The 47,349-nt window shown below is 34.9% G+C and carries 49 protein-coding genes, 1 pseudogene and 1 riboswitch; of the genes and pseudogenes, 11 read left to right on the top strand and 39 right to left on the bottom strand.

Annotated elements, in window-relative coordinates:
• Positions 1-154: 154 nt before the first annotated feature.
• From MJG50_RS17645 to bcbE, 3 genes are all read left to right on the top strand, one after another.
• Positions 155-1,558 (top strand): hypothetical protein, encoded by a 1,404-nt coding sequence (locus tag MJG50_RS17645; RefSeq protein ID WP_240257078.1) that lies wholly within the window; start codon positions 155-157, stop codon positions 1,556-1,558.
• Positions 1,559-1,764: 206 nt separating this feature from the next.
• Positions 1,765-3,366 carry a ribonuclease J gene (locus tag MJG50_RS17640; protein ID WP_240257081.1) on the top strand — a complete coding sequence of 534 codons (1,602 nt, stop codon included), beginning with the start codon at positions 1,765-1,767 and terminating at the stop codon, positions 3,364-3,366.
• An 84-nt stretch (positions 3,367-3,450) separates the two neighbouring features.
• Positions 3,451-4,689 carry a bacillibactin exporter BcbE gene (gene bcbE, locus MJG50_RS17635; protein WP_240257077.1) on the top strand — a complete coding sequence of 413 codons (1,239 nt, stop codon included), beginning with the start codon at positions 3,451-3,453 and terminating at the stop codon, positions 4,687-4,689.
• A 42-nt stretch (positions 4,690-4,731) separates the two neighbouring features.
• Here bcbE and MJG50_RS17630 read toward each other — a convergent pair whose 3' ends face one another.
• The 9 genes from MJG50_RS17630 to MJG50_RS17590 form a co-directional block, all read right to left on the bottom strand.
• Positions 4,732-5,451 (bottom strand): nucleotidyltransferase domain-containing protein, encoded by a 720-nt coding sequence (locus MJG50_RS17630; protein ID WP_240257076.1) that lies wholly within the window; start codon positions 5,449-5,451, stop codon positions 4,732-4,734.
• A 47-nt stretch (positions 5,452-5,498) separates the two neighbouring features.
• Positions 5,499-5,870 carry a VOC family protein gene (locus MJG50_RS17625; protein WP_240257075.1) on the bottom strand — a complete coding sequence of 124 codons (372 nt, stop codon included), beginning with the start codon at positions 5,868-5,870 and terminating at the stop codon, positions 5,499-5,501.
• A 59-nt stretch (positions 5,871-5,929) separates the two neighbouring features.
• On the bottom strand, positions 5,930-6,490 hold the full coding sequence (locus MJG50_RS17620; RefSeq protein ID WP_240257074.1) for a histidine phosphatase family protein: 561 nt from the start codon (positions 6,488-6,490) through the stop codon (positions 5,930-5,932).
• Between the two features lie 214 nt (positions 6,491-6,704).
• The gene (locus MJG50_RS17615; RefSeq protein ID WP_240257073.1) at positions 6,705-6,974 is read right to left on the bottom strand and encodes a DUF1292 domain-containing protein; all 270 of its coding nucleotides are present in this window, start codon (positions 6,972-6,974) and stop codon (positions 6,705-6,707) included.
• A 60-nt stretch (positions 6,975-7,034) separates the two neighbouring features.
• Positions 7,035-8,123, bottom strand: a complete 1,089-nt coding sequence (locus tag MJG50_RS17610; protein ID WP_240257072.1) for a hypothetical protein — start codon at positions 8,121-8,123, stop codon at positions 7,035-7,037.
• Between the two features lie 144 nt (positions 8,124-8,267).
• On the bottom strand, positions 8,268-8,705 hold the full coding sequence (locus MJG50_RS17605; RefSeq protein WP_240257071.1) for a MarR family winged helix-turn-helix transcriptional regulator: 438 nt from the start codon (positions 8,703-8,705) through the stop codon (positions 8,268-8,270).
• Positions 8,706-8,814: 109 nt separating this feature from the next.
• Positions 8,815-9,816: an LLM class flavin-dependent oxidoreductase gene (locus MJG50_RS17600; RefSeq protein ID WP_240257070.1), complete on the bottom strand. Its 1,002-nt coding sequence runs from the start codon at positions 9,814-9,816 to the stop codon at positions 8,815-8,817.
• A gap of 127 nt (positions 9,817-9,943) precedes the next feature.
• The gene (locus MJG50_RS17595; protein ID WP_240257069.1) at positions 9,944-10,798 is read right to left on the bottom strand and encodes a GNAT family N-acetyltransferase; all 855 of its coding nucleotides are present in this window, start codon (positions 10,796-10,798) and stop codon (positions 9,944-9,946) included.
• 48 nt (positions 10,799-10,846) lie between these two features.
• Complete coding sequence (locus tag MJG50_RS17590; protein WP_240257068.1) at positions 10,847-11,482, bottom strand: N-acetylmuramoyl-L-alanine amidase; 636 nt, start codon at positions 11,480-11,482, stop codon at positions 10,847-10,849.
• A 126-nt stretch (positions 11,483-11,608) separates the two neighbouring features.
• On the opposite strand from MJG50_RS17590, the gene pepT reads away from it, so the two are divergent.
• Positions 11,609-12,835, top strand: coding sequence for a peptidase T (pepT, locus tag MJG50_RS17585; RefSeq protein ID WP_240257080.1), 1,227 nt, complete (start codon positions 11,609-11,611; stop codon positions 12,833-12,835).
• Between the two features lie 88 nt (positions 12,836-12,923).
• Here the strand turns inward: pepT and MJG50_RS17580 are convergent, their stop codons facing one another.
• The 5 genes from MJG50_RS17580 to MJG50_RS17560 all read right to left on the bottom strand — a co-directional run bounded on the left by MJG50_RS17580 (position 12,924) and on the right by MJG50_RS17560 (position 16,402).
• Positions 12,924-13,430 (bottom strand): CBO0543 family protein, encoded by a 507-nt coding sequence (locus tag MJG50_RS17580; RefSeq protein WP_240257067.1) that lies wholly within the window; start codon positions 13,428-13,430, stop codon positions 12,924-12,926.
• 278 nt (positions 13,431-13,708) lie between these two features.
• Positions 13,709-14,122, bottom strand: coding sequence for a hypothetical protein (locus MJG50_RS17575; protein ID WP_240257066.1), 414 nt, complete (start codon positions 14,120-14,122; stop codon positions 13,709-13,711).
• Between the two features lie 191 nt (positions 14,123-14,313).
• Complete coding sequence (locus MJG50_RS17570; protein WP_240257079.1) at positions 14,314-14,655, bottom strand: NIPSNAP family protein; 342 nt, start codon at positions 14,653-14,655, stop codon at positions 14,314-14,316.
• Positions 14,656-15,094: 439 nt separating this feature from the next.
• Complete coding sequence (locus MJG50_RS17565; protein WP_240257065.1) at positions 15,095-15,616, bottom strand: DinB family protein; 522 nt, start codon at positions 15,614-15,616, stop codon at positions 15,095-15,097.
• Between the two features lie 204 nt (positions 15,617-15,820).
• The gene (locus MJG50_RS17560; RefSeq protein ID WP_240257064.1) at positions 15,821-16,402 is read right to left on the bottom strand and encodes an ECF transporter S component; all 582 of its coding nucleotides are present in this window, start codon (positions 16,400-16,402) and stop codon (positions 15,821-15,823) included.
• 161 nt (positions 16,403-16,563) lie between these two features.
• A riboswitch (FMN riboswitch) is annotated at positions 16,564-16,694 on the bottom strand.
• Positions 16,695-17,035: 341 nt separating this feature from the next.
• Here MJG50_RS17560 and MJG50_RS17555 point away from each other — a divergent pair.
• Positions 17,036-18,112, top strand: a complete 1,077-nt coding sequence (locus tag MJG50_RS17555) for a Gfo/Idh/MocA family protein (RefSeq protein WP_240257063.1) — start codon at positions 17,036-17,038, stop codon at positions 18,110-18,112.
• A 44-nt stretch (positions 18,113-18,156) separates the two neighbouring features.
• Here the strand turns inward: MJG50_RS17555 and MJG50_RS17550 are convergent, their stop codons facing one another.
• From MJG50_RS17550 to MJG50_RS17525, 6 genes are all read right to left on the bottom strand, one after another.
• Complete coding sequence (locus MJG50_RS17550; RefSeq protein ID WP_240257062.1) at positions 18,157-19,209, bottom strand: LLM class flavin-dependent oxidoreductase; 1,053 nt, start codon at positions 19,207-19,209, stop codon at positions 18,157-18,159.
• Between the two features lie 135 nt (positions 19,210-19,344).
• Entirely contained in the window at positions 19,345-19,998 is a 654-nt protein-coding gene (locus MJG50_RS17545; protein ID WP_240257061.1) for a glycosyltransferase, read from the bottom strand.
• An 81-nt stretch (positions 19,999-20,079) separates the two neighbouring features.
• Positions 20,080-21,234, bottom strand: coding sequence for a PstS family phosphate ABC transporter substrate-binding protein (locus MJG50_RS17540; protein ID WP_240257060.1), 1,155 nt, complete (start codon positions 21,232-21,234; stop codon positions 20,080-20,082).
• Positions 21,235-21,511: 277 nt separating this feature from the next.
• Positions 21,512-23,884 carry a polyprenyl synthetase family protein gene (locus MJG50_RS17535; protein WP_240257059.1) on the bottom strand — a complete coding sequence of 791 codons (2,373 nt, stop codon included), beginning with the start codon at positions 23,882-23,884 and terminating at the stop codon, positions 21,512-21,514.
• Positions 23,885-24,104: 220 nt separating this feature from the next.
• Positions 24,105-24,587, bottom strand: a complete 483-nt coding sequence (locus MJG50_RS17530; RefSeq protein WP_240257058.1) for a DUF456 domain-containing protein — start codon at positions 24,585-24,587, stop codon at positions 24,105-24,107.
• Between the two features lie 110 nt (positions 24,588-24,697).
• Complete coding sequence (locus MJG50_RS17525) at positions 24,698-25,372, bottom strand: DUF5680 domain-containing protein (RefSeq protein ID WP_240257057.1); 675 nt, start codon at positions 25,370-25,372, stop codon at positions 24,698-24,700.
• A 173-nt stretch (positions 25,373-25,545) separates the two neighbouring features.
• Here MJG50_RS17525 and MJG50_RS17520 point away from each other — a divergent pair, with 173 nt between their 5' ends.
• The gene (locus MJG50_RS17520; protein WP_240257056.1) at positions 25,546-25,839 is read left to right on the top strand and encodes a hypothetical protein; all 294 of its coding nucleotides are present in this window, start codon (positions 25,546-25,548) and stop codon (positions 25,837-25,839) included.
• A gap of 58 nt (positions 25,840-25,897) precedes the next feature.
• Here MJG50_RS17520 and MJG50_RS17515 read toward each other — a convergent pair whose 3' ends face one another.
• From MJG50_RS17515 to MJG50_RS17500, 4 genes are all read right to left on the bottom strand, one after another.
• Positions 25,898-26,083 carry a hypothetical protein gene (locus tag MJG50_RS17515; protein ID WP_240257055.1) on the bottom strand — a complete coding sequence of 62 codons (186 nt, stop codon included), beginning with the start codon at positions 26,081-26,083 and terminating at the stop codon, positions 25,898-25,900.
• Entirely contained in the window at positions 26,076-27,287 is a 1,212-nt protein-coding gene (locus tag MJG50_RS17510) for a DUF4062 domain-containing protein (RefSeq protein WP_240257054.1), read from the bottom strand. The genes MJG50_RS17515 and MJG50_RS17510 overlap by 8 nt, the downstream gene beginning before the upstream one ends.
• A 281-nt stretch (positions 27,288-27,568) precedes the next feature.
• A complete protein-coding gene (locus MJG50_RS17505) occupies positions 27,569-28,261 on the bottom strand; it encodes a Bax inhibitor-1 family protein (protein WP_240257053.1) in 693 nt (230 codons plus the stop codon).
• 514 nt (positions 28,262-28,775) lie between these two features.
• Positions 28,776-29,264, bottom strand: coding sequence for an acyltransferase (locus tag MJG50_RS17500; RefSeq protein WP_240257052.1), 489 nt, complete (start codon positions 29,262-29,264; stop codon positions 28,776-28,778).
• A 245-nt stretch (positions 29,265-29,509) separates the two neighbouring features.
• Here MJG50_RS17500 and MJG50_RS17495 point away from each other — a divergent pair, with 245 nt between their 5' ends.
• Positions 29,510-30,145 (top strand): Vat family streptogramin A O-acetyltransferase, encoded by a 636-nt coding sequence (locus MJG50_RS17495; protein WP_240257051.1) that lies wholly within the window; start codon positions 29,510-29,512, stop codon positions 30,143-30,145.
• A 177-nt stretch (positions 30,146-30,322) separates the two neighbouring features.
• On the top strand, positions 30,323-30,739 hold the full coding sequence (locus MJG50_RS17490; protein ID WP_240257050.1) for a DUF1284 domain-containing protein: 417 nt from the start codon (positions 30,323-30,325) through the stop codon (positions 30,737-30,739).
• Positions 30,740-30,816: 77 nt separating this feature from the next.
• Here the strand turns inward: MJG50_RS17490 and MJG50_RS17485 are convergent, their stop codons facing one another.
• The 4 genes from MJG50_RS17485 to MJG50_RS17470 are packed head-to-tail and all read right to left on the bottom strand — an operon-like array spanning position 30,817 to position 33,898.
• The gene (locus MJG50_RS17485; RefSeq protein ID WP_240257049.1) at positions 30,817-31,383 is read right to left on the bottom strand and encodes an NADPH-dependent FMN reductase; all 567 of its coding nucleotides are present in this window, start codon (positions 31,381-31,383) and stop codon (positions 30,817-30,819) included.
• Position 31,384: 1 nt separating this feature from the next.
• A complete protein-coding gene (locus tag MJG50_RS17480; protein ID WP_240257048.1) occupies positions 31,385-32,455 on the bottom strand; it encodes an LLM class flavin-dependent oxidoreductase in 1,071 nt (356 codons plus the stop codon).
• A gap of 2 nt (positions 32,456-32,457) precedes the next feature.
• Complete coding sequence (locus tag MJG50_RS17475; RefSeq protein WP_240257047.1) at positions 32,458-33,402, bottom strand: ring-cleaving dioxygenase; 945 nt, start codon at positions 33,400-33,402, stop codon at positions 32,458-32,460.
• A 52-nt stretch (positions 33,403-33,454) separates the two neighbouring features.
• Positions 33,455-33,898, bottom strand: a complete 444-nt coding sequence (locus MJG50_RS17470) for a MarR family winged helix-turn-helix transcriptional regulator (RefSeq protein ID WP_240257046.1) — start codon at positions 33,896-33,898, stop codon at positions 33,455-33,457.
• 254 nt (positions 33,899-34,152) lie between these two features.
• Here MJG50_RS17470 and MJG50_RS17465 point away from each other — a divergent pair, with 254 nt between their 5' ends.
• Positions 34,153-34,428, top strand: a complete 276-nt coding sequence (locus MJG50_RS17465) for a hypothetical protein (protein ID WP_240257045.1) — start codon at positions 34,153-34,155, stop codon at positions 34,426-34,428.
• A 102-nt stretch (positions 34,429-34,530) separates the two neighbouring features.
• Here the strand turns inward: MJG50_RS17465 and MJG50_RS17460 are convergent, their stop codons facing one another.
• Positions 34,531-34,956, bottom strand: coding sequence for a hypothetical protein (locus MJG50_RS17460; RefSeq protein ID WP_240257044.1), 426 nt, complete (start codon positions 34,954-34,956; stop codon positions 34,531-34,533).
• Between the two features lie 12 nt (positions 34,957-34,968).
• Complete coding sequence (locus MJG50_RS17455) at positions 34,969-35,742, bottom strand: DnaB-like helicase C-terminal domain-containing protein (protein WP_345893250.1); 774 nt, start codon at positions 35,740-35,742, stop codon at positions 34,969-34,971.
• A gap of 489 nt (positions 35,743-36,231) precedes the next feature.
• Here MJG50_RS17455 and MJG50_RS17450 point away from each other — a divergent pair, with 489 nt between their 5' ends.
• Positions 36,232-36,717 (top strand): DinB family protein, encoded by a 486-nt coding sequence (locus MJG50_RS17450; protein WP_240257042.1) that lies wholly within the window; start codon positions 36,232-36,234, stop codon positions 36,715-36,717.
• Positions 36,718-36,818: 101 nt separating this feature from the next.
• Here the strand turns inward: MJG50_RS17450 and MJG50_RS17445 are convergent, their stop codons facing one another.
• The 3 genes from MJG50_RS17445 to MJG50_RS17435 form a co-directional block, all read right to left on the bottom strand.
• Positions 36,819-37,778: a DNA/RNA non-specific endonuclease gene (locus MJG50_RS17445; RefSeq protein ID WP_240257041.1), complete on the bottom strand. Its 960-nt coding sequence runs from the start codon at positions 37,776-37,778 to the stop codon at positions 36,819-36,821.
• Between the two features lie 247 nt (positions 37,779-38,025).
• Entirely contained in the window at positions 38,026-38,658 is a 633-nt protein-coding gene (locus tag MJG50_RS17440; RefSeq protein ID WP_240257040.1) for a type 1 glutamine amidotransferase family protein, read from the bottom strand.
• A 75-nt stretch (positions 38,659-38,733) separates the two neighbouring features.
• Positions 38,734-39,696 (bottom strand): helix-turn-helix transcriptional regulator, encoded by a 963-nt coding sequence (locus MJG50_RS17435; protein ID WP_240257039.1) that lies wholly within the window; start codon positions 39,694-39,696, stop codon positions 38,734-38,736.
• 162 nt (positions 39,697-39,858) lie between these two features.
• Here MJG50_RS17435 and MJG50_RS17430 point away from each other — a divergent pair, with 162 nt between their 5' ends.
• Positions 39,859-40,251, top strand: coding sequence for a hypothetical protein (locus MJG50_RS17430; RefSeq protein ID WP_240257038.1), 393 nt, complete (start codon positions 39,859-39,861; stop codon positions 40,249-40,251).
• Between the two features lie 452 nt (positions 40,252-40,703).
• Here MJG50_RS17430 and MJG50_RS17425 read toward each other — a convergent pair whose 3' ends face one another.
• The 6 genes and pseudogenes from MJG50_RS17425 to MJG50_RS17400 all read right to left on the bottom strand — a co-directional run bounded on the left by MJG50_RS17425 (position 40,704) and on the right by MJG50_RS17400 (position 46,899).
• Positions 40,704-41,543, bottom strand: coding sequence for a PHP domain-containing protein (locus MJG50_RS17425; RefSeq protein WP_240257037.1), 840 nt, complete (start codon positions 41,541-41,543; stop codon positions 40,704-40,706).
• A 370-nt stretch (positions 41,544-41,913) separates the two neighbouring features.
• Complete coding sequence (locus MJG50_RS17420) at positions 41,914-42,156, bottom strand: hypothetical protein (RefSeq protein ID WP_240257036.1); 243 nt, start codon at positions 42,154-42,156, stop codon at positions 41,914-41,916.
• A gap of 30 nt (positions 42,157-42,186) precedes the next feature.
• Positions 42,187-42,636, bottom strand: coding sequence for a hypothetical protein (locus MJG50_RS17415; RefSeq protein WP_240257035.1), 450 nt, complete (start codon positions 42,634-42,636; stop codon positions 42,187-42,189).
• Positions 42,637-43,004: 368 nt separating this feature from the next.
• Positions 43,005-43,859 carry an amidohydrolase family protein gene (locus tag MJG50_RS17410; protein WP_240257034.1) on the bottom strand — a complete coding sequence of 285 codons (855 nt, stop codon included), beginning with the start codon at positions 43,857-43,859 and terminating at the stop codon, positions 43,005-43,007.
• Positions 43,846-46,737: pseudogene (locus MJG50_RS17405) on the bottom strand (GNAT family N-acetyltransferase); the annotation flags it as partial. The pseudogene MJG50_RS17405 and the gene MJG50_RS17410, both read right to left, overlap by 14 nt.
• 21 nt (positions 46,738-46,758) lie before the next feature.
• Complete coding sequence (locus MJG50_RS17400) at positions 46,759-46,899, bottom strand: hypothetical protein (RefSeq protein ID WP_240257032.1); 141 nt, start codon at positions 46,897-46,899, stop codon at positions 46,759-46,761.
• Positions 46,900-47,349 lie beyond the last annotated feature (450 nt).

The raw sequence follows: 47,349 nt of genomic DNA, 5'->3' as shown, positions 1-47,349 counted from the left end.
ACGGGGGTAGCCTAATCAATTAGAAGCCAAAAGGCTTCCGTACTTAGGAATCTCCCACTTCAAACAACCTGTAAGGGTGTTAAGTGGTGAGTAGTTCAATAATTTCATAATAAGTGCTACAATTGAGGAAAGATGTTTTTTGGAGGGATAGCAAATGAGACAAGATATTATTTCGATCAGACATGAAAACAAAGAAGTAACTTTACATTGTAATGCACTTTTCAATTATCAAGGATTTCAAGTGATTGAATCATTCAATGAACACATGGACGAATGCTATTATCTCCTCTTTTATAAGGAACAATTTTTAACTGCTAAGAAAACTGTAAAAATAAAGCGTTTTTCAACATTACAAAAAGTGTTATCAAATGGGATTCAAATCCCTTCACCACATCCAATTATCACTTCCCTATTAGCTGCAAACCATATTGACTGTTTCCCAACCATTCCCTCTACATGGAAAAAAATAAAAAGGAAATTTAATAATCTTGAAGCTCATTACATACTTCCATTATTTGATTCATATTTAAAAAAAGAGAATATCACTTCAGCTTTGAAAGAAGCATATTTTGAATATCGCAGAGATGGTAAGCTTTCCTATGCTTTTAAATTGTTAATGACCATTCTAGATTCATACCCTACTCATAAATGGGCGAAATCGATTTATAGCCACTTGGATTATTTGAAATACAAACAACTATATAGTAACGACATTAATAAAGTTCTTCTTCATGATCCTTTATACGCAGAAAAACTTCTTTATCAGCAATTGGATGCTGAATCTTCATTTTCTCTTCTTATACAAAAGCTCGGCAAAGAATCACGTAACTTAGAGCTAACTGCATTATATCAAGATAGATTAATCACTTCTTCTAAAAATGCTAGTCATACTTTTTCTGAATTAGTCAAACTCCTTTCACATACGTTTTCAGAAAATGATCAAGCATCCATCCTGTTAACTATCTATAATCAGACAAATTCAACAAATTGTAAGGAAGAAATACTGAATCAACTACTAACCTCCTATATGAAAGCAAATCAATTTGAAGAAGCTTTCAGTCTCATAACTTCAAATACAACTCCTTTATCTAAGAGTCAAATTGATATGTTGTTGACTATTTTGAATCAAATGGAAACTATTTACAAAATAGATTTTACACAATTTGATGCCTCGATTCTAAAAGATACATCCGCTGACCAATTGGGGCAAATACTTGCCATATTACTGCCAAAATTATTTACTGACCATGATTTAGATTTTGTATATCAATGGACGACCCCTTTCCATCACCTCAAATCGTCAAACGCGATCATTGAAAAAATTAAACTGATGAATAAAATCAAAGAAGAGCCTGACCAGCAGCATTACATGGGTGAACTGTATTACCAATTACACTTACTTCCACAAGCGATTGAATGCTTCAGCTGGGATCTTGAACTAAACCCGACAATTACCCGTCCAATCATGTGGCTTACTAAGCTATATCATGAGCTTGGTATGGTTGAGGAATCAAAATCGTATCAATATCTATATAATCAGGTGCAAAAACTTTCATAATCACTCATTCAAATGAACGAACGAGCAAGTATGTTTTTTTGTTTCTTCATAAAGGAAATGGATCTGGATATCCTAATCAATGAATAAGTGAAATATGATATGGAATAGTAAAGATAATCATTCGTTGGGAGGAAAGAAATTTGAGTATAAAAGAGCAGCCAGTATCCATAGTTGCTCTCGGTGGCGTGAATGAAATCGGTAAAAACATGTATGTAGTCCAATACTCAAACGATATCATCATCATCGATTGCGGCTCCAAGTTTCCAGATGAAAGCTTATTAGGAATTGATTTGATTATCCCTGATATTTCCTATTTAGAAGAAAATAAGGATAAAATTCGTGCTTTAATTGTCACCCATGGTCATGAAGATCATATAGGGGGTATTCCCTACTTCTTAAAAAAATTGAATGTACCTATATATGCAACCCGATTTACCTTAGGTTTAATTGAATTAAAACTAGACGAGCATCGGCTTCAGAGGGATACGGAACTAGTTTTGATTGACTCAAATTCAAATTTACAGTTTGGTGAGATAGAAGTACGTTTTTTTAAAGTGAATCATAGTATTCCTGATTGTCTTGGTATTGTATTTCATACACCAGAAGGAAATATTGTTCATACAGGAGACTTCAAATTCGACTTAACACCTGTCGATAACCAGCATTCAGATATTCATAAAATGGCGCAAATTGGTAGTGCCGGTGTTGTTGCTCTAATATCTGAAAGTACGAATGCGGAACGACCAGGCTCTACCCCTTCTGAAAAACTCGTAGGTAACCATATTGAAGAAGCATTCAAAAAAGCGAATGGGAAGATCTTTATCTCTACGTTCGCATCAAATGTTAGTCGCGTTCAGCAAGTAGTAGATGCTAATATCAAAACGAATCGAAAGCTGGCTTTGCTTGGTCGTAGTATGGTTAATGTTGTGAATGTTGCAATGGAACGTGGTTATGTAAATATCCCGGATGGAATGCTAATAAAAGCAGAAGAAATCAACCAAATGTCTCCTGAAAATGTAACAATCCTTTGCACAGGTAGCCAAGGCGAGCCATTGGCTGCTCTTGCCCGTCTATCAACATCGAGTTATCGAGATGCAAGTGTTCTGGCTGGTGACACAGTTATTTTAGCTGCAGGTCCAATACCAGGGAATGAGCGTAATGTAACTCGTATTATAGATAACTTATTTAAACTTGGTGCAGAAGTAATATATGGATCAGGAACAGGTATGCATGTGTCAGGTCATGGTTATCAGGAAGATTTAAAGCTTATGCTTACTTTAATGAAACCAAAATATTTTATCCCGATTCATGGAGAATATAGAATGCTACACCAGCACCGCTTATTAGCTGAGTCAGTCGGAGTAGAGAAAGAAAATACATTTATCATTAATAATGGTGATGTAGTCGATATTCAAAACCTGGAAGCTCGTCAGACTCGGAAAATACCTTCTGGGGATACATATATTGATGGGATGGGGGTTGGTGATGTAGGAGATATTGTGTTAAGAGATCGAAAGCAGCTTTCCGAGGATGGGATGCTAGTAATTGTTGTAACGATTAATAAAACAGAGAGAAAAATAATTTCTAGTCCTGACATCATTTCTCGCGGATTCGTGTATGTGAGGGATTCTGAAAGCCTATTAAGGAATGTTGAGCGCTTAGTAAAGAACACCGTTAATGAGTTTCTCGAAGAAAATACGCGACAACGGAATGTAGTAAAACAAAATATTAAAAAATCGATTGGGCTATATTTATTTACGCATACGAAAAGAAAACCTATGATCCTTCCGATCATTATTGAAATGTAGCCTAAAATGCTACATTTCTTTTAAGCTTAGATTACTCTTTTTTGACCAAAAAATAGGACTAGAATTCCAAAGGAGCTATTATTGATGAAGAAAACAGAAAAATGGGGAATTCTTTCACTTTCATCCATCCCTTTAGTCATGACCTTAGGAAATTCTATGCTGATACCTGTTTTACCTGTTATGGAAAAGGAATTGGATATATCTCCATTTCAATCAAGCTTAATCATTACCTCTTATTCCATCGTAGCGATTGTATTAATTCCAATCGCAGGATTCTTATCTGACAAAATTGGAAGAAAAAAAGTAATTATTCCAAGTTTAATTCTTGCTGGGATTGGTGGACTGATTTCTGCATTTGCAGCTTGGAAATTGAGTCATCCATATATTCTCATTTTAATTGGCAGGCTATTTCAAGGAATAGGCGCTGCAGGTGCTGCACCAATCGTTCTACCCTTAGTAGGTGATATGTGTAAAAGTGAAAAAGATGTAAATACCGGACTAGGATTAATCGAAACATCTAATACGCTAGGGAAAGTATTAAGTCCCATTTTAGGTGCATTACTTGCTTCTTTTTTATGGTATTTGCCTTTTGTCTCCATCCCGATTTTTTGTTTAATTTCGGTTATTTTAATACAATTCATAGTGAAAACACCAAAGGATAATGAAGTGGATACGTCGAGTTTTTCATTGTTTCTTAAGAAGATAAAACGAATATTGGTTACTGAAGGACGATGGCTGATTTCAATCTTCATAATTGGCGGCATCTGTATGTATATCCTTTTTGGAATGCTCTTTTATCTATCATCCATCCTAGAAGATTCGTATGGAATTGACGGCGTAAAAAAGGGCCTTATTCTTGCAATCCCTCTAGGTGTCCTGTGTCTTGCTTCATATATCACCGGTAAAAAATTAGGTGAAAATAAAAATACAATGAAATGGATCATATTTCTTGGAATAATCAGTACAACTGTATCCGTTCTTGGGATAACATATACGAAAAATATTTATATATTGATAACGGCTTTGATTATTAGCGGAATTGGAATCGGAATATCCTTACCAAGTTTAGATGCGTTAATAACCAATGGAATTGAAAAGGATCAAAGAGGAACGATTACATCGATCTATAGTAGCGCACGGTTTATTGGTGTAGCACTGGGCCCTCCAACATTTGTAATCTTATTGGAGATATCGCATAAAGCATTATTTATCACAGTTACATGTATATCCGCATTTGCAACGATATTGGCTTTGTTCTTTATAAAGCCTCCGAAAAAAATTAAAACAGACTCCTTGTTTCAAAAACTAAAATGGGAAAAATAAAAACGAGTCAGAGGATAACCTTTGACTCGTATTGATTTGGAGCTATCCTTTCCCTAATGAGAATCCGTGAAACAACGTCCCTCCATAAGGTGCTAATACTTTATCCACTAAAAGGATGACTTTATCCTTATCACCAGATGTATAAAAAGAATCGAAAGCATCCACAAATTCATCAGCAAACTGTTTATCAAATTGTGAAAGAGATCGTATTACCCATTTAGATGAACCAATCCATTGCTGATTAGTCCTTAAGTAAAATTCACTACTAAGATCTGCTAATGAATTAGCGATAAAGAGTTCTTCAGCCCTGTTTTGACTTCCCTTGAAATCATCCAGTATGTCTGTGATAAAATATCGCTTTGTATTTATTAATTCTAGTGGCCATTCTTCTGGTCCTTTTTCTAATATCTGATTAGCCTCTTTTTTAATTTGTTCAATAATTCCGGTATCTTTGATTATAATCCCCTCCGATACCATTCTCGGTAAAGAAGGTCGAGCCCTTTTAACATCATTTTCAAAAAAGGTTTGGTATGAAGATAAATGATGTACAAACACTTCAATTGGCCAACCAAATTTGATTAGTGATTCCCGATATGCAGTTTTTACCGTTTGATCAAATATGATGATATCAAGATCAGAAGTGGCAGTTTCTTCTCCACGCACAACACTTCCAGCTAATAATGCACCTTGGCAATTAGGGAAAAACGTATGAATAAATTGACGAGCTGCTTCAATTGGTGTTAAACTTTCTGCATTTTCCAATAAACGACTTCACACCCTTCAAATCTTACATTTTCACGAAATATTACTCAACAATTGCAAATCATCAATACATTTCCATCAGGGTCTTTTATATTAAACCAAGCTGTATGTTCCACCCATTCAATTTCTCTTACAATTTCAATTCCTAGACTTTTAATATAGTGAAAGGCACTTTCGATATCTGGAGCATAAAAATTGAAAATGGGGCTTTTACTCGTATGATGAGTAAATCCTGGATCAAAGGTGTGATCATCTAATGTAAGAGAAGTTGTGCCTGTAATTGGAATATTATACACGGGTGACTTTATTTCATCTAAGTTAATATCTAGCCCCAATAACGTAGAATACCATTTGGCTGAAGACTTTAAATTTGATACATGAACAAATACACCATTCATTTGATTTTTAATTGGTGACATATTAGATCTCCCTTCATTATTATGTTGTTGGAATTATTAATTCTCTAGTAGAAAGTCTGCTATACATTCAATCTGCATCTCTTTACTCTACTTAATTTTTCACCTTCAAACGTTAATCTGTATACGTCTGGCATCTTAAGTTGCTTCCAAAATTGAAAGTCATATTTATGATCAAAATAATTCATTATGAGGACCATAATATTTCCATGGGTTCCTAAAACTATGTTTTTCCCTTGGTATTTCTTTAATAAATCGATGGTAGCGATAACACCTCTTTTTTGAGCCGTATTATTCGACTCTCCACCTTCCCATGAAAAATGAGGATCCTCCCAAACTTTTGAAATCGCATAATCAAAGTCTTCGGTAGGTTCTAAGGTCAATGTACGCTCTCTCAAATCTTCTATTATTTCAATCTCTTTATTTATGTAGTTTGCAATTCCTTCGATGGTTTGAATGGCTCTTTGATATGGACTAGACAGAACATGATAAATTTCTTCCCGTTGCAAGAGTTTCGTTATAGTCTTTGCATCATTAAATCCCTTTTCTGAAAGCGGCCTTTCTAACTCATCAGGTGTATAAGTAGAATGAGCATGTCTTACGAAGTATAAATTGGTTAGCAATAATAATAACCTCCTGACTGTGTGTTGTTTATTCTTCAAATCGATACTTCTAGTATAAAGAAATTAATCTAATTTTCAAATAGTTTTAGGTGTTCATTGCTTACGCCCGTATTTTCGGAATAACGGCCGTATTTTTCAAATAACGACCGTATTTACATAAATTGAGTAAAAGGCATATGAAAAAGGAGAGTGTTCGCCCCTCTCCCCTGAAAACTTATTCTTCTTCATCAAAAACAACATCAAATGCGGTTGAAACTTTTTCAAATTCCTCATCTGTTTCGATTGCAGAAAAGTCACCATCTTCATCAAGCTTTAAGAAGAAAATATCAATGTCATCTTCATTCTCTTCCTCAAGGTCTTCGACAAAGCTAACAGCAATATAGTCAGTACCTTCAATAGTTAGCATTGCAAGTACTTCAACCTCTTGCTCTTGATCTGTTTCATCGCTTATTGTAAAAATTTCGCCAACTTGGATTTTATCCATGTATAAGCCTCCTATCATGTTCGATTAGAGATAAATGGTACCATATACATGGTAGAAAAGCTATTTTTGAGTAAGAGTAAGCTCCTCGTCTGCGATCATCTCTTGAACAAGTTGATAAAATTTTTCTTTTTCATCAACTGTTACATAGAGTTTTGTAATTTCTCGCTTTTTTCCGAATGGTAATCTAGCAATTGCAGGCTCTTTTAATTCCATTTCAAATTGTGGCTCTTCTTCAATTAGATCTGGAAGGGTGATCGAAAAGCTATTTTTTTCTAGACCTCGTATTTTTTTATCAGTTCTCGTCGAATCGATTGATTTAATTGTAGAAAAATCAATTTCAATCCCTCGTCGTATCCCTATTTGTACAAACATTTTTTCCTTTGTCATCACAATTGGCGAAAGTCGAACAGCCTGGTAATCAGCAATGATCCAGATAAGCGCGTAAATATCCAAAACTGTGAAAATCCATGCTGCTACTGTACTCCATTGCAAGATTAAAAAGTGAACACCAATTACTTCAATGACCATTGCATGAGCGATAACGATGAATAGTCCAAAGTAGCCAGATTTCTTATGGATTGAAAATGAAGTTGCTGCATGGTCTAGTTGTTGCCACTTCTTTTTCCAAGCAAATAATCCAAAGTAGATAACGGAGAAATCCAAAATAAGAAACTCCGTGATTTTTCTCGTTCCAAAGGTTTTATTAAAAGCATTTCTTAACATTGTCGGATAATAAAAGTCAATTTCACTTTGAATCTTGTAGTTTTTAAGTAAGGCAGGGATTTTGCGCAAAAGGAAGATTGCAAGTGTTAGCTCAATTGCAATAAAAACACCTTCAAGTGCAAAAATACTATATTTTACATAATCAAATATCGGTAATTCATGATGTGGGACAATGAAGTAAGCAAGCCAAAAACCAGCAATTGGGACTGGGAGTATCGTAATCAATGAAAAACGATTACGGACTATAAAAATATAAAATAAAATTGGTAAAACAATCGTGAGATCCAAAATCGTTGCCAAAATCATCATGTCAGTCACTGGAGTAAATGCTTCAAATGACATTACAGAATAATTCCCTGCAAGAATCAGGATGGCAAGAAGTCCAAAGATATAAGCTGATTTATTTGTTTTCACAGTGTGGACCATACGGTTTCCTCCTTTTGAATTTCTTCTTCATTTGATATTTGTGAAAGAATTTTCTTTTTGGCGGAAAGCATGAGCGTGGTACCCGGTTTACATATATTTGTCATTTAAAAATGGATGCCAAAACATGTGATCAACCCCTTTGAGTTACTTATTTTCAGTCGTAATGATCGTATGAAGCTTTTTTACAATTGATTGGAATTGAATCATTTCGTCTTCAGTGAGTTTTGAGTAATACTTATCGATAATTTTCTGATCGATTTTATCGTACTCATCATAAAGCTCAAGACCTTTTGAACCAAGTGTAATCAGTATTTCACGCCGATTATTAGGGTTAATCTCTCTTTTTACATAATTCTCTTGTTCAAGCTTGTTAAGGAGTTGGCTGACAGCACTAGCAGAAATATTCATTAAATGCGCGAGTTCATTTACAGTAATTGTTGTAGACTGATGAACGTGATGAACGACCATTGTTTGTTTTGGGGTTAATTCATAATCTAAAATTGATTCAAATTCCTTTAATAAAAGTGAGTTCACTTCATCTAATATGTGAAAAGTTTCTTTCATATAATGTTTTACATCCACACTTAAACACCCTTTATATTTAATGTATTATAATAGTTAAGTTACCTTAAATATATATCAAACTAAACCATTTTTCAATAAAAAAAGGAATAGTTACCTACTCCTTTTCTCATCTTCCATCAACTACCTCTTTAAATATTTCATAAGAGCGCTTTTGTACATCAGGGTCAAAAATATATGAAACAGCCATTATTTCATCGACATTGTATTTTTCTTGAAATTGGCTTAATTGTTCGCGAATCGTTTCTTTACTTCCCATAAAAGTCACACTAGACATCGAATCAGCCATTTGTTTTTCTGTAGAGTTCCAAATTTGATCCATGCTATTTACTGGAGGACTTAAAGGAATTTTAGTACCACGGACAATATTTAAGAAAAATTGCTGCATCGTTGTAGATTCAATACGAGCCTCTTCATCGGTTTCTGCTGCAATTACATTTAGGCATACCATCATGTAAGGTTTGTCAAGATATTCTGATGGCTGGAATCTCTCGCGATAAATGGAGATCGCTTCTTCCATGAATTTTGGTGCAAAATGTGATGCAAATACATATGGCAGCCCTAATTTTGCTGCTAAATAAGCAGAATCGGTTGATGAACCAAGAATGTAAATTGGAATATTTGTACCAACTCCAGGATATGCCCTTACATAGCCTTGAAATTCTTCCGGACCAAAATACGTTAGTAATGCATTCACATCATTTGGAAATGTGTAGACTGAATCGTTCTGTGCTCGTCTCAATGCACTCGCAGTCATCATATCTGTACCTGGTGCTCTACCAAGCCCAAGATCTAATCTTCCTGGATAGATTGTTGCCATTGTCCCGAATTGCTCAGCGACTACTAATGGAGAATGGTTTGGCAGCATAACTCCACCGGATCCTACTCGTATTTGGTCTGTATGTTCTAATGTATGTTTTATTAACATCGAAGTAGCAGAGCTTACAAGGGTTGGTGAATTATGATGTTCGGCAATCCAATAGCGGGTGTATCCCATTTTTTCTGTTGCTTGTGCCAAATCAACCATAGAGTCAATCGCTTCTTTTGGTCCCTGTCCTTTTCGAATCGGAGCTAAATTTAGCACTGATACTGGTATATTTATATTTGCCATCTCATTCGATCCCTTCCTAATCAAGTTACAATACTATAGTAACAATTGATGAGGTAGAATCAAAAATAAATGCTTGGAAATAAGTGAAAATGCATAGCTTTAGATTTGAATAGATATTAAGACAAAATTATTCTCTTTTATCAAAAACCAAATGAACAGAGTCTGCAATCTTTTCATAGCCAATTTCCCTATAAATCTTGTTTGATGTCGGATTCATCATATCAGTGTAAAGTATGCAAAAGTCAAAATCCTTGAGTAGTTCTCTTGAACCTACCGTTACAAGCGTCCGTGCATAACCTTTTTTGCGATCTTCCCTTGGCGTAAATACCAAAGATACGGTTACACCGTTCTTTGTCGGACGTGACTTTTTCATCATAGATACAATCTTTCCTTCATCTTCCCAAAGAAAAACCTCTCGTTCCCTTATAAACATTGCAACACGCTTTTTCACATGTTCAATTGGCGAAATCGTCAGTCCAGCATCAACTTCGAATAGGTTGAACCACTTTTCGATAAGGGAAGAATCACTTTCCTCTGCATAGCGCCAAGTACCAGGACAATGCTGAAGCGATTCATTTACTTTATTTAAACGATACAATCCCTGATCCATAAATAGTTGATGGGTCTTACCCGTTTTCAGTTCCCACTTCTCTGCGACTTTAAATGCCCACGGTTTCAAACTAATGATCGAATGAAAGTTAATTTTAAGTTCGAATAAATTTTTAATGAGGAAATCGATTGTTTCTTCTAAACGAAGTTCATTCGTAAAAATAAGATTTAACGGATGAGGAGGTGTCATTTGGAAAAAGGCTAATACTTTTCCATCCTCTTCAATTGTCGCCATAAATGGATTCTCATAATTGTCAGCTTTAATTGCTTGAAGTACACCATAAAAGAGACTGAATACATCTTCTTTTTCCGATAAAAATGGCTCTATCTTTCTCTCAAAATCATGAGCATTATCATAAACTATAAATTTCATTTCCAATCCCCCATTTTCCCTAAACATCTCGATTTTCCTAAATATTTATTAATATCCAATTCTTGACCAATTAAATAAAGATCCCGGATCTGTTTTTCTCTCTGGTGCATATTCATCATGGCCGATAATATGTATTCTATCACGATTAATCGAAGAATTTTGAATTAATATATTTTCTAATAATAACTGTAATGATTTATATTGAGCATTGGTATACCCAATTAATGTAGGATCAATCGAATCATATGTCTTTCCATTAATCATTGGTAGCATTTCTTCCCTTGTACCAATTGCTAATAGCTCAATTCCTAATGAATATTCGTTCAAACGATCTTTGTATGCAGGGAAACCTTGTAAATAACCCTTACCAGCATGGTAAGCAACCCTGTCCTCTGAAACAAGTTGAAAAATCTCCCCTTCCCTACCAATCATATAATGAGCAGATACTCCATATTCTTCAAAAATAGATATCAAGTCTTTCTTATTATAAGGATCATGAGGCTTCTTGGCAGCATTACTCATAAAATGAATGACGACATGACTAATCTTCTCTGTACGCACTTTCGAGAGTTCTAATGGGAGTTCCTCAACAATTATTCTCAAATTTCCTTGGGCAAGTGCCTCTGTATTACTTATAATTAGCAAGCATGCGAATAGTAAAAAGGAAATAAACGTTTTATTCATTTTACATTCTCCTTGTATATTTAATTCCTTTTAGTATCTGCAAATATCTTTCTTATATCTCAAAAATGAATAAAGTGTTAGAATATTTATGCTAGAGAAAAATATAAAATGGGAGTTGAAATGAAGTTGAAAAAGGAACTCATTGAAAGATTGACTACATATGTAAAAGTGGATACACAATCGAATGAAGAAAGTGAAACATGCCCTTCAACACCAGGACAGCTTACGCTTGCAAATATGCTTGTTGATGAACTTAAGCAAATTGGCATGGAAGAAATAACGATTGATGAGAATGGTTATGTAATGGCGACACTACCTGCTAATACTACTAAAACTGTGCCAACAATTGGCTTTTTAGCTCATTTAGATACAGCAACAGATTTCACTGGTGCGAATGTTAAGCCACAACTTATTGAAAATTATGATGGGAACGATATTCATTTAACTGAAAACATCATAATGGCTACAAAGGATTTTCCTTCATTACATAAATATCAAGGTCACACATTGATGACAACTGATGGCACAACCTTACTTGGTGCTGATAATAAAGCAGGCATTGCTGAAATTATGACGGCGATGAATTTCTTAATTCAACATCCTGAAATCAAGCATGGGAAAATAAGAGTTGCCTTTACCCCAGATGAAGAAATCGGCCGTGGTCCCCATAAATTTGATGTGAAGAAATTTAATGCGACTTATGCATATACGATGGATGGTGGCCCTCTCGGAGAATTGCAATATGAAAGCTTTAATGCAGCTGCTGCAAAAATAACGATCAAAGGTAATAATATTCATCCAGGTACTGCGAAAGGAAAAATGGTGAACTCTACAAAGATTGCAATGGAATTAAATCGACGATTACCAGTTGATGAAGCTCCTGAGTTTACCGAAGCCTATGAGGGATTTTATCACTTGCTATCCTTTGAAGGTGATGTGGAGCAAACAAAGCTTTATTATATCATTCGTGATTTTGATCGAGACAATTTTAACAAGAGAAAATCAACAATCCAAAAAATTGTTAAGGATCTTCAAGCAATTTATGGTGAGGACAAAATCCTTTTAGAGTTGAATGATTCCTATTATAATATGAAGGAAAAAATTGAACCTGTAAAAGAAATTGTTGATATTGCCTATGAAGCAATGGAAAGCTTGGACATTACGCCAATTATCGAACCCATTCGTGGTGGAACAGATGGATCCCAGCTATCATACATGGGCTTACCGACACCAAACATCTTTACTGGTGGTGAAAACTACCACGGCAAATACGAATACATCTCAGTCGATAACATGGAAAAAGCAACAAACGTTATGATTGGCATTATTAGATTATTCGAGGAAAGAGCATAGGTACATCACATATAAAAGCTCAGAGTAATTTGTAATTATGACTCTGAGCCTTCCTTTTTTATAAGAGAATTTTTCAATTCAAGCAGCTTTATTTCATTTCACTAATTTTCACATCAAAGATGCTTAACAACAATACGATAATTATGATTGATAATAGCCACGCAAACAAAGGTCTTTTGTGATGAACAGGCAAGATAAAGAAAATAATGCCTGTAAATATCGCAGACCACCAAAAATTCCAACCATTATGGTATGAAATAAAGCCAAACCTACTGTTAAAATACTCTGCACATAAATATATTCCTACCCATAATAAATACCATAATGACCGTTTTTTCCATCCTTCAGGGAACCTCCCCAAATATATTAATACGGTAGCAGAATAGGATACGACCATCGCTAAAATCGTGATAGTAGTATGGTTAGGTAAGATTAAATCATGAAACACCCACATTGATTTTTTATAGAGGAGGAAGTTGTATAAAAAATCTCCTAAGACAAAGAAAAGGATTGTCGGATAATACAGTTTCCAATTCCTCCAATCCCCCCATTTAAACGCTGCTAATGTATAAAAAATATTAATTAATATATACATAAGACCATCCTTTAAAATTAGTATTTCTATTTTTCCTCATTTAAGGGAAATTATTTAAATAAGATGGTCTAACCTTGTTGCATTAAGCCGCTGTTTAGAAATAATGAAAGAAAGGTCATCTATTTTCGCCACTTATTGGTGTATATGATCTCGTCTCTCATATTAATCCTTCTTTCACAAAGTAATCCGCGTAGTTAGTATAATAATCTTAAAAAACATTCTTTTTTGAATCATCACGCACTCGTACTATTTGTTTAACAGCAAATGAAAACATTGGATTATTTCCCCAATGAGTCTCCAGTTAAAATTTCATATAGGTTTGCAGAATCCTTTATTGTTAATTGTATGTATTTATCACTATCGGTAACAATTTCGAGATTTTTACTATTTGGGCTTACCCATAATAAATAGGAAGTTATTTTCGCTTCTTTAGTATTTTTATATGGGAATTGAAATTGATAGTCAGCAAAACGCGTCATTTCTACTTTTGTATTTTCCCAATTAGCATTTTTCACTATCTCTATTGCTTTTTGCACTTGTTTATTTTGTGTGACCTCTTTGTAATCTTCAAAAATATTTTCTTCACCTTTTCGTTTTTGAATGGTTATTTTTTGCTTGTTCGCTTCAGACATACAGCCTGAAGTAATTAACAATAAAACAATTAAGCTAATAACTAGTCTCTCTTTTTTCATTCAGTTCCCCCTCGTATCGATTAAAGTATGCTTATAATCTTCCCCCTCCAAATAATTAACTAAATTTAGGAGCAGTATTAAAAGCTAGGCTTTATAGAAATTTTTTAAAAAAAATGAGTTGGTAAAAGGCAACGGTTAATACCGCTGCCTTTTCACTATTGATACCCTTTGGTTGAAGATGATAGAACACCTTAAATATTCAAAGTTGTCTTTAACTGCTCGTTTCGTACTTCTAATAAGTAATTCTTGATGACATAATCTCTCCCACCATGTTTTACATACCACTCATTAACTCTACGTACATGGTCTTCATCATTTCGAACATTAGCTTCTATCTCTTTATATTTCTCATAACTGTCATATTCCCAAATAGCAAATATTTCAGTGGTTGTTTCATCGTTTGGAATCATCCATCTTCCTATTAATCTTGCACCATGTTTTGTTTGGTTAGGCAAATTATTTTCATTAAAATGATCATTGAAAACTTCAACAAATTCATTCTTTACAATGTAGAATTTCCTTCTATAAAACAAGTTACTCACTTCCCATCTCTTTTTCATAGTAAACTAACTATTACTTTCAACGAGAATGTCTAATTTCCTTTATTTTGAATTGAAGTTGCATTTTATTAAGCTAATCGTTAGTTGATTAATGTTTTTATTTTGTAAGCCACTTAATTGGACTTAGAATCCTTGAAATAAAGGTCATCTATATCCACCCACATTGGTGTATACGCCCCTATAGTGTTATTATTAAACTCTTGACCTTCACCAGTAACGAAAATGCCACCAACAATATCTCCTAAGAAGAAGAATTGCTTACCGCTAAAATCTATTTTAGCGATACAATCTTTAACACCTATTTCAATACCTAATTCTTCATATGCTTTTCTACGTAGTCAGTACGATAACCACTAATATCATTATCTATGTCATCTCCAACGAATATGCTGCTTCCGATTGGACTCTTAATCTACCGACTATTATATAAAAATCTCTTGATTGTTCTTATTTGGCCCCTATGGTTAATCTCATCTTCCATAACGTGATACCAAAGATAATAATTATTATAAGGAGTTCCGTTTGGCCATTGTTTTTCTTCGTAAAGCCACTGATCATCCCTTGCTTTTAATTGTCTTAATGTATCCTTTCTTACTTTAGACAACATAGAATAATAATAGTCGAGTGTTTCTTTCTTAATTTCTAATCTTGCATTTTCACCCAATTCCAAAGCTGTTTTCCATTGACGAAGTTCCTGTTCATTAAAGTCTCTATTTTCAAATGAAATCACCTGATGAACAGCTTCTATTGAAGCGATATGTAGTAAAAGTGCCCCTATAGTGTTATCATTTTCTTCCTTCAAATAATCTATATCCGATTGACTCAAATTAGATATTTCGGTTAAGGTAACTTCTCTAGTATGCTCCAGCATGGAAACTAGTTCACCGATTTTTATTGAAAATCCCTCTTTTGGAACTATCCTATAATCAATCATATCTCATCCTCCCACGGTAAATAATTATAAGAATCTAAGATTAACGACTGGTTTCATCATACTTGTCCTATCTATAAAAATGAATGCTTAAAACTTATAATTCTACAAAGCTAAACGAAACCCTTCTTAAACAAGTCTTCACCATTTACAAATAAAAAAACCGAGTACAAAACCTTTACGATTTCATACTCGATTTCAAAAATTTTATATTTGTTTAAAGGTAGTTTGCTTCTTGATCCATGTCTGTAATCGTATAAAGATTAACATGAAAATTCCAGTTATGATTAGACCTTTTAGAATATTAAAAGGTAAAATTGATAAAACAATTAATTTTCGAACCTCTGGACCTGACATTGCAGGTGCGTTCAAGAAATAAGTAAATGCTGGAAGAATGACATAGTAATTAAGGATACACATTACGATTGCCATTAAAATGGTTCCAGTAACTAATCCAATCGTCATTCCTTTTTTTGATTTAATCTTATGATAAATCAAGTAGGTTGATAGGACAAAAACAGAACCTGCGATAAAATTGGCTAGATGGCCTACTGGGACCCCTGTTTCACTTCCAGTCATAAAATAATCGATAATATTCTTGATTAGCTCAATTAACACTCCTGCAACTGGACCTAGAACTAGAGCACCAATCAATGCAGGGATATCACTAAAATCAATTTGTAAATAGCTTGGGAACATTGGTAATGGGAAGTTTAGTATCATTAACACATATGAAATACCACTCAACATTCCAATTAAAACTAATTTTCTTACGTTTGTTTTTTCCATTTTCCTCTCTCCTGTTGTAATCCATCTTACATAGAAGAAAGGTTCAGCATTAAATACACATACCTTGAAAATAAAAACCCTCAAGAAAAATTTCTTGAGGGAGAATTTCAAGGCATGCTTAAATAGACGTCCAAACATTACTTTTTTGAACGCTGCAGAACCTCCATCTTCTCCCATCCAGACTGTACTGTCGGCTTTGGAATCGCACCAAATCCTGCCTTAAAGGCTCGCGGGCTTAGAGATTACTCTCATCACCGCCGGTCGGGAATTTCACCACGCCCCGAAGATAGATATTATATTTTAATTACTATTTCATTATATCCGATATATTTCTTAAATTAAAGTGATTTGTTTCAGAGAGAGTTTTCAAGCAATTGGACAAAGGTAATTCAAAATCGATGAAGAATACTTAATATATAGACTTAACTTTATTCAGCTGAAGTCTTCCACTTCTATAGGTTGTGAGTTGAATGCAAATCAGTTTTCAATTTAGTGCGGGTTCAAACCTTGACTGAATAAAGTTAAAGCCTCCGGCGGATGCCTCAGATTTTTAAAGGAAGCTTTTCGAGCAAGCTCGAAAAAATCTGGTCACAAATACGCCAAGGCGCATTTGATAAAAAGGAGTTATTTTCTATGGGAAAATGTAAGGTTGGCATAATAGGTACTGGTTTTGGTGCGAAGGTTCATGCACCAATGTTTAATTTTCATGAAGGATTTGAGGTTGTAGCAATTTCAAGTGTTGCACGAGGCAATGTTGAAGAGGTAAAACAGATTAGTGGTGTTGAAAATGTGTACACGAACTGGAGATTGATGCTTGAACAGGAACAGTTGGATCTATTGGTTGTTGCTTCTGCCGTTCACTTACATAAGGAAATGGTAGTCGCTGCGTTTGAAAAAGGTATTCATGTGTTATGTGAAAAACCAATGGCACTGGATATCGACGAATCGTTCGATATGATGATTGCAAAAAATAATGCAGGAAAATTCGGCTTGATCAATCATGAATTTCGATTTGTTCCTGCTCGTTTAAAGGTAAAAGAAGTAATGGACAGTCGAAATCTTGGCGAAATTTTACATATACGCTATGAATGTTCCTTTGCAAATTATAGCTCGCTTCAATCAAAATCACGTGGATGGCTCGGTCAAACTGAAACTGGTGGTGGAATGCTTGGAGCAATTGGATCACATATGATTGATACACTCCATTGGTGGACAGATAGTCGATTTGCTGAAGTATTTGCTAATCTTCCAATTCATGTTCCAACATATAAAGATAAAAACGGTAATATAGAACAGTACACGTCAGATGATGCCTTCCAGGTGATAGGGACATTGGATAACGGAGCAACGATCACGATGGAACTTGTTACCGCAGCGAATCAAACGAAAGACACCTATCGCTTGGAGATCTATGGATCAAACGGTACTCTTGTTATGCTCAATGACAATCAAGTCTATTATTCATCTGAAAATTCACCACTGGTAGAAATTGAACTACTATCAGATCTAACTGCACCTTCAGACATGCCAGCAATTGCAGCCCGCTATTATAATGGATTTCAGCGGATGCTTGATGCACTTCATCACACACTGAGTACTGGAACAAAACATCCGAATCTATCTGATTTTGAAGATGGATTGGATACACAAAAAGTACTTGATACAATCCGTCTTTCTGCAAAAGAAGGAAGAAAATACAAAGTAAACTGAACGAAAAAAGAGTCTGAAATCCTATGATTTCAGACTCTTTTTATTTATTTTTCAGTTGCTTCCCATCTAACGATTTCGTCTCGAACAATCGGTGCTACTTCTTTCCCTAGTAATTCGATTGCTTTCATGACATCTGTATGTGGCATTGTACCAACTGGTACATGCAGCATGAAACGTGTGATGCCAACATTTTTTCTAAGATGAATGATTTTTTCTGCGACCGTCTGTGGGTCACCTACATATAGTGCTCCTTCTAATGTTCTCGCCGCATCATAGCTTGCACGAGTCATGGGACCCCATCCTCGTTCACGACCTAATTTATTCATGGCTTGCTGGTAGGATGGGAAAAATTTATCTGCTGCAGTTTGTGAATCTTCATCGATAAAACCATGTGAATGTGAAGCTACAGTTAATTTTGATACATCATGACCAGCGCGTTCGGCAGCCCTTTTATATAGTCGAACAAGTGGTTCAAATTGAAGTGGCCTTCCACCGATAATTGCTAGGACAAGCGGTAATCCCAGTACCCCAGCTCTTACTACCGATTCAGAATTTCCACCACTACCGATCCAGACTGGCAAGGGATCCTGAACAGGACGAGGATATACGCCAAGATTATGTATGGCTGGTCGATGTCTACCACTCCAGCTTACTTTTTCTGAATCACGTATTTTTAAGAGCAATTCAAGTTTCTCTTCAAATAATTCGTCATAATCCTGCAAATCATAGCCAAACAGTGGAAATGACTCGATGAATGAACCACGCCCTGCCATAATTTCCGCTCGTCCGTTTGAAATTCCATCAAGTGTCGCAAAATCTTGAAACACACGGACTGGGTCATCTGACGAAAGAACTGTAACTGCACTTGTCAGTCTAATCCTTTTCGTTTGTGATGCAGCAGCTGCTAAAATAACTGCAGGAGATGATGCCGCATAATCTTCACGATGATGTTCACCCACACCAAATATATCTAACCCAACTTGATCAGCTAGTACAATTTCCTCGATAACTTCACGAATTCGTTGTGCATGGCTGATTACTTCACCTGTTTCAACATCAGGGGTTGTCTCAACAAAAGTGCTAATTCCTAATTCCATATATTTTTCCTCCAGGTATAAGCTAATTATTCCTTTAAGATACCATTCTTTTATCAGAAAATCCTGTATGAAGCATTAAATGAGCATTAAAAAAGGCGACACCCTCGAATATAACAAGGTGTATCGCCCCCAAATTCACTTGAATTTTTCAGGAAACTGCTTAACAATTCCGTCGGTTAGGAAATCTCCCATATGAATAAGATGTGATTCATTCAGGTCAGCAGTTCGAATATCCTCTTTCCATTTCTTTTGTAACCTAGCTTCAACTTCATTTATAGTCAATTGTAAATGTGCGTAAAACATCTCTGTAAGTTCATTTTTTAACCAATTAGGATTAGCAGACGCTAGAAATTCAACGATGACATCTGCATTTTGATACCATTCCTTATTCATTTTATCAACTAATGCTTTGTCGTTGCTTTTTACAGCATCAATTAGCTTACCACCAATCAGAATATGTTCCTGAAGAAGATCCGTAAGTTTACTACCAAATTCGTCCCCGTAGTAGGGTTTCATTATATTCCCAATATCAACCTGATTTTGTAGCAGCCTTGCTAATACATCTTCTCTGTCTTCAAGATCTGCAAGAGTGCTAACAATTAGACTTCTTGACCACCAAGCATGTTCAATCCAAAGCTTCTGCATCCCATACTTCAACTCAATAACTGACTGATTCAAGCACATCTCTTCAACTTCAACTTCTTCATTTTTCTCAGCATGAGCATGGAATGATGAATTTAGATTAATAAGCATAAAAATAAATACAAATACGATAAACCGTTTATACATGAATACCTTCTCCTTTGTATATCGTTTCTATCGTTTAGTATTCATATTATTATATTTATTATGCTTTTAACACTGTCACTCTTACATTGGCACATAGCCCGACATATCAATAATCTTCTGTCCTTGGTCGGATTGTATCCATTTAATAAATGCGTCTATATGTGGATTAACACTGTCTGCGGTGATTGCGTAAAACTCCGATATAATTGGATATGTTTCATTCTGAATATTTTCTTTTGTTGGTGAAACGCCATTTATTGCGATATGTTTAATCTTTCCATTCTGTGCCATTTCCTGTGAAAAATGCCTGAATGAGAAACCTATTGCATTTGTTTTATTTTTATAATTGGCCGTCTCTGAGATGATTCCGCCCATTCCGGCAACAATGTCCTCTGTAGGTGGTTTCATTAGGTGTTTTGCACCCATTACTCTATTTAACGCAGTTTGACTGCCACTTCCTTCAGGCCTTTGAAAGGCATGAATTTCTTTATTTTTTCCCCCGACCTCTTTCCAATTCGTATACTCCCCTGTATAAATTCTTTGGATTTGATCAATTGTTAACTCTTCTACCGGGTTGTTTTTATGAACAAAAAATACAAAAGCCTCTCTTCCAATTGGTGTAAGAGTTAACTCGATACCTTTGCCTTCAGCTAGTTTCATCTGACTATCAGATGGTTTTGGCATAAATATAATGTCAACTTCACCATTTAGTAGCCGATGAAATGCTCCATCCGTTTGGCTTGAAGCAACCTCACTTCCATACAGGGGATAACCCTTTTTCGGATACACAGCCTGTGCAAAGGCAGCATAAACAGGGTATAAAGCCGTAGAACCATCTAATCTAGGAAGATCATCGTTAATTTTCAAAGTTGCTTGCTCATCTAGCTTTACCGCCCTTGTATCCGGAATAAAAGGTTCATATTCAGTTAAATCTACATCTTGTGTGCTTACAACCTCAAGACTTTTTTCATATGTTTGATAACCTTCATACCCAATCACAGAGACCACACAGATCGATACAAAAATAAGTAAAAAGGTTCTAATTATTTTTTTCTTAAATTGACCAAAGATTGCTAGACTTATAAAAATGATGACCCCTATTGTCACAACTAAAATGAATGGTACATAGAATCTTGGGTCTCCTGAAAGTGCAACAACTATCATCGTAAAAAATCCAATAAACCCAAAGACAACAATGACGATAATGACACCGAATACTTTTAATATGGCATCCATAATTTCCTCCTAATAGATGAATAATTCGTAATCTATTATAGATTCGCTAATTATTGGAAAATACCTTTGCCATTTCGGCAAAAAAGACTCACCTACTACACCGGGTAAGTCTTCATTGAAAATATAAGAAAGTAGAAAATTTCGCGCATAAATGTCTAGCTCCAGCGCCTAGTCCCTCGAGGTCAAATAACCTGATGCAAGAAAAGTCAAAGAGCGACTTTTTTGCATCAGAACATTTGCTTGTCGGGCCTGGATAAGGCGCTTGCGCTTTTCTTATTCAATGATCACGATTCACAAAGTATTTTAATAAATGCTTCAGGAATGTTGTATTTTGTGGAACCAACTCTAATGCTTCGATTCCAAGACAATAATGCTCCCACATTGCCTTTCTAGCTCCGTCAATACCTAAAATTGACACAAATGTTGAATTATTGTTTTCAGCATCCTTTCCAATTGGCTTTCCTAACCTTTCTAGATTTCCTTCAACATCTAGTAAATCATCTTTAATTTGGAATGCTATGCCAGCATGGTAGGCAAATTGTTTTAAGGAATCTTTTTTAGCTTCATCTGCTTCGGCTAGAATTGCAGGCATTAATAGGGATGCCTCGAAGGCTAAACCTGTTTTATAATAGGACATCAAATTCAATTGTTCCAATGTCAATTGTTTCCCTTTAGAATCTATGTCCATTGCCTGCCCTTTACACATTTCAGCGGTCGTTTGTGAGGAATATTGAATCAAGCTTAGCACAGCCTTTGAATCAAACTGAGTTAGAGCTGTTTGTTCTACGGTTGCCTTCTGCGTTAGAAAAAGCCCTGTCAATTCAGCAATTGCACTCGTATACTTATGGTGAAGTGTTGGACGTCCCCTCCGGATATTGGCATTATCCTGGGATGGAAGATCATCAAAGATTAATGATGCGGTATGCATATATTCCAAAGATTTTAAAAGTGGTACGATTGCCGTCTGTTCCAAACGAAATTCATGAATGCCCATCATCCAAGTTACAACTGGCCTGAGTCGTTTCCCATCACCAGCAAGACTATAATTTGCAGCATCCGTGATTTTCTCATTCGTCAAGAAATCGTGTTCGCTTTTTGGAATTTGTAAAATAGTATTAATCTCCTCGCGGACTGTCTCAATTGTAGTTAAAAACTCATCCTCTTCAATCTTTTCATTTTTCAAATTGGTTAACATATGATCTCGTAGCAGTTTATCGAAGAAGTCAACATCATCTGCTTTTTGAACCATTTTTTGGATGATCCGATTGAAATCAGGATGTCCTTGCGCAAGTAGTTCCATAACCTCGTTGTATTTTTTCGTTCCCATCCGTTCTTTATAGCGTTTCAAACCATTGATTGCTCGGTTCAAAATAATCTCGCATGTTTTAGAATCAGAGCGATACACATTATGAATTAAATAAGATATAACTGTCCAGTATAATTCAAATGGGTTAATAAGATCCGGCCGCTTGTCATGATATTTTAGATAATACGTATAAGGTGTGACCGCACCAGCTTCCAAGTCATCAAACATGTCTGCAAAATCATCTGCCAATTGATTATAGATCCCGTAGTAAAAGAGTCTGTTATCAATATCCTCATTCGGTGTGGCGCTGATAATGGAACGGACAATTAAACGGGACGAAGCTGATTTTAGAATTACTGGTATATAAATTTCTTCATTCGTGTACTTTTCATAAGACAAATCCTTAGCTCTGTCTACCTCTTGCGAATGAAAAAATAAATAGGATTGTTCGAAAAAGTAATTTCTTGCCTCTCCCTGCTGTTGGCCTTTGATATATTGAAAAGCATCTCGAAGCTCAGAATGGATATATTGAATCAATTCCTTATTACTTCCCCTCCACACCCCCAACTTCGGGACAATTCCAGTTGTCAGAGTGGTTCGAATCAACTCTGAATATTGCTTCTCCTCAGCTGGTGATAAAATTTTTGCATCGAGAAGATCATCAATAAAAGGGTAAGTCAAGCCATAGTAATATCCGAGCCTTATTGCTTTATCAAGTCTCCTAGTACGTTCATCTTGTGAAATGTCAGAACCCATCTCAATAACCTCTTGCATGATCACACCAGCAATAAGCTTAATAATTTTCCTCTGAACCTGGGCCCCATCCAATTCTTTTGGAATATTGGAAGAGACGGTCTTCAGTTTGTCAATAACCCAAATCATTGCTGATTCAACGCCATCCTTCTGCGCCATCCGGTACAGATTTGCCATACTAAATGTTTCTGTTTTATCCATTTTCGTTGATTGAATTAAATGTTTTTTTATCTTAAGAACAGACTTGTTAATCCTTGTTTTAGTATCTGGTGCATCAAGGGCTTTCCCTAAATCTCGCATGAAAATATAGGCGATGCTCCGATCAAGGTAATTGTCTAGTTTCCCTGATTGATTCATCCACTGAATATACTTATGATATTCCCACGAGTCAGGTTTCCCTTTACCACGCATAAAAAAGGAAAACAATGGATGGCGAAGATGATTGTGTTTCCAAGCTTGTATATCCTTAGTTATCGTAGGAACATATGTCTTCTCGGTAACTTGGGTGTAAAGTATTTTGAAATATTGTTCAGCCTTTTCTTCGGCTAACCGATAACAAGAATCAGCATTTATCGTTAACTCCTTAATCATATACGTAATACCTCTACTTTAAAGTTGTTTAAAATCTATATGCAAAAGATAGTAAATATAGTCAAATATCCCACATTATTTGTAACGACTCCACCAATGTGGAGGTATAAAAGTCCTAATCTTTTCTACGTATAGAAGATACGAAAGGTTTCAAAAAAAAATGCCTGTCCTTCAGATAATAAACATACTAAAAGGACAGGCTACTATACATGGTATATAATTACACAAATACTCCGAGTAAAAATACAATAATCATAATCGTTTGAATGATGATTTTTGCGAAGGTTCCACTTAAAAAGGCAACTAAAGTTGCAAAAGCGACTTTTATTGACTGTTTGAATGTATTCTTTTGGATTAATTCAACTAGCAACACTAGCGCAAATGGCACGATGATTACACCAAATGGAGGTATGATGAAGCTTCCGACAATTAACCCAACTGTCGCTGCTCTTGTTCCCCATTTTGTACCACCTGCTTTATCAACGAAATAAAGATTCGCTAAATAATCGGCGACAAACAACACGATTGTCATTAACACAAGCATCGTCCATGTAATCCATCCTAGTTCACTTGCATTAATTCCAAAATGATAAATCAACGCCCCAATCCATATCAATACCACAGATGGAATGATTGGATAAACAAGACCTACATAGCTAACAATAAAGCATGCAATAATAAGTATCCAAAGTACAATATCCAAAAATCAGCACCGCCTTTGTATGTTCATTATGAATTTTAATATAAATGAATTAAAGAATCTATTAGCAAATCGGAAAATCAACTTAGGATGGCCTGAGTTACTCATAACTTTTATTTTATCTTTCCTCCATGTATGTAACATTCATATATTTTCAGATCATTGTAGTAAATTTCTTCAAATCCTTGAAACCAAGAGAATTCTCCATCGACTTTACAGTGATAACTGTACAAACCCTTCTGAAAAAAACCGGGTCCCCTATACGGCATTTCTTTTGGGACCATAGAAAGTGCCTCTTTCAAAAAATCACCACTAAAATTATCACCGATTACACGACCTGAATAATTCAATGCCCAGATAGGTTTGTTATTCACCCACACTGCTTCTTCTCCTACAAAGCACTCCCCACCGAGATATGTATCGTAATATAAATAGGCTCCTTCTTCAAACTGCAGATCATTCGAATGTGGTCTTGAAGAGTCAACCTCTCCCTTTCCACCTGCATACGTTTCTTTTTTTGCTTTAATCAAAAAATCAATAAGTATATCGATATCATGCCTACCTTTTTCTTCAATTAGTTTATTACATTGATCATCATCTTTGACTAAACGATCTATTGTAATATTAAATATCGCACTGAGGCGTATCAAATTATCGATGTCGGGTAGTGTTTGATTACATTCCCATTTTCCAACAGCTTGTCTTGATACACCTAATTTCTCCGCAAGTTCCTCCTGGGAAAAACCATTCTTTTTCCTTAATACTTGAATTTTACTAGATAAATTCATGTTTGTATTCCTCCCTTTTATTTTTAGCTTATCAATGTATAGTTATTTGCACCAGCACCTAATAAGTTCTTTTATGCAAACCATTGGTTACAGGCGTATTCTACGCTTTATATACGAATTGAATGGTATGTGGCGGACATACTAAATGCTAAGAAAATGAAAGGGTGTTTTCAATGGACAATGATCAACATTTCATAAGTGAACGTATGCCTAATTTCAATAATCATGAGGAAGCTAGAGAATGGTTTAAAGAGCAATTTGATAATAAATTTTTATTTAGATCAATAAATGAAGATGAAGGAAAAAAGACCTTTTTTTATCATATTGTTAAAAATCCTGAAGTATATAACCAGTATATGAGGAATTTTGCAAGTCCCTTTGAACACGAAATCACAAACATGAAGACATTTGAGAGCTATACAACTGTTGAAATAAATGAGGATGGAGAAGTTAATTTTACAATTTAAGAAAAATCACCATGCTATAACCCCCTATAGGTCGAGAAATAAAAAAAGCGTGGGAATCTCACGCTTTTTTCACAGTTACCATACCGCCTGGTGCTTTTTCGTGTGTATTTGAATGATTATAGTATCCAAGTGATTCAAGTAATCGTCTATTGTTTTCGGAATTTTTTCTCATATTCGTTTCTTTTGCGATACGAGTTAGATGCTTTGGAGTGGAACCAATATAAACCACATTATCCTTACTCATTTAACATCCCTCCTAAAAGATCTATTGCAAAATCAAATGGTTGCCTTTTCTCCATTATAGCACTTACAATATCATTTTCATAGCTGTTAACTCGACGACTCGACCATACCTCTGACAATTGAAAATGACAAGACAAAACTAATTCTCCTACTTTTTTTGTCAAATATATCATTTGTTTATCTTCAGAGTAAAAAATATGTTCTTGATGTTTCATATCTTTATTATAAGTTTGAGCAACAAATGAATGCTTATCCTCTTTTTCAAATTCCAAAGTTGGTGTATTGCAGCCATATGAATCAACCAAAGTTAAGACATCATTATTTCGTTTATATAGTGTAATTGCTTTACATTCAGAAATATTCACAATTGGTTTAGGATGTTCCGCGAAATCACTGTAAGGATCATATATTGATTGGCTTGGTAAATACAAGGTTAAAGTTTTAAAAAATAACGGTAAGTTGAGTGTTGAGTTCTTAATACATTTCATAAAATTAGATACAGAGTCCTGATACACTGAAAGTTCATCATAAAGCATAAGGTTTTGAGTGATTTCTTTTTCATGAAGATAAAATTTTGTGCTTTTTCGTAAGACTTGACTTAACACTTTTAAAAGAAAATTACAAAGATCAGGGGTATCAGCTATGTTGTAATTATAAGTCCATCTCGTCATTTTATAGCAATCATGGACAAATGCCCATATAAAATCATCAACAGACATTCCCTTGATTTTATTATGAAAGACAGTATTTTTACTTTTATGTTTATCCAATAGGGCTTTAACGATTGGATAAGTGTATCTTGGTTCGTGATCATGCTCTTCCTCAAATTTGTTAATAGCCCGATCTAATTCATCTTTTATATGTTCCTTATAAAAGGTAAGTATTTGTGTTTCCACGACCGGGATGACAATTTTATCATTCATTAACGCAGTAATAAATTCTGCATATGTAATCGTAATATTAGGATTGCTACGGCTCAAACTACCTGCTCTATTAGAAATGAACAAAACGAGTACGTCACTATCTTTTACCCTGTCTAAACAATCCTGGTTTGGGTCATTCGTATACAGACCCATATCTCCATATTCATACATAACAGTTTCATGACCAGTATTTTCTAAAGCGGATTTAATTCTTTCTCTTAGAGATTGAAGGGTTTGCTGAGAGGAAGAACTAATGAAAATTTTGGTAACATCAATATTCAATTACACATCCCCCTTTGGATAGAAATGCTATTTTTTGGTTATTCCTAGGCTCGGAATTTTCGGCTAAAATGCCCCTTTTTAAAACGTGCGAATATTTGTTCTTATAATTAATTATATCAAAAATTCGACCAAAAAGGGTAAAATTATTTCCATTTATTTGTCCCTTGAGCCTACTAATCTTCAAAAAAAGAGGTAACCTCCCATCAACATTCCAAGGATTATGGGGAAGTTACCTCTTATTCGTTAGTGATATTCATTTTCCCTACCAAACTAGAAATTTATCATTTATTACTAAAAAAATCTAATAGATATAAAAATAGGTTTAAGATATCTAGATACAGGTCGATGCTGATATCTAGTGCATTAAGCCATGTATTTTCCCTTAATGTGATTTTATTGAAATCGTAAATCAGATATAACGTAAATAATACAATACCGAAAATTGAAATAACTTTGCGTTTTATCCCATCGATACGAATAAATAAACGCACAATATTCACGATTACCAGAAGAATTAAAGCAATCAATAAAAATTTACCCATGAAGCTAAAATCCACACCTGAGTATAGCCCAATTAACGCTGTTCCAAATGTAACAGAAACTGTAATACCAAGCACTTTCATTCCCAAATTTTCATCAACAGATATAAGTCCTAACGCTACTTGAATTCCATTTAAGATCGACCATATTGAAAACAATAAAATCGAAATGTTAATGTTGTCACGATTAAACAATAGAGCAATAAATACAGCGATATTCGCTACCAAAAAAAGATAAAAATAAGGTTTAATGACACTCCAATTTATATGTAAATCTTTCTGTCCCTTTTGATTATTTGTTGCCCCTATCCATGAAGCACCTTTCCGATAAGCGAGCTTAAAATATCCAATAGTTAGAATGCAGAAAATAAATGTGATTAATAATTGGATTGTCAAAATGATAAAAACTTTACTAAACAACGTCTCAAAAACCAATAAACCTGCCCCCTCTTAATCAGCTATCGTACAATCAATTATTTCAAAAACCATGGTAAGATTATCCAACCATTATGATTTTTTTACCAATAACAACATAATTGTAATAGTTTTATTATCCTGTTTGAAAGAGTAAAAAATAACTATTTTTTCCATAACTAAAGGACCGAATCATAATAAATAAGATCTGAAGTAGGAGTACTAATTACCCACGATTCAATTAAGAATGTAAGCGTATTTCCTTTTGAGGATTAATTGGGTAAGGAGGGTATGCTAGTTGCAAGGTTAGAATAGAATACTTGTCTTTTAATTCTTCATTAACTTTACTAATTCCTCTGCTTCCACTAATAATTTCTTTAATAAGAAAAAACGACCCTTGATTTGTCAAGAATCGCTCGCTTTACCTAATTTAAGATTTTACATTTATCTTTCTACACTGACTAATTCTTTCTTTTTAACAATTCTACTTGCTAGCTTGAGTACATTACTTCACAATAGCTTACGATATAGACCTTCACAACGGAAGATCTTTAATTCTTTTTGCAGGGACACCAGCAAATATTCCGTTAGGTTCACAATCTTTCGTTACTACTGAGCCAGCAGCGATGATACAGCCATCTCCAATTGTTACTCCTGGTAAGATCATTACTCTTGCACCAATCCAGCAGCCATCCCCTATTTTAATAGGTAGTGAAATGTGTTCTCCAGCACGCTGATTAGCACTACCAAACTTATGTGAATTAGCACAAAAAACAACTTGAAATGCAATGCTACAATTCCTTCCAATCTCAACAAAATCTTCATTTTCGAAGTGGCATTTACTGTTAACAAAGGAGTTTTCTCCAATTATTACTTTGTTCGATTCAAAGTAACAATTGCTGAAAATGTTATCCGTTTGTATTTTAAACCCTGCTTTTGTATAAATGAGTTTTCTTATTTTGTAAGGTGTTATTATTGAAGCTGCTAATACGTTTACAAAAAAATGCCATATCCTTTTTTTCATGAATGGTGCTCCTTTTGGCTATTTTTTTAATATATCACATAGGATTAATTATTATTATTATGTTACATTATATTTTCGTTCAAACTCGACATGGGAGCTATCTCTCTCTTATATTAATCTGCTTCATTAGCATAAAAAGAATTTGCACTTATTAAAACAATTGCTACCCATTTTTTAAACTGCCATAATGATATTAACTTATCGAAACACATTATTAATGTCAAAAAACAATGGAGGGATTTTATATGAATTACGGACCTAATCCGAATGCAATCTACCCGAATGAGGCAATTAAAAGTATATGCTATATTAAAAATGTTGTAACACGTTCAAATATTATGATCGGTGACTATACCTATTATGATGACATTAACGGTGCTGAAAAGTTTGAAGACCATGTCACGCATCACTATGAATTTATTGGAGATAAACTGATTATCGGAAAATTTTGCGCAATTGCAAAGGGTATTGAATTTATTATGAATGGGGCAAACCATAGAATGTGTAGTGTCACTACCTATCCATTTAATATTATGGGAAATGGTTGGGAGAAATCGACCCCAACCTTGGCAGACTTACCCTTTAAAGGTGATACTGTAATTGGAAATGATGTATGGATTGGTCAAAATGTCACCGTAATGCCCGGAGTGCATATTGGTGATGGAGCAATCATTGCGGCTAATTCTGTCGTTGTCAAGGATGTTCCCCCTTACCATATTGCAGGCGGGAATCCGTGCAAAATAATGAAGAAAAGATTTGATGACGAACTCATCGATTATCTCCTTACCATTAAATGGTGGGATTGGTCTGATCGAAAAATTTTTGATAATCTAGAAACTTTATGCAGTGGGGATCTGGGAAAAATAAAGGATATTAAATAGCAACCGGTAGAAATAGTAGGGCCTCCTTTTAGATCGTTCAGAATTCTGTTGACCTAGAACCTCTAGATGAATTATCATATCTTTTTTTCATACATTTGCTATAATAAATATGTAAACTTATAATTTATTTGGGTTAACAATTATGCGTAACTAAAACTATCAAACTAGGAGAAAAAAATGTATAAGCTACGAGGACATCACCTTTTTTGCCTGTTGGGCTATCGGGGAATGGGCTATTCGAAAGAATACGCGGAAAATATGACTCGGATGCATCAAACCTTACGAAACAACCCAAGCACCTATATTGAAATTGTAAAAGGACCAGACCAACTATGTGAAAAGTACCCCAACTCAGGTAAATACCACTGTCAGGACGACGAAATCTATGAAAGAGATGCTGTTATTTTAGAGAAATTGGGACTGAAAATCGGACTAACACTAAAATGGGAGGATATTGAATCCTGCGTCCGAAAACATGTTATCCCCTCCGATATTCGGCTTGTCTGTGAAACCTGTTCCTGGCGCTCCTACGGTGTATGTGAAGAAGGAATTCAAGACATTCTTGAAGGAAAGAGATTAAGAGAAGTAAAATGATGAACCATGGTTTATGTAGTGTCCACCCCCAGTGTTTTAGACTGGGGGCAAACATATACTATATCTCAAGACGATCCTTAAAAATCATATTCTTCGTCTTTTTTCATCCGAATACCCTCGAAAGCTTCAACTGTTAACACTGTATCTTCAACTAAACGTTCTAGACGGAAAAGGATATCATCATTCACAATTTCCTTACGAATGAAATCTTTCTCTTCAATAAATACATATGTTGGAACGATATGAGCTTTCATATATGCTAAGATTGGTTTTAATTGTTGCTCCACCATTAAATAATGCTTTGCTGTACCAGCTGTCACAATACTACTAACGACTTTGTCACGGAAAGCGTTAACTGGTAGTAAGTCGAAGATGTTCTTCAGTGTTGCCGGAATGGATGCTTGGAATGTTGGTGTTCCAATAATAATTGCATCTGCTGACATTATTGTCTCTGTCACATATTTCGTATCTCCCTCATATTCAAAGTAATTACGCCCATCACTAAATTCCACTTTGTATTCGGCTAAATCTAAAAGTGTGACTTCATGTTCAGGGTATTTTTGAGCAAAAATTTCCACCGTTTTAAGCATGGCTGTTTTTGTCTTAGAACCTATGATCGACCCGGCTAGTGCGACAATTTTCATGTTATTTTCCCCTTTCGTTAACGGCTGTATATTTTTTTATCGCTGGCATGATATCATTCCCGATGATTTCGATATTTTTCATAATTTTCTCAAAGGGTACACCACCAAAGTCAATTTGTGCCATAAAGCGCTGCATCCCGTAAAGTTCATATTGGTAAAGCATCTTTTCGATAATTTGTTGAGTACTGCCGACCATTAGCGCATCACGTGTATCAGGTGCTTGGGCAAATTGCTGTTTAGGATAGCCGCCACCACGTATTGCTTGAAACCCGCCATTAATATGTGGGTACATGCCCTGCAATGCTTCTTTAGTTGTATCCGCAACATAAAATAGGCTTGTTGTTGCAATCGGTAATGTTTTTGAATCAAAGCCACTGCGTTTTGCAGCCTCACGATATGCATCAACGGAGTGCTTAAAGTTAATTGCTGGTCCTCCTAATGTAGTCAGCATCATCGGAATCCCCATCAATCCTGCTTTAATAGCACTTGCAGGTGGTCCACCGACTGCACGCCATATTGGAAGTGAGCCATTTTTCGGTTGAGGCAGTAAATGAGCGTTTTGTAAAGGAGCACGGTATTCGCCTTGCCATGTAACATGATCTTGCTCGTTTATTTTGTTGAGGAGCTCTAATTTCTCCTCAAAAATTTCCTCGTAATCCTGTAAATCAACGCCAAGTAAGTGATAAGCACCTACACGAGAGCCACGGCCTGCAACGATTTCTGCACGACCGTCTGAAATTAAATCGATTGTGGAGAAATCCTCATACACACGTACAGGGTCTGAAACACTCAATACTGTTGCAGAGCTTGTTATTTTAATTTTACTTGTTGCTTGTGCAATGGCACCTAGAACGACGGTATGAGCTTGGGTTGTAAAATATGCTTGATGACTTTCTCCAACACCAAATACATCAATACCAGCTTGCTCTGCTAGTTTGCTTGCCTCAATTAATTCATTAATTCTAGCTTGAGCTGAAATACGTTCACCTGTGATTGGGTTTGGAATATGGTCACCTAAAGAATACAGTCCAAATTCCATACCTTTTGTTGGATCGATGCGATATTTTTCCATTCTTATTTCTCCTCTATTGGTTGTAGGTTTTCTTCAATTTCAGCACGACGCCCTTCTAAAAACGGTGGTAAATCTAATTTTTCACCAAGTGTTTCGATATTTCCATCGATTGTAAAACCCGGTCCGTCTGTTGCAATTTCAAATAAAATACCATTTGATTCGCGGAAGTATAAGCTTTTAAAGTAGAAGCGATCGACAATACCTGATGAATGGAACCCACGTGCTTTTACTTGTTCATCCCAGTAGGCAAGCTCTTCTTCATCTTTAACACGAATTGCTAAATGATGAATACTGCCTCGCCCTGGTTTTTCAGTAGGACCATCTAAAGATTTCACAACGATTTCACCAAACACCTCGCCTTGTATCGATTGAAAGATCGCTTCATCTTTCGTACGTGACAGTTCTGTATAGCCAAAAACTTCAGTAAGTGTTCGCGCTAGTTTATCAAGTCGGCGTACTGTCATTTCTACTGAGCCCATCCCCTGAATTTGATGTTCTATCGGTATGGTTGATTTTTCCCATGTTCCCCAATGTGCTACTTTCTCTCCGTTTGACACTAACAACACCATACGAAGACCTTCTGAATCTTCAAAGTGAAGCGCTGGCCTATTTGCATACGTTGTGATGTCACTATGTTGTATACCATATTCCTCAAAACGTGATTTCCAATAGGTTAAGCTCGCTTCTGTTGGTACAAGCAAACCGATTTGGGTGATAGCATTTGTACCTCGGTAAGTAAGTCCTACAAGTGGAATTTCAAAGAATGATAACTCTGTACCAGGACTTCCTGTTTTATCTCCGTAAAATAAATGATACATCGATGGGTCATCTTGATTTACTGTCATTTTCACACGCCGTAAACCAAGTACATCACGATAAAAGTAATTATTTTGTTTTGCGTTTTTAGTAATCATTGAAATATGATGATGTCCAGAAATTGTATTCATATGCCTTCCTCCTAATTATCATTTGATTAGTCAATTGAGGGAGTAAAAAAAATTACCTATTCAGCAATTTCTTTTTTTCGCTATTTTTTTGTACACGAGACATGAGCGAATATAATGTTTGTTGTTCTTCTTTAGATAAACAGTCGTCAAAGAATGAGGATTGAAACTCCAGCTGAGCTTCGAATGCATGATCTAGTTTTTCATATCCTTTCTTCGTTAACGAGATCGTTTTTGTTTTCCACTCTTGCTTACGTTCAATGAGTCCTTCTTTTTCAAGGCGAGCGAGCATACGCGAAATACCGCCATGGGTCACTGTTACTTTCTCAGCTAGCTCACTTTGTGTTAATGGTTCATATGTTGAGATTTGCATTAATACATCAAATTGTGCGGTTGTTAAATCAAATTGCTTTAAAAATTCATTTGAAAGTAAGTTACTTTGATGAGTGAATCGAGTGAGTCGCAGCCAGATTAATGATCCACGAGTATTTTTTCGCATATTGTTTCACTCCCTCTTCTTAATATCACTTTACTACTCAATTGATAGAAATGCAAGAGAAATATCTTGAATTAAGGATAATTTTATATTTATAGGTTATTGTATATAGTAGGCAATTTTATGGAATGGACTAAGGGATGAGTCAAATATTGTTACGGACGAATAGCTCGTATGTAAATAGAAACCTTGCAAAGTAGGTTTTTTTATTAAAATGCAAACTAGCGTGGCACAATTACATAAAGAGGTGTTAATAAATGGATTTTCCAACAATACATACAAACTTTTGGGATGCTGTAATAGCTATACCAGTCATCATGATTTTGACTCAATTAATGAAAGTACTTTTACACATCCCTAAAAAGTTCGTCCCAACAGTAGTATTAGTTTTAGGTTTACTATTCTCTATTTTTATAAGTCACCGTAACCACTTAGTTGCGGGTATTTTTATGGGATGGTTTTATGGATATGCAGCTATCGGGAATTATGCAGCATTAAAAACAGCTATTGTCGCATTTAGGAAAGAAAAATAAAGTAAGCAAATATCCCTTATAATATGAGTGATAAATTAGAATGTCTATTTGTAAAAACTATCTCGATTGGGGTAGTTTTTACATATAGACTTTTCTCATTCTCTAACTCACTCTCTTATAACACCCAACTACAGCAGGAAAGCTCTTAAATTCCTTCCTCATTTCTCGGAACGAAATGAGTTCCTTTCCTCTCGTAAACTCGACATCTAATTGGAATTTGTGACAGTTCAAAGGTGTATGGTGAAATGTTCGTCTGTAAAATCTGATTGCCTCCTGAGAATTCCGTGCAAATATGAAGACAAAGTCCCTCTCATTCATTTTAAGTGAATATATATTCATTTTATGAAATCCCAACACATTTTTTTCAATCATATCCGCTACCTTCTGATGATCAGCTAAATCCAAGTCTAGTTTGGATATGTTGTCCTCTAATGAAATTAAACGCTCTGTTAGTAAATGGTGTATGTAATGTGCCAATGCCGATTCTTCATATTGTAAACAATCATGGAATAATTCTTTCACATTCATCTGGTTACACCCCTAAATAGAAATATTTGATTCCTTAAGCTCCTCTAATTCCCCTGTATATTCGTTGTATTTCACAGGAATTGTACCTACTGGACCATTTCGATTTTTTGAAAGAATGATTTCGAGTGTTGAATCATCCAAATTCTTGTCATAATACTTCTCCCGGTATAGGAACAAGATGAGATCGGCATCTTGTTCAATACTTCCCGATTCTCGAATATCTGACATCATTGACCTTTTATTGGCTCTTGATTCAACTGAACGATTTAACTGAGCCAGACAAATAACTGGGCAAGCAAAATCCTTTGCCATTGTCTTTAAATTTCTTGATATTTCGGAAACTTGTAAATGTGAACTCCCACCATAAAAATCACTTGAACGGATCAATGTTAAATAATCTATAAAAATGATTGGTTTCCGATTAGGAAATTGGTTCACCATTTTACGTGCTTTTGCTCTTATTTCAGGAATTGATTGTCCGGCACCATCGAAAATCTGGATAGTTGTTTCGTTGAGATTACCAATCACATCTGGCCATTTAGTCTTTTGTTTTTGGCTTAACATTTTATTCGGATCCCGCATTTTTGTACGGTTAAAGCCTCCTGTTGAGGCAATTAATCGTGATGTAATTAAGTGTTCAGGCATTTCCAATGAAAAGATGATTGGCAAATATCCTGCCCACCCCGCTACCTTCGCAAAATGGAGCATAACATCGGTTTTCCCCATCGATGGTCTTGCTGCAAGTATCGTTAGCTCCCCATCCTGAAATCCACCCGTATTAGGAATCTCTCACTTCAAACAACCCCTGGGGGTGTTAAGTGGCGAGACATCTCCTCAGAAATGACTGGATTCATCCAAAAATCAGTTGGTATCATTCTAAACTTTGCCATCACAACCACTTTCCTTTCACCGCTAAATTGATCTACCAATTCAACAGGGTTATAGGGATGTATAAGGAAAAAGGGGCATCTTATTGTGTGAATTTTTCTGACAATAAAAAAACAACAACCACAATTACTTTGGTTGCTGTTTTGTCTTTTTCAACTATTTAAGTTAGAAATCATTTTCGCGGATTATAATCTATATCTGGGTAAAGAGCATATTGTTTTTGTTGTTGTTTTTATTTTTTTATTATTCTTCTTATTGCCTACGTTACGTAGAATATCTTTTTGACGTATCGTAAAATCCTCTGTTCCCTTGTAGTGTTTCTAAAGGATTATTTCCACTCAACAAAGAATATAAAGTAAAAAGTCTAAAGAATTGGAGAGTGGAAACATGATTCATGATATAAAGGAATATGTAAAATATTTAGATGGGATTCATAAACGAACGATGCAATATGTGAAAGTAATACCTAATGAACTCTTAGATTGGAAGCCTTCTGAAGATAAATTTTCTACAGGTGATTTATTACGACATATCGCATCATCTCGATTGATGTTTCTCGGTATATTTGAACATGGTTCGTGGATATACACAGGACATGATACTGGTAAGGGAGCTTCTCTTGATGAGATTTCAAATTATTTAGAAGCATGTCTGATTAAACTTACGACAGGATTGTTGAGAATTGGTAATGAGACATTAACAAAAAAGGTTTTAACCCTTCATGGTCATGAAATTAGTGTTTGGAGAATACTTATGGCAATTCCAGAACATGAAACCCATCATCGTGGACAAATTTCTACTTATTTGCAATTAAACAAAATTGAGCCTCCTCAAATTTTCGGATTAAAAATTGAGCAAGTTAAAAGATTATAATTTAATGAAAACAGTGCCTTACCCCCGCTACGCTAAAGCATTATTAATTCATTGGGGGTCAGGCACCAAAATTTACGTTGATTTATTTTCCCTCCAGAGGTTTACTCACCTACCATACCGTCCCCATCACGATCGTCCATATAGGGGTATAACCAATGATCACTCGTTATTGGCATACTAAAACCTGCAGCTTTTGCTTCTTTAATCGTCACTTGTCCATTACCGTTTGTATCAACACTTGAAATATCATTGTTTGTATTTGGACTAGTTGAATTTGTGTTTGAACTATTTGATTTAGAAGATCCGCTGCCTGTTAAACCGAGTGAAGCATTTACTTCATCAGGGTTCACATTGTCAAATGTATCAACGATCTTGTTACCCATTAATACATAGCTATACTGATAACTTGAAGGAATCTGCGTTTCCGTATTCGGATATATGATAATTGCTTCAAAATTAGTGGCTCCACCTGCTTTACGGATCGCGTCTTCCATATAAGCTTGATCACCATGTCGGTTGAGCGTACTATCTTGTGGGGTAATATTATAAGCATTCGATACCCCTCCGAGAGAATCAGCAATGATATGTCCCTCATCTAAAACATCACTTTCGACACCTAGAACCTTAGCCTCATCAGAGTAGTATCTGCCAGATGATAATACAGGTTCGGTACTGTCATCTTGTAAAATGATTTCTTTAGCAACGACACGTACTAATTGCCCGTGTTCATTCGTAAATGCCCAATATTCACGGTCCCCATAACCAATGTCAACGACGACGTTAGGTTCACGATGTCCTGACAAATCACCACCATCAACTTCAATAAGTTTGTATCCTGAGAACAGTTCAATATTTGATTGAGTCGGTGTTTCCTCTACTGCTGGTTCATCAACAACCGAAGTGATAGTTTCTTCTATTTTACTATCTTTATTTGTTTCAACTGTTGTTTCTTCTTGTGGATTTGTTTCTACATCCGTAATGGACGAATCTTCTACGTTGGAACAACCAACTATAAAGATGATTGTTATAAGTATGGTTAAATAGTTCATTTTCTTTTTCATTCGAGGACTCTCCTATATTAGTTTCATACTGATCATTCTAAAAATCATGGAATGTAATATAGATTAACACTATTAACATGTTAATAATAGTATATTCCAAGATTTACTTTATTTCAGTAGACAAATTTAAAGGTCTATTAAAGGGTGGCGTCAGTAAAATGCGGATTTATAACAATAAGGAAATTCAAAATTAAAAAGCCCAACTTCTCTGCAAAACAAAATAGAGAAATTGAGCTTTTCAGTTACATCAATTATTTATTGAATTCATTAACTGGAAGAAGTATTCAGGTTTATGTGTCTTATTTAGGTTATACCATGAATGTAATGTATCTGGTGCAAATACATCTAATTTTTTCAGTACTTCCTTCGCAAATTCCAGAGGAGCTATTCCTGATGCAGTAACTAAATTCGCATCAGATACCGCAGATCCCACCTCATAGAACTCTTCTCCTTTATAGTTTGGACATACCATTTTAGTGTATTCTAAATTATTACTTGTATGCTTTCTAGTATCTAAGTACCCAATATTCGCAAGGGCCTCAGTTGCACCACATATTGCAGCAACAATAGTTCCAAGCTTTAAAGCTTGGCCAATTCTTTCCAAGATAGGTTGATGAATTTTTTCATTCCAAGTAGTCCCACCTGGTAAAATTAAAAGATCTTTACTCTCAAGAGTACATTCATCAAGGGAAATATCTGGTTTTATGCTCAGTCCTCCCATAGTAGTAATCATTTCTTTATTAGCTCCTACTGTAATTACTTTTAAAGGTACTAAATCTTTTTTGAAATATCTTCCTGTGTTTAGTTCAGCAATTAGATAACCATATTCCCAGTCCGACATTGTATTAAATACATATAGAAAAACTTTTTTTGTTTGCATCCAAATAACACTCCAATCACAATTGATATAGCTATTATAATAAAACTTCCCTGACAGTTAACGTCAGGGAAGTTTTCATACTTGATGAAATTTTATTAATTCCGACAGAACTTCAACAAGTCTTTTCTTAAGACTTATTGGCTCAATAACTTTAATAGATTTATTGTACGGTAAAAGTAAATAAGGTACATATGTATGTATCATATCTTTTTCAAGAAGAAAAACTGCTTGATTTGAAGTCCGTTCTTGTAAATAATGTCCTAAAAACCAATGTTGGCAAACATCAGCCAATACACTTTTATCCCCATTAATAACCAAAGAAATAATCTCTTCCTTATCTTCTATAGTTGGAAGAAGATTTTTTATGAAAAAGTCACGTGCTGAAAAATTTTCTGGCCGGTTAAACTTATTTTCAGTTAGCAATAGACTTTCAATTCGATCTACTCTAAAACTACGGATATCATTCCTAAGATGGCAAAATCCAATCACATACCACTTATTATTCCAATAGATAATTCTGTACGGATCGACCAATCTATAATTTAATTGCTTTTCGCCACGTTTATGGTAAAGAATTTTTACTGAGTACCCTTCAGCTAAGGCCTGCTCCAACTCCTTCAAAAAAGATTCCATAGAGAGAGAACTTAATCGACTTATTACTTCAAGACTAGTTAAATGTTGGTTTATCTTTGTTTCCTGCTCTTGATTTGAGTATTTACTTAGTTTTGAAATGGCCCTACTTAGTGCTTCACCACCATAATATCCGGCTTCTTCTGCAAAAACAGCAGCGTGAAATAGTGAAGTTTGCTCCTCAAAATCAAAAAAAAGTGGAGCCTCAATAAAATTGTTCAATAGAGTGTATCCACCATTATGACCTGGTTCTGAAATTATAGGTACGCCACTTGTTGAAATTGTATCAATATAGCGATATACAGTCCTTATATTCATCTCTAACTTTTCTGAAATCTGTTTTGCAGTAATTTTTTCACCTGAACGAAGCATCCATAAAATTGCTAACATATTGTCAATTTTAGGCATATAAATCCACCCCTATATGGAATTTATTTTATCATAACGTTTACCAAATATTTTTCCTACTTATTACTATGACTTGCAATTAATTTAACAGCAAGCTACTTTACATTTTCTAATAGGTGTATAATAGTGTGAAGAAATTTTATACTAACGGAGGGTAATGAAATGAAGATTTTGTTTGATGAAACATACACTTCAAATGACGGAAAGTATTCGAGCAGGAATATTTGGTATGGATATGCTGATATTACTGTTGATGGTCAGCATGGAAAAACCATTAAGCTTAATGAAGATTTTATGGTTCAATTATGCGAATTAATAAAAAATGACTTATCTAAGAATGCCGCAAATGTGCCTACTCAAACTAACTGGTATTTCTATGGAAGTACTGTAACTAAGGACGCTATTGGAGACAATATCCGTCCGACAATTATGGTTCGTGAGAAGTCTGACGAGTTTACAACTAATTTTAATATCAGTGACCACGATTTTGCAGTAAATATTGATGCTATTCTGTTGTTTAAGGCGGATTTTGAAAAACGTTTAGCAAGACATTGATGAATAATATCAATATTAGCATATTCAAACTATTTGAGGGGATGAATTCTTAATGAATTCATTCTCCTTTTTCATGTGGTAAGATTTTTTTTTGAAGAAAAGGATTTTTAATAATACTGATTGTGAATACTTAGCAAAATCCAGTGAACATCTAAAGCCATCAAGTTTGTCTCTTCGAATTAGAAGAGAATTTTATAGAAAATATTTTTAGAATTAGATGGCAAAAGGCAACGGACGTCTTCGTCGCCTTTTCACTATTGGCCCCGTTAACGAAACAATAGCTATACTATTCTGTAATCCCTTTCTTTAAAAACACGATAAAATTGTCAGCCTTTTTCAAGACAAGTTATTTGCTCTGAAGAGATAGTAGAGCTCACCGCACCGTTTTTAATGGCGATTTTTTATTATAATGAAAAAAGCCTGTTTTGTGCTAACATGTATGGTTATTAAAGTTAACTCAAAATCTCAATATCTTTCAAATTCAACTTACTAAAATCAACCTTAATTGCCCCCATTTCATATATGACATTTGATCTATTGTTAAATCCACCGTGGTCATCATTGCCTATGGTTATTAACATATTATTTTTTTGACAAAAGTCTATAAGAACATTTGTTGTTTCTTCTGTATGAGTTGTGTAATAACATTCAAAGCCATCTGCGCCCATATTTTTAAGTTTTTTTAAACGAGGTTCTATTTCAAAAAGATTATTCTTCATTGTTTCTCCGATATGGGCAATAACTGCTTTACCATTTGCATTATGTATTACATTTATTACATATTCTATTGATGGAAATGAATTTTTTGGTTTAATATTATAATCACTGATGAGCTTAAAAAAACTTGGAACATCAATAACTAAGTTTTTGCACTTTAGGTAGTCAAAACCTTTCCAACCACCGTTTTTTAGATTTCGATTGTAAGAATTAAAATCTTCTATACTTATTTCCTTGTAATCAACACTCATCTTTTTTATTAATTCTAAATCAATATCAGCATAAACCGTCTCGCATTGTTTACAAATATCAATTATCTCTTTATTTTCAAAATTGAAGTCATAAGCAAGGACATGAAATTCTTTATCTTCAAAAGAGGTAGAGATTTCTGCCCCTCGAATTAATTTAATTTGGTTCGCTTTACACAAAGGTATAAGCTCGTTATAAGCTGTTGTTGTGTTGTGGTCGCTTACACATAATAAGTCAATGCCGAGCTCTCTTGCCTTCTTGACAATTTCCTCAGGAGAACGGGTAATATCGGAATAGTGTGAATGAATATGTAAATCTGCGTACATTATAATTTCACCTCTAACTTGTAATTGAATGTCTAATTCTTTTTTTCTTATATATTGATTAGTTGTATGATACCATCCATTTTTACACCCCCTATTAAAATTGTCGATTCAAAGTGAAATCGGTTGCGTTTTTGTTAAAATCTTCTTTTCGCTATCTTTAAAATAGCAAAGTTATGTATTAGTTGGTAAATTAATACTGCATAAAAAAATGATTCTAATTAGATTTAAATAGTTCAGATAACGTGGAAAAATTTAAGTTCACATTTAAAATTTCAATCTAGAAAAATTTGAAATATCGGTAAAGTTAATCATTATAATTGCACATAAAAACGCCTGGAGTGAGCCATGCGTTTGGTTACTGTTTTATTGTTTATAATGTTTTCTTTTTATACCACCAAAATATAAATGCGAAGGTGAGTAATAAAATAGGCAAAAACCAAATTAACTTTAACCATTCGTTATTACCACCAAGAAAATAAAAAACAATTGGTAGAGATGTTACAGCACTAATAACCATTGATAACCAAGACCGTTTTACAACACCCAAAACAAAGGAAAAAAAAGAAATCGCAACTGACAAATATCCAAAAAAAACAAGAGATTCTAAACCCACTACTACTCACCTCATTTGACATTCATATCTTTATTTAACTTCAACTACAAAGGCATAACTCGAACTTCCTTTTTCCCATCTTGCAGAAACATCGTACACAAATACACCTTTTTCTTTTGGCAACTGAATCGCATTATCATTTATTGGAACATCTTTTGTATTTCCATTTGTGAGCCATTGATTTACTTTTACTGCATTTTCTTGTGGTTTGTTTTTATATTCTATTTTCAAATTAGATTGTGAAGAGACAACAATAGGTTTTAGGTCTTGATTTTTAATCATTTCTGGCGGAGAACTTGTATCAGCACAAACTGAATAAAGTAATCCATCCCAACAGTATGACCCTTGTATGCCTTCAACCTTTTTATCTTCGACCGTTAGTATTGGTGTAGGTGGTTTTACATAAAATAGACCTATAACAAAATAAATTCCAACTGCTAAAACAATTAACGCTATTAAAGTAATTATAGACTTTTTCATTCTCTTCCCCCTTAATGGGGTTTATATCCCATCGATCCAATTTTCTAAGTAATCCATATATTCAGTTTAACATATACAAATACTAAAAAAGAGTTCGTTATTATTAAACGAACTCTATCTAAGATAAATAATATTTTACAAATCTAATACTTTGACCGTAATGCTTGATCGTTGTGGAGGAATAAGTTTTTTGCAGTCCGCTGTTTTATGAAGCTTACAAAAGTTCTAATAATTATTCAAAATAGTTAACGCACCTCGGATTGAAATGGGCATAGATATAACTATAATAGAAATGCATAAGATCTATTTTTTCTATTTCATTATTCAGTTCTATATTCCTTTTTTTTAACTTAAAATCCCCTATCCCCTTATTTTAATAACGACTTAATTTTAGGAAATACATTGATCGCAGTATTGTAGAAAACATCCTCATGATATGCCTTCGGAATAATGTCCTGTATGAATTCAATATATGGTTTTATAGGCGTAAGCGGCCAATCTGTTCCAAATAAAAACTTCTCATAGTTATTTGTAAAGGTTAAGGCATGTAAGAGATGATCAAAAAATCTTGTTTCCTGTAGACGCTTGATTTCGCCATCTGCTCCGACAACGAGTCCCGAAAGGTCAGCGTATACATTGGAATTTTTATAAACAACCTCTGCTGCATCAAGCACCCATGGATCTCCGAAATGAGCCATCATGATTGTCATGTTTCGATGCTTAACGGCAACCTCATCAATTGCTAATGGATGAGAGAATCGTAGTCTGCCACGTTCTGAATACGTATCCCCAGTATGATACACAACTGGGACATTATATTTCTTTGCAATTTTGTATACAGGTTCATACACATCATCATATGCATAAAATGGGTAATACCCTAAGTAGATTTTAATGCCCACACATTCAGGCTTCTGGACATCCTTCTCTACTTGCAAAAGTGCAGCTTCATCAAGACGAAACGGATTAATTCCTGCACAATATACAATATTATTCGGAATTTCTTCCGTCAGATCAATTCCCATAGGAGTTGGGGAAGCTGAGTCAGGAAAACCTTCCCCAGCTTTTTCTGTAACCCCCATTGCAATTCCTAATACGACATTATTATCTTTGAATTCCTTTTGAATTCCGTTAAAAGAATAATCAACCTTAGACAACTCTGTCGCAGTATCATGAAAACTTCTTATATTTGAATAATGAATATGCGCGTCAATTATCTTCATTTTTGGCCTCTTTAAATATTATTCGTTGTAAATCCTGTACCTCATCAGTACTTAAAATCTCGTTAGAGCCTAGAAGGAATGATGGAGCAGATAGGAATTTTGTTTCATTAGCCATTTGGATTTCTCCCCAAATATTTACTAACATAACTTCTTTGTTCATATAAGCTTCAACTTCCACTGATTCACGATCACTGATGACTTGCAATAGCTGGTCATCATTCTTTGAACCTATGATTACATGATTGGATAAGGTCGTTTGAAGCTCCGATTTACCACCAATATATTTTCTATTACTGCCTGCATTTTTTACCCATCCAAGTTTAAATTTGCCTTCTGTACACCAATCTTTATAATGAAAATACATGCCTGTGTTTTGAACAATTTTAGTAACGGATGCAAGTAATGGTATACCCGGCAGCATCACGAAGTATTGATGAATACCTAGACCTTTATAGCTTTCATGTTCCGCAAAAACAGTTGATAGTTTTATTCCCTTCCAAAGCCTTCCTTCATGATCAATAAGTGATCCTTCTCCAACACCTGTTTTCTCCTTTGCAAAGGATTTATAATTAATCCCTTCTAGGTTGAACCGAAGTCCACCACTCCATGGATTCCACCAGGACCTTGGCTGAAGTGTTGGAAATGAACTATCTAACCATTCTTTCCCTCGAATTTTAAGAGAAAATAACGCGGGATAAAAGCTAGCTGCAGCTGCAATCGATAGTTCTCCATTATTAATTACAAGGATTTCTACTCCATCTCGTACTTCCTTTTGTAGCGAGATTGCTTGGTTTGTAGGATTAATGTGTAATCCTTTTTTAGAATCTTTCACTCCATTAATTTCATATTCTGCGATTAAGGTAGAAAGTGGAGAAGTTTCTTTCTCATGCAAAGCACGAACTTCTCTTTTTTCATCCGCTGTTGTTAGTGAAATATTTTCTCCATTTTGTAATGAAACCTCACCTTGTATGAAACCAGCCTTTCGGTCAACTAACTTGATTTCCGAATCGCTTGTTTGTAACAATAGGTCATCGACTGTAGCCGCTTTCCGTAACGTTTTTCTTAATGTGAATTCCCGAAATTCTTCCCAGCTTTGATAGGACCCGATTGAATAATAAACAGGCTTCGTTATAAGCTCACTATTTGCTTGAATATGGCCAAGTTCAAGTTCTACATACATATACCAAGATTCAAAATGAATATTTGCATCTTGTGGCCATGATATTCCATGTGGATATGACTCATAGCGTGAGAATAACCAATTTTCAGTTAGATTCGAACTACTCCATATGCCGTAATCCGAAGAGGCTGGATCATCCACTTTTACAACCTGATCATTCATAACAAAAACAGGCTTATGCAAGTTATGATAGATAGGCTGATAAATCCAAATCGGATCCACCGTATCTGAATGATTTTTATTTCGTACTACGTAGGATTGTTCCATTAAACCTTCCGCATAGAGCTTTGAAACACTGATTAATTCTATATTTTTAAAATCTAAAGATTCATAGGTAGCAGATAAAACAATTGCACCATCTTCTTCCTTATACTCTACTAAACGTGGTTTGCGTTTTGAAAACTCACTTGAATAAGGCTTACCAAGCTTCGGATACATAACGATTGTTTTTTGTGAATTTTTCGATACTCTTCCAGGTATGAGATCATTGTCAAATTTACTTAAATTCACATGATACAATCCATTATAAATATGCCAATAATCGTCACATTCCCCGTAAAATCGAGCTCCTAGACCTTTAAATCCAATCCCGATTTGCTTTGTGAAATGTTGGTTTTGCCCACTTGCCCTTTCTACCTTAACCTCAATAATAGGTGCATAAAACCCATGTTTTAATAGGATATATGGTACAGCTATCGAGGTCTTTCCTTTTGGAGCTACTGATACAGTAAAGCTTGATTGTTTTAAGGACAAGAGCTCGTTTTCTGGAATTGATAGTGTATAGATTGATGATTCATCAAAGTTATTTTCTAAATCAAGATAAAAAACAGACTCTTCATCTATAAAGCATTGAGAACCAGGTACAATGCCTGAAAGCTTTGCCGGCAATTTCGGTAAAATCCCTACTGCGAATTTCGCCTTTTTCCCATTTATCAAAACATATGTGACAATAGAAGGATGGGTTCTCCAGTTGCTTTGCTCTTCTTCTACACGATTTAAATGAAAAACAGCTTCGACAACTGCTTCATCCTCAACTGTAATTGAATTCTCATATGAGTATTGAATCAGTTTATTGTCTTCCCCTTTAAGTTCAAAATGAAGCGGTTTTCCAGATTTATTTTTCATATGATACTTGACCGTATAGCCTGTATCGCAAACGAGTTTAAAATTTTCAATTGAAACACTAATACAATAATCATTTGTTTCAATCGTTCTTAGTCCACGTCCTGTTCGCTCGAATTCCATTCGTAACGTATCACCATCTGCATCCCACTTATACTCGAAATACGTAAAATCATTGTCTTTGTATCCATCAGGAGTAACCTCAATGACTCTTGTACTGGCATCATACCAATTCACATGTGAAAAATAATCTGCAACAGCCTCTGTATGGAGAACAGTTGGCATAAAGTTCATCAAATGAGTCGTATCATCACGGTCTTCCCAAAAAAATCCACACTTCTTATACAGTGGAACTGCCTTTGTATTACCTGCCCATGTATACAAATCTAATCTTGGCCATTTCAATTCTATGGCTCGTTCCAGTGCTTTTAAAACGAGTAGCTTCCCGATTTTTTGCCCGTGATAGTCTGTGCGTACATTTAATAGCGGAATGTACAATGCACCCTCATCTTCTCGATACTCACATAACCCGCAATACCCTACAACAGCGTCTCCGTCCATTGCTAAGTAGAGATTAAGATTACTAGAATTTGCCTCTTATATGCGTACCTTTTCCTCAGTCGTAATATGTGAATCTCCACCCCATCCATCCCGACTTAGGTTCCACATTTCTGCTACTCCAGCTGCAAGACCTTCATGATACTCAATAATTTCAATTTTTCGTTTTGTCAATTCCATCCTGTATTCCTCCATTAACAACGTATACTACGTTTTCCATTTCCTATTCCCTTTGAATCCTTCTCTTCCTGCAGTTAAATCTTTAATCATTTTGATCTCCTCCTTTGTAGTATTTTAGTAAATAATGGGTATCACCCACTGTTTAACTATACATGATTTAAAATAGTGAAGTAAAGGAATTTTCTGAAAGTAAACAAATACATTCCCCTGATAATGAATCAGATAAATAAATTTCACCGAGTTAGTAAAATAAAAGGAAAAATTCCGTTTATATTTTGAAAAACCTATATTTCCCTTACATTAAAGGAAGTTTTTCCTCTTATATTGATGAAATCATTAAATTTTGTATAATTTAGAACAGTTAACCGGAATTTCTTCGCTTATTTATGCTTCTTATGGTCTTCTGTCAAGAAAGTGGACAATATAAATCGAGACTTTTTTAATAAAACA

It is taken from the genome of Fredinandcohnia quinoae (assembly GCF_022427965.1).
GTDB lineage: Bacteria > Bacillota > Bacilli > Bacillales > Bacillaceae_L > Ferdinandcohnia > Ferdinandcohnia quinoae.
Note: the sequence above shows the minus strand (reverse complement) of the source record. Positions and strands in the feature narration are given on the sequence as shown.

Bases quoted from the DNA above. Each gene is read 5' to 3' on its own strand.
- MJG50_RS17590 (WP_240257068.1), bottom strand. From the start codon at position 11,482: ATGAATAAAACGTTTATTTCCTTTTTACTATTCGCATGCTTGCTAATT.
- MJG50_RS17555 (WP_240257063.1), top strand. From the start codon at position 17,036: ATGGGAAAATGTAAGGTTGGCATAATAGGTACTGGTTTTGGTGCGAAG.
- MJG50_RS17535 (WP_240257059.1), bottom strand. From the start codon at position 23,884: ATGATTAAGGAGTTAACGATAAATGCTGATTCTTGTTATCGGTTAGCC.
- MJG50_RS17595 (WP_240257069.1), bottom strand. From the start codon at position 10,798: ATGAAATTTATAGTTTATGATAATGCTCATGATTTTGAGAGAAAGATA.
- MJG50_RS17415 (WP_240257035.1), bottom strand. From the start codon at position 42,636: ATGAAAAAGTCTATAATTACTTTAATAGCGTTAATTGTTTTAGCAGTT.
- MJG50_RS17400 (WP_240257032.1), bottom strand. From the start codon at position 46,899: ATGGAATTGACAAAACGAAAAATTGAAATTATTGAGTATCATGAAGGT.
- MJG50_RS17525 (WP_240257057.1), bottom strand. From the start codon at position 25,372: ATGAATTTATCTAGTAAAATTCAAGTATTAAGGAAAAAGAATGGTTTT.
- MJG50_RS17560 (WP_240257064.1), bottom strand. From the start codon at position 16,402: ATGGAAAAAACAAACGTAAGAAAATTAGTTTTAATTGGAATGTTGAGT.
- MJG50_RS17410 (WP_240257034.1), bottom strand. From the start codon at position 43,859: ATGAAGATAATTGACGCGCATATTCATTATTCAAATATAAGAAGTTTT.
- MJG50_RS17565 (WP_240257065.1), bottom strand. From the start codon at position 15,616: ATGATTGATTATAGGATAGTTCCAAAAGAGGGATTTTCAATAAAAATC.
- MJG50_RS17640 (WP_240257081.1), top strand. From the start codon at position 1,765: ATGTATGTAGTCCAATACTCAAACGATATCATCATCATCGATTGCGGC.
- MJG50_RS17440 (WP_240257040.1), bottom strand. From the start codon at position 38,658: ATGCAAACAAAAAAAGTTTTTCTATATGTATTTAATACAATGTCGGAC.
- MJG50_RS17575 (WP_240257066.1), bottom strand. From the start codon at position 14,122: ATGAAAAAAGAGAGACTAGTTATTAGCTTAATTGTTTTATTGTTAATT.
- MJG50_RS17430 (WP_240257038.1), top strand. From the start codon at position 39,859: ATGAAGATTTTGTTTGATGAAACATACACTTCAAATGACGGAAAGTAT.
- MJG50_RS17545 (WP_240257061.1), bottom strand. From the start codon at position 19,998: ATGTATAAACGGTTTATCGTATTTGTATTTATTTTTATGCTTATTAAT.
- MJG50_RS17500 (WP_240257052.1), bottom strand. From the start codon at position 29,264: ATGAAAAAAAGGATATGGCATTTTTTTGTAAACGTATTAGCAGCTTCA.
- MJG50_RS17425 (WP_240257037.1), bottom strand. From the start codon at position 41,543: ATGTACGCAGATTTACATATTCATTCACACTATTCCGATATTACCCGT.
- MJG50_RS17475 (WP_240257047.1), bottom strand. From the start codon at position 33,402: ATGAATACAATTTCTGGACATCATCATATTTCAATGATTACTAAAAAC.
- MJG50_RS17600 (WP_240257070.1), bottom strand. From the start codon at position 9,816: ATGGCAAATATAAATATACCAGTATCAGTGCTAAATTTAGCTCCGATT.
- MJG50_RS17450 (WP_240257042.1), top strand. From the start codon at position 36,232: ATGATTCATGATATAAAGGAATATGTAAAATATTTAGATGGGATTCAT.
- MJG50_RS17615 (WP_240257073.1), bottom strand. From the start codon at position 6,974: ATGGATAAAATCCAAGTTGGCGAAATTTTTACAATAAGCGATGAAACA.
- MJG50_RS17470 (WP_240257046.1), bottom strand. From the start codon at position 33,898: ATGCGAAAAAATACTCGTGGATCATTAATCTGGCTGCGACTCACTCGA.
- bcbE (WP_240257077.1), top strand. From the start codon at position 3,451: ATGAAGAAAACAGAAAAATGGGGAATTCTTTCACTTTCATCCATCCCT.
- MJG50_RS17550 (WP_240257062.1), bottom strand. From the start codon at position 19,209: ATGGAATTAGGAATTAGCACTTTTGTTGAGACAACCCCTGATGTTGAA.
- MJG50_RS17645 (WP_240257078.1), top strand. From the start codon at position 155: ATGAGACAAGATATTATTTCGATCAGACATGAAAACAAAGAAGTAACT.
- MJG50_RS17495 (WP_240257051.1), top strand. From the start codon at position 29,510: ATGAATTACGGACCTAATCCGAATGCAATCTACCCGAATGAGGCAATT.
- MJG50_RS17515 (WP_240257055.1), bottom strand. From the start codon at position 26,083: ATGAGTAAGGATAATGTGGTTTATATTGGTTCCACTCCAAAGCATCTA.
- MJG50_RS17465 (WP_240257045.1), top strand. From the start codon at position 34,153: ATGGATTTTCCAACAATACATACAAACTTTTGGGATGCTGTAATAGCT.
- MJG50_RS17485 (WP_240257049.1), bottom strand. From the start codon at position 31,383: ATGAAAATTGTCGCACTAGCCGGGTCGATCATAGGTTCTAAGACAAAA.
- MJG50_RS17520 (WP_240257056.1), top strand. From the start codon at position 25,546: ATGGACAATGATCAACATTTCATAAGTGAACGTATGCCTAATTTCAAT.
- MJG50_RS17490 (WP_240257050.1), top strand. From the start codon at position 30,323: ATGTATAAGCTACGAGGACATCACCTTTTTTGCCTGTTGGGCTATCGG.
- MJG50_RS17580 (WP_240257067.1), bottom strand. From the start codon at position 13,430: ATGTATATATTAATTAATATTTTTTATACATTAGCAGCGTTTAAATGG.
- MJG50_RS17460 (WP_240257044.1), bottom strand. From the start codon at position 34,956: ATGAATGTGAAAGAATTATTCCATGATTGTTTACAATATGAAGAATCG.
- MJG50_RS17625 (WP_240257075.1), bottom strand. From the start codon at position 5,870: ATGTCACCAATTAAAAATCAAATGAATGGTGTATTTGTTCATGTATCA.
- MJG50_RS17610 (WP_240257072.1), bottom strand. From the start codon at position 8,123: ATGGTCCACACTGTGAAAACAAATAAATCAGCTTATATCTTTGGACTT.
- MJG50_RS17445 (WP_240257041.1), bottom strand. From the start codon at position 37,778: ATGAAAAAGAAAATGAACTATTTAACCATACTTATAACAATCATCTTT.
- MJG50_RS17435 (WP_240257039.1), bottom strand. From the start codon at position 39,696: ATGCCTAAAATTGACAATATGTTAGCAATTTTATGGATGCTTCGTTCA.
- MJG50_RS17540 (WP_240257060.1), bottom strand. From the start codon at position 21,234: ATGGATGCCATATTAAAAGTATTCGGTGTCATTATCGTCATTGTTGTC.
- MJG50_RS17480 (WP_240257048.1), bottom strand. From the start codon at position 32,455: ATGGAAAAATATCGCATCGATCCAACAAAAGGTATGGAATTTGGACTG.